Here is a 57215-nt window from a genome sequence, read left to right on the forward strand (position 1 = left end):
GTATTAGGCACGCCGCCAGCGTTCATCCTGAGCCAGGATCAAACTCTCCAATAAAGTTAGTTTGTCTAGCATCTAAAATAAAAATTGACGTTTCACGTTGTTTGTTTCGTTCAGTTTTCAAAGAACTAAAAGCGGGTGAAGAGAATCGAACTCTCGACCAGAGCTTGGAAGGCTCTTGTTTTACCACTAAACTACACCCGCGTGGTCGGGAAGACAGGATTTGAACCTGCGACCCCCTGGTCCCAAACCAGGTGCTCTACCAAGCTGAGCCACTTCCCGTAATTGGCGCGCCCGAGAGGAGTCGAACCCCTAACCTCTTGATCCGTAGTCAAACGCTCTATCCAATTGAGCTACGGGCGCTTATTCATGATGTTTTTTCGTCGTTGTGTTTTGGCGACTCAATTATCTTATCATACTACATTTTCAAATGCAAGTACTTTTTAAAAGATTTTTTCGATGCGGCCGAGAGGACTTGAACCTCCACGGGGTTTCCCCCACTAGGCCCTCAACCTAGCGCGTCTGCCGTTCCGCCACGACCGCGCGGAAAAAACAAAAGTGAGCCATGAAGGACTCGAACCTTCGACCCTCTGATTAAAAGTCAGATGCTCTACCAACTGAGCTAATGGCTCGTAAATGGCTGGGCTAGCTGGATTCGAACCAGCGCATGACGGAGTCAAAGTCCGTTGCCTTACCGCTTGGCTATAGCCCATCGAAATGCTTATCTTATTTTCAAAGACAAATGTTATTGTACCATAATGACCAATAAAAAACAACTGCCAATTAGCAGAAGTTAAAATGGCGGTCCCGACCGGGGTCGAACCGGCGATCTCCTGCGTGACAGGCAGGCATGTTAACCACTACACCACGGGACCATTTAATCTTTACATTAATGTCATTTTACTTTTCATTATAATATTATGGTGGAGGATGACGGGATCGAACCGCCGACCCCCTGCTTGTAAGGCAGGTGCTCTCCCAGCTGAGCTAATCCTCCGAAGTGGTGACCCGTACGGGATTCGAACCCGTGTTACCGCCGTGAAAGGGCGGTGTCTTAACCACTTGACCAACGGGCCAATATGAATGGCAGAGAAGAAGGGATTCGAACCCTCGCACCGCGTTCGCGATCTACTCCCTTAGCAGGGGAGCCCCTTGAGCCACTTGGGTACTTCTCTGTATGGCTCCGCAGGTAGGACTCGAACCTACGACCGATCGGTTAACAGCCGATAGCTCTACCACTGAGCTACTGCGGAATAATAAAGACAATTTGTATCTTATAAAAATTCTCATCGTAAGTCAAGAAGTTTTTTCACAACATCTTGTACAAACGTGACATGTTTATAATATACTGGATTGCGTTTTCACTGTCAAGATGTTTTCTTTATCAAGATTAGTTTCCCTTTACACTTTCCGCAGACATATCTTTTTGTATTTATTTGACGCCTCCTTACATATTGAAGTGAGCATTCCATACATTCATACATATAAACCTTTTTTCCCTTCTCTTCATTTATCATTCGTTTACAAAAGCGTGGTGCATCAACTGCCTTTAATAATTCTCGGAAATCCTTATCCCGATGCTTATACCCTCTTCCCGCAATATGTAAGTGATAATGACAAAGTTCATGTTTAACAATCCCAACTAATTCTTCTTTCCCATACATTTCATAATATCGATAATTCAGTTCAATATTATGTGTATTCAACAGATAACGTCCACCAGTTGTACGCAACCTACTATTAAACATTGCTTTATGTAAAAACGGCATTCCGAAATATTGTAGTGATACTTCTTCCACTAGCCGCTGTATTTCTTGCTCATCCATTTTCATTCCTCCTAAACAAAAAAATATTTTTACACTTTTCTCCTCTCTTATACATATATTAAATAGTACATATACCCATCCTCATTCAAGAAGCGTGGTTTCTAAAAACATAGCAAAAATAGAAATCCACTCACCAACCTCTCATCAATAGTACTTTACATTTATGAGAGTAGGATTAAACAAGGAGGGATTCCTATGCCTACATGGCTCAAAAAACAAATGCAACGCGCATATTTTGAAAAAAACCGGTATCAAATTAAATTACTAAATGAATGCTGGTTTTATTATAGTAAAATACATCAAAGTTCCTAATCCATTACACGTTTTATCCTATAAAAAAAGAGCAGTTTCATCTGCTCTCTTCTCTTACTATTCAATCGGCAACATAGATAATGCAACGCGACCTTTTTTCGTATCAATATCATCTACCCATACTTTGACGATTTGTCCGACAGATACAACATCTAACGGATGCTTCACGTATTGTTTGCTTAGTTTAGAAATATGTACTAACCCATCTTGTTTCACACCTACATCAACGAAAGCACCGAAATCAACAACGTTACGAACTGTTCCTTCCAGTTCCATACCACGTTTTAAATCTTCTAATTTCAAAACCCCTTTTTTCAGAAGCGGTTTAGGCAACTCATCCCTCATGTCTCGCTCTGGACTAATGAGTGCATCTATAATATCAACTAATGTTGGTTCTCCAACTCCCGTTTCTTGCGACAACTTAGAAATCTCTACTTCTTCTAAACTCTTTTGTAATTGTGGTTGCCCTACGTCATCTTTCGATAATCCTAGACTCTTCAATAACAATTCAACATTTTTATATTGTTCTGGATGAATACCTGTACGGTCTAACGGATTTGCCCCTTCTAATATACGTAAGAAACCTATACATTGTTCATATGTCTTCGCACCTAGACGTGGTATTTTCTTTAAGTCTGTTCGTTTTGTAAATTTCCCTTCTTCTTCACGCTTTGCTACAATATTTTTCGCAACAGTTTTTGATAAGCCTGAAACATATTGCAACAACGCAACTGAAGCTGTATTTACATTCACACCGACTTGGTTAACTGCCGTCTCTACTACAAACGTTAATGATTCATTTAATCTTTTTTGAGACACATCATGTTGATATTGTCCAACCCCAACTGATTTCGGATCAATCTTTACAAGTTCAGCAAGTGGATCTTGCAGACGTCTACCGATAGAAACCGCACTTCTTTCTTCAACCTGTAAATCTGGGAATTCCTCACGGGCTAAATCAGAAGCCGAATACACACTCGCACCAGCTTCGTTCACAATAATATAGAAGACTTCTCGTTTCACATTTTGTAATACATCAACTATAAATTCTTCTGATTCTCTAGAAGCTGTACCATTCCCAATCGCAATCATTTCAACCTGATATTTATCTATAATAGAAAGAACTTTCGCTTTTGCATCTTCATATTTACGCACTGGTGGATGCGGATAAATAACATCAATATATAGAACTTTCCCCGTATCGTCTACGATAGCTAATTTACAACCCGTTCTATATGCAGGGTCTACAGCTAACACAACCTTTCCTTTCATTGGAGGTTGTAATAACAAATTACGTAAGTTCTCAGAAAAAATATGTATTGCTTGTTCCTCAGCTGTTTCTGTTAATTCTTTTCGAATCTCCCTTTCAATAGAGGATTGAATTAATCGTTTATAACCATCCTCAATTGCTAACTTTACATACTGTGCACTTTTTGAATCGTTATCACGAATTACTTTCTTATATAAGAAAGTTACTATCTCATCTACTGGCGGAACAACAGAAACTCTCAATATATCTTCTTTCTCACCGCGATTCATCGCTAATACACGATGCGGCACGACTTTCTGCAACGGCTCTTCATAATCGTAATACATTTCATATATATTTTTTTCATCTTTCTCTTCATCTTTTACAGCCGAAGACATAACACCTTTTCTAAAAGTAACATTCCGAATCCAACTACGATATGCTGCTTCATCTGAAACGATTTCTGCAATAATATCTTGAGCACCTTGTAATGCCTCTTCTGCAGATTGCACTTCTTTCTCGGCATTTATAAACTCCATTGCCTTCTGATTCGGATCTTCTTTTGTATATAACAATAACCATTCAGCTAATGGCTCTAGTCCTTTTTCTTTTGCAATCGTTGCTTTCGTTCTTCTCTTCTCTTTATATGGACGATATAAATCTTCTACTTCTTGCAACTTTGTAGCTTTCACAATTTGCTGACGTAATTCTCCTGTCAGTTTCCCCTTCTCATCAATAAGACGAAGAACCTCTTCTTTTCTATCTTCAAGCTGCATTATATATTGCCATCTCTCTAAAATTGTACGAATTTGCACTTCATCTAAAGAGCCTGTCCATTCTTTTCGGTAACGAGCAATAAATGGAACTGTGTTACCTTCTTCTGTTAATTGAATAACATGACGAACTTGCTTTTCGGTAAAGCCTAATTCCTTCACTAACATTTTCATTAACGCTTGTCGATTATCTACCATTTCCATATACAACCGCAACCTCCTCTATAATAAAAAAAGTTGCCCTTCAAAGAGAGCAACTTAAACTGCCGATTTAAAAATCTATTAGTCCTAAACTAATTTGTAGCGCTTCATCTACACGAATCATCATCACTTCATCTAAGTGAGTGATTTTGTCCGTTAAGCGCTGCTTATCGATTGTTCGAATCTGCTCAAGTAAAATAACAGAATCTCTCTCAAAACCGTACTTTTTCGCATCAATTTCCACATGAGTGGGTAATTTCGCTTTTTGAATCTGTGCAGTAATAGCCGCTACAATCACCGTTGGACTAAAACGATTTCCGATGTCATTTTGAATGACAAGAACCGGACGAACGCCTCCTTGCTCAGAACCAACAACTGGGGAAAGGTCTGCAAAATACACGTCGCCGCGTTTTACAATCAAAATATTACCCCCCGCTAACTAAGCGTTCTACTGTATGAGCTGCTTCATACTCTGCTAAGAAAGCTTCAGATGCAATACCAAGATTAATTTTTCCCATTTCAATGTACCCACGTCGCATTGATTCATGTTGGTAGCGTTTCTTCGTCTTATGTTGACGCAATAACAGTTGTGTTGCCTGGCAAATTAGTTCATGGCGATTCTTATTCTCTTGTTTTCCAATTCCGTCCAATTCCGTTACCATTTGCTTTGGCAACCGAACCACGATTTCAGTAGTTACACTTGATTCGGACACAAAAATACACCTCCACCGTCAACTACACACCCAAATATATATATGACACCTATTGTAATAATACCATTGTATGGAGCCTGTTGCAAAGACTTCCTTATTCCTTGCTTATGTTTTCCAATTCACAAACAAAACATTCATATTCTTTTATTTTTTATCTCATTACAACAAGAAACGAAAAAGTTTCCGTGCTAAATTCACGTTACATTATGTTAAAAGTAAAGATAAGTAAAAAGCTTCTCGTCAAAAAACGAACTTATTCTTAGCCAACGAAAAGTCCTCTCACATGACAAGAAGCAAATCATACTACCTTCTATATATCATTCAAATAATTGATTACTTCCACAACTTTACCGTTCCGTATAAATATTCTCGGCACACGGAAACTAATCGTTGTAATAATTTCATAATTAATAGTCCCTGAATATTCCGCAACCTCTGTAGCGCTAATATATTCATCTCCTTGCCTTCCAATAAGTGTAACTTTCGTACCAAGAGGCACTTTACAAGGAAGGTGAATCATGAATTGATCCATTGTTACTCGCCCTACAATCGGTACCCTTTTACCATTTACAAGCACTTCAAATCCTTGTAATCTTCTAAGCCAGCCATCTGCATAACCAATTGCAACGGTCGCAATCCATTCTTCCGTCTTCGTTCGATAAGTGACGTTATAACTAATTCCATCCCCTTTAATCACCTGTTTAATATGAGCAACTTTCGTATGCAATGATAGCGCTGGTTCTAATTTAAACGGTAAAAAAGGGCGTATTTCTACAGATGGAGATAACCCATACATCGCAATACCAATTCGTACTGCATTAAATGTAATCCCTTGAAAACGTAGCGTTGCAGCACTATTAGCTGTATGAACAAACTTAGGATCCACTCCGAATTCTTTCAACCAACTTAACTGCTCCAAAAATGTGTTATATTGCTTATCAAAGTAAGAAGTCTCCACCTCATCTGCTGTTGCAAAATGCGTATAAACTCCTTCCAATTCTAAGAATGGTGCACCTTCTAAGCTTTTTAAAAATCCTTTTAATTCTTTACGTTCACGTATTCCAATTCTCCCCATACCACTATCGAAATTAATATGGTATTTCATCGTAGACGAACCATCCCAAAGTTTGATTGCTTCATCTACCCATTCCTTTTGAAAAACAGTTAATGCTACATCATTTTCAGCAGCTACATTTATATCACGAGGAGGAGAAGGACCTAACACCAAAATTGGCGCAGTAATACCAGCTCTTCGAAGCACTAAAGCTTCATCTAAGAACGCAACTGCTAACCTTGTCGCCCCCGCTTCTAATGCTGTTTTAGCCACCGGTACATAATCGTGCCCATATGCATTCCCTTTAACTACGGCAAAAATTTCTACATCACTCGGGATAAATTCTTTAATATGTGTAACGTTGTTATAAATGGCATCTAAATCCACTTCCACCCAAGTGTCACGGTAAAATGGTGCTTCTTCCATAAATACACTTCCTTATACACGATATGCGAAGCTTATTCTTTTATATGCTTCTTTTATGAAATCCACCCTTCAAACTAAGAAAAGACGTGGTGCACATATATCACCACGTCTAAGAAGTTTACTTCACTTGCTTCTCTGTAACTGAACGAGCAACCATTAATAGCTCCTTCGGCTCTAAACCTTTAGACACGAGCATATATTCTACTCCGTTATGCGACCACGTTAAAGAGTCTTTCGTCAATGCTCCAATTGTAAAGCCAAGATCAACCAATTCTCCGCTCACACTTATTGCTGACGAAGCCTCTGCAACTTTTGCCTTTTCTTGTATTAAAGTAAAGGATTTCTTACTTCCAGTGTATGTGAGTATTGCACGCTTGCCACTGTCTGTCTTCAACTCTTTTTCATCTTTCAAAGTCATACCTTGTGGCGTATCACGTGGATATAAAATAGCAAACGGTTTGTCTTCTTTCGCTGTTGTTTGAACATCTACTTGCGCTCTAGACATATTTTGTTTCGTATCAAATGCACCTTTATCAAATTTCGCGTCGAATTTCACTTTAGAGAAATCTACTTTCACAAGAACATTTTGATCATTATCCATTAACTTCACCGAAACTGGCGTTAAATCACTTTTCTTCAACGTAATCTCTTGTCTCGGCAACATGTTTTGATGCTGATAGTTTGTTTTTGTTTTAAAAATATAATGCTTATCTGTTTTTTCAAAAGTAAGGTTTTTCTTATCCTGTAAAATATCTCTCACAAGAGATTCGTATAAATAAGCCTGGCTACTATTTTGTGGCCAATCACTTTGGAAACGGAAACTCTTATTAAGAGCTGGCGTTAATACAAATACTCCTTCTTCATTTCTTAAAATAATTTGGCTTTGATCTTTTTTCGCATTCTGCAAATTCACACGATAAAAAGAAGGTTCCTTATGCCATATTTCTACCTTATACTCCTGAGGCTCATTCCCTGTTTTAATAGATAATTTCGCTTCAGCTTGATAGCTTTTCAACCCTTTTACTTTCGCTTCTAAATCTCTCACAACATCATCTTGTTTCTTTTCCATACAACCGGCCAACACAAAAACGGTTAATAAACCGACAAGAACTAAAAACAGACGCCTTTTCATCACTTCAGCCCCTTTGCCCCTATAAATGAATGGAAGATGTACCTTCCTTATCGCTACCACAAATATATGAGACAAAGATATAAAATATGCAGACTAGCGTGACGAGCTTTCTAAAACAACTTGAGCAACAGCAAATTCCTTACTATGACTAATTGATAAATGAACAATATGTTCTGTACTCGTAATAAGAATCGGCTTCCCTCTATCATCATTTCTCACTTCAATATCTAAAAAACTCACTTCTTTCCCAATACCAGTTCCTACCGCTTTTGAATACGCCTCTTTCGCTGCAAATCTTCCAGCTACAAACTCTGTAAGGCGGCTTCCCTTCAGCCCCTTAGCAACATTACGTTCACTTTCAGTTAAAATACGTTCTATAAATTTAAGCTTTCCATCTAGCATTTTTTCAATTCGATTCAATTCAATAATATCGATTCCAATCCCTACAATCATTTCAAAATCCCCTTCTTCTATTTAGCTTTCTTTTTTCATATTGTAAGAATAACAGAGAATCTTTCTGATGCAAAAGGAGTGATACTCACAATATGCTAATACCATCCGCCCGCATTTCCTTACAACCAATCGTCATCGCTTTACTTCTCGTACAATTAATCATGATTATATTAGGCGATTTTTTCCTCTTTCCTATGGCAGCTTCTAATGAATATATCGCTAAAGGAGAATGGTGGCGTCTCATAACTTCCCTACTCGTACATGTAGACTTACCACATTTTCTTTCTAATAGTATTTGTTTATTCGTCCTTGGCTCTTCTATTGAAAAACAACTAGGCCACTTTTCTTTCATCATTATTTTTTTCCTTTCTGGCATTCTCGGAAATATTTTCTCTTATCTTATTATGCCCCATGAATATATTCATGCCGGGGCATCTGGTGGTATCTTCGGATTGCTAGGTGCACAGTTATTTCTAATGTATAGCCGCTATCGTTCGTCCAATCCAAGAGACATCGCTATTTTTTCAATCATGATATGTATATTACTACTATTCACTTTCTTCAATCCCTCTGCCAACCCTATCAGCCATTTAACAGGATTGATCATTGGTGGTATTTGTACCCCTTTATTAATAAAAAAACTCGATGGTGCAGAGCTCATTTAATATAAAAGCTCGCACCATCGATAATTTCCACATCTGTTTGTTCACTTAAATCCCTCATGAGTTGAAATAAAGACTCATCCTTCATCTTCGCTTCAATCATACAATCAATTTGTGGAACACTTCCCTTTATCTTTTTTAAAAAAGATAAAAAAGTATCTACATCAATAAAGTCCGCATGTGCTCTCGGGTCTTTTCCCTCTCTAGGACTAGAAATGTGCATTTTCACTGGCAACAAAGACGATTCCCACGTATGTACGACACGCGCCCAATCTTCATGCCAATCTTCTCGATCATGATTCATCATATGGTGATGTAAATCAAATACAACGGGAATGCCCAATTTTTCTCCTAAATATAATGTGTCCTCGAGCGTAAAAGTTGTATCATCATTTTCTAACATAATCATTTCCTGAATACCTCTTGGGACATTAGACCAATTTTCTATAAAACGCTCTAATGCAAGCTCTTTATCTTTATATCCGCCCCCAACATGCATTACACATCGTTGCTTATGTTCAATCCCCATACCTTTTAATAATTTTCTATGCATCTGTAACGTCTTTACAGATTGTTTAAAAATATTCTCCTCACCTGAATTGAGTACAACAAAATGATCTGGATGAAAATCAATACGCATATTCATTCGAATAGCGTAATCACCTAGCACTTTTAAATTTTCTTTTAAAGGGCGAATATAATTCCAATCTAACAACTCCTCATGATTCGCTAAAGGAATCAGCTTGGAACTAAGTCGAAAGAACGATATGTCATGTCCTTTATTATGCTTTAATAATCGTAAACAGTTTTCCAAATTCGAATTAGCAATTCTTTCAAGTTTACGAATCGCCGCTTCCCGATCATCTATTTTTTGAAACTGCGCGTACGTCATCGTTTGAGATGGAGATGCATTTTTCAAATGTACACTCATCGCGACATAGCCAAGCCTTACAAGCATGCGGCACCTCATTTCTACATAAGTTATTATGTAGTATGTACAATTACAGAAATAAAAAAAGAGAATGCCGGAAAAGGGCATTCTCTTTTTTTATTATTAAGCTTGTGGCTTACGGCTATGATGTTTTCTTTCGCCGCGTCCGTTTGAAGATCCTGGGCGACCTTGACCTTCACCACGACGACCACGGTTACCATCACGGCTACCTTCACGATTACGATCACGGTTACCGTCACGATTACGACCATCACGATTGCGGTCACGGTTACGACCATCGCCACCGCGTCCATCACGACTACGATTACGGTTACCATCACGGTATCCGCCTCCGTTACCGCCGCGTTTTTTAGAACCGCCACCTCTTGCAACAACTGGTGGTTCTGATGTTAAAGCGATTGGAGTTGTATCTGGCTCTTTTGTCATCATTTTTAAAGCAGCAGCTACTACTGTTACAGAGTCGTTCTCTTCTAACATTTCTTCTGCAATACGCTTGTAGTATGCTAAGTTTTCATTTTCAATTGTGCTTTGAAGTTTTTCAGCGATTAAACGTTGTTGACCTTCTAGTGCCTCGTCAAGTGTCGGTGCATCCATACGGTCCATTTTACGTTTTGTTGTACGCTCGATATTTTTTAATTGTCCAGATTCACGTGGTGTCACAAATAGCATTGCAATACCTTTTTTACCTGCACGACCAGTACGGCCAATACGGTGAACGTATGATTCTGGATCTTGTGGAATATCGAAGTTATATACGTGTGTTACGCCTGAAATATCAAGACCACGTGCAGCAACGTCTGTTGCAACAAGAACTTCAATAGAACCTTCTTTAAACTTACGTAATACAGACATACGTTTCGCCTGAGTTAAATCACCATGGATACCTTCTGCAGCATAACCACGTAAATTTAATGCTTCTGATAATTCATCAACACGACGCTTTGTACGACCGAATACAATCGCAAGCTCTGGAGATTGTATGTCTAATAAGCGTGTTAATACATCAAACTTTTTCTTTTCTTGCACTTCTAAATAGAACTGCTGAATGTTTGGCATTGTTACTTCTTTTGCTTTTACTTTAATGTGTTGAGGCTCAGTCATGAAACGCTCAGCAATACGACGGATTGGGTCCGGCATTGTCGCTGAGAATAGTAATGTTTGATGTGTTTCTGGCACATCTGTTAAAATTGCTTCAATATCTTCAATGAAGCCCATGTTTAACATTTCATCCGCTTCGTCAAGAACAACTGTCTCTACGTTTTGTAAGCGAAGTGTTTTACGGTTAATATGATCTAAAATACGACCCGGCGTACCAACAATAATGTGTGGGTGTTTTTTTAGAGCACGAATTTGGCGGTTAATATCTTGACCACCGTAAATTGGTAAAATACGAACGCGTTTATGTTTACCAATTTTGTATAGCTCTTCTCCAACTTGAATTGCTAATTCACGCGTTGGCGCGATAACAATACCTTGAACCGATTCTTTATGTGTATCCACTTTATCTAATAGTGGTAATCCGAATGCTGCTGTTTTCCCTGTACCTGTTTGTGCTTGCCCAATAATATCCTTACCTTGCAATGCATGTGGAATTGTTTCAGCTTGAATTGGCGTAGCCTCTTCAAAGCCCATACTTTCAACAGATTGCAGTAAAGAATCACTTAATCCTAATTCTCGAAATGTTGTCAATGTTACTTCTCCTTTTCTATCCTATACTTATCATTTAAAAAAAGGCGTTTTCCGAATTTGCGGAAAAGCCCTTTTCCTGAATGCTCACGTATATAAACGGGCGTATATTCTTCACGAAAATACTTCTAAACGTTATTACACTTTATCAATTATAAGTTTTGTATGTGTAAAAAGCAAACCCAACTGTTACCTTATTTTCATATTCAGAGGTTTTTTCTTCACTTTTATTTTTTTATATTTACTGTAAGCGCTTATTATAAGTTTCTTCTTTTTTCGTTGCTATCATCCCTATTTATATACACCAATTATTTCAACATCGTAATTACTTCTTCCAATTTCATACCGCGAGATGCTTTGACTAATACAACATCTTTTGCATCGACTACTCCTTGCAACTCTTTTACTAACTCTTCTTTATTATCATAAGCCTTTACACGTTCGTTAGGGAAATTAATTTTCGCTCCCTCAGCAATTTGAGCTCCTAATTTACCATATGTGAACACATAGGAGATTTTTGCTGGATCAATTAATTTACCTACTTCATAATGAAACTGCACTTCTTGATCTCCAAGCTCTAACATATCACCGAGAACAACAATTTTCTTAGAGAATCCATCTAAACCATTCATTAGGTGGAATGCCGCTTCCATAGCTGTTGGACTTGCATTATAGGCATCATTGATAATTGTTAATCCACTATTTGTTTTTACAATTTCCATACGCATGCCTGTCATTTGAAGTGTTACTAAACCTTCTTTCATCTCTTCCCACGTTACACCAAAATGTTTCGCAATTGCCATAGAAGCAAGCGTATTATACACATTGTGTTTCCCTAATACTGGTAGATAGAATGAAATGTTTTCTTCTCTATTCATTTTAAAGTGTGTCCCAGTTGCTTGTAACGTTACAGTCGTTGGATAATAATCATTTGCTCTAGCATCACCAAACGTAACTGTTTCAGCTATTAGATTCATTTCAGGAACACGATTCGTTAATAATGGCTCATCTCCATTATATACGAACACTCCACCTTCTTGTAATCCTGTCACAATTTCTAATTTCGCTTCAGCAATTGCCTCGCGAGAGCCTAAGTCCATTAAATGCGCTTCACCAATGTTCGTAATGATAGCTGCATTTGGACGAGCTAACTTAGATAAGAATTCAATTTCCCCACGGCTTGACATTCCCATTTCTAATACAGCTACTTCTGTATTTTCTTCTAAGTTTAAAATAGTAAGAGGTAGCCCGATATGATTATTGAAGTTTCCTTCTGTTTTTTGAACTTTGAATTTAGTCGCAAGAAGACTTGTTACAATATCTTTTGTAGATGTTTTACCGTTACTACCTGTCACACCAATCACTTTAACATCCAATTGGTCGCGATAGTTTTTTGCTAAAATTTGTAATGCTGATAGCGTGTCTTCTACAAAAATAACCGGAAGATTCTCAGGTGGATTTGCTACATCTTTCATCCATAATGTCGCCACAGCTCCATTTTCAACAGCTTTATCTACAAAAGCATGTCCATCGAAACGTTCACCTTGAATCGGAACATATAAGTTTCCTTTTTCGATTTTTCTCGTATCAATAGACACTCCTTGTATAGTAATTCCCTCATACTGCTCTGCTAATCCCGTACCATTTGTCATTTGTTCTACTTGTTTTAACGTTCGATTTATCATAAAAACACTCCTTACATAGAGGAAGCACTATTCCTTCGAATAGTGCCTCCTCCTTTTTTTGTTAGATTGTATATTTAATTTTTTGTTTTTCTTCGTGACGCTCCATTGCTAAACGAATTAGCTCTTCAATTAATTCCGGATATGGTAATCCAGTATGTTGCCATAGTAGAGGGAACATACTAAACGGCGTAAATCCTGGCATCGTATTCACTTCGTTAATGTATACTTCTCCATCTTTCGTTAAGAAGAAATCAGCTCGCGTTAAGCCAGCACCATCTAACGATTGGAATGCAACAATCGCATCTCGCTTAATAACATTAGACTCTTCTTCTGTCATTTCAGCTGGAATAATTAACGCTGTATCACCATCGATGTATTTCGACTTATAATCATAGAAGTCTTTTTTAGGTACGATTTCACCTACAACTGAACATTTCGGTTCATCATTACCTAGTACACCAACTTCTACTTCACGTCCAACGATATTTTCTTCCACAATAATTTTACGGTCAAATTGGAATGCCTCTTCAAATGCATTCTCAAGTTCTTCACGATTTTTACACTTATTAATCCCAACACTTGAACCAAGGTTTGCTGGTTTTACGAAGCAAGGGTATCCTAATACTTCTTCTACTTTTTCATATGCTGTTTCACGATCTTTTTCCCATCCGCTACGAATGAATGATGCATATTTTGCTTGTTTCAATCCAGCTTCTGCAAAGATGTTTTTCATAACAACTTTATCCATACCAGCAGCAGATGCTAGAACACCATTTCCTACATAAGGAATGTTCATTAATTCTAATAATCCTTGAACCGTTCCATCTTCACCATTTGGTCCATGTAGTAATGGGAAAATAACGTCGATAGCATTTTCCTCAGCATTTGCAGATGGAATGATTTCTGTGCTTAATGATAGCGGAGAAATCGCATTTTCTGCACCGCTCATTTTTAGAACTTCAACATTTGTTACTTCGCCTTCAATACGCTCACCGCGCACCCATTGACCTTTTTCTGTAATATAAATTGGATGAATCTCGAATTTATCTTGATTTAATGCTTTAATAGCAGCAAGAGCCGTTTGTAGCGAAACTTGATGCTCAGCTGATTTTCCACCATATAATAAACCTAATTTAATTTTTGTCACTGAAATCACCCTAACCAATTGTTTTCATTTTTCTATTTTAGCACTTTTTATAAAAATAGGTAGTTCCTATTTGAAATAAAATGCAACTTCCACAAATAATTAAATGACACCACTTATTGGTTTTCTATACTTTTTCCACTTAAATTTCTTCATAAATATATAAAATTGCAATCCAACCTAGTTATGTACCTAAAATATGTAGAAATCCCCTTTTTGTGTATGTCATCTAATTATTAAGAAGATTGTTTGGTTAGTGTGCTTTTTTGCCTTTGTTCAACGAGACGGTCTAAAGAAATATATACAATACCTGCAACTACACAACCGACAGCTAAAATTGTAAATAAAAAGTGGCCAAGTAATCGGTCTAATAAAAAACCTCCAAGAAGTGGGCCGAATGCACTTCCTGTAATCCACTGCAAACTTGCAGCTCCCATATAAGTCCCCCTCAAATGCTCAGGAGCCAAATTCGCTACAAACGTCATCTGTACAGGCGACATAATCATCTCACCTAACGTATATATGGCATATACAAACAGTAAAGTTATTAAAATAATTGTAGCATTTGTATCAAGTCCTCCAAACCACTTCGGTAACCACCCTATAAAAAATAAACCAATCCCAAACAAACATGCACCATATAACATCGTCTTTCCAACAGGTTTATCTGTGACCCATTTTGAAATTTGAAATTGGAACAACACAACTAATAGTCCATTTAAAGCCATTAAATATGGATATGGATTGTTAGTTCCAAAAATACCTTTCATTTCATTGTCAAAGTGCAGTGGCAACATGCCTTCTGTTTGAGAAAATCCCATCGAAATAATGATACCTGCTAATAAATAAATCATGAGTGCCTTATCTCGCAATACAATTTTCCACACTGCTCCTGATTCTTTTTCTGTATCACCTTCTTTATTCGTACTCTTTGGCATTGTCTCTTGAATAAGGACGAATACAAGTAATGCATAAAATAACATCGTAGATGCGGCAATAATAAACACAAGGTTCTTCGATAACATAACTACTGAAGCCCCCATTATCGGACCAATTGCAGCACCTATATTGTGTCCCATTCGCAATAAACCATATGCTTCTGTTCTTTTTTCTGGCGCTGTTACATCCGCAACCATCGCTGATGCAGCTGGATGAAATAGCGAATTACTTAACCCTAAAAAAATTGATAAAATCGCATACGGAATAAATCCTTCTATAAATAAAAAACCGAGCATGAATACTGCATTACTCACCATCGAAAATATCATAATCGGCTTTCTTCCATATATATCAGCGATTCTTCCCCCTATAATGGATCCAAAACTCGCAGCAATTGGAGAAAGCGCCATAATAACTCCGACCTGTAATAATGAATCTACCTTGTCTTTTAAATATAACGCAAAGAAAGGCATCAACATCATCATTGCAATTCCATTTAACGTCTCACCAATAAACCGAATCCATACGTTACGGTCCATCTCCCTTAATTCACGCCACGTATTCTTCATAAATTCCCCCCTTAGTTCCCCAACAATTATATTATATATAGAATCAGAAAAATACAAATTTTCAAACTAAAAATTACCACATTAATCTTTGTCGAAATAAGTAGAAACTCTTATGAATACGCATTATCTTGATCATCCTTTCTATATATCTTTCTATAACTTTTTTTGGTATTATTATACATGTCGATTCCATAAAAGAGGCATGCTCCGTTATTGAGCATGCCTCTTTTTACTTATTTCACAGTATACGATCCCTCTTCAATCCAGCTATACATATATTTTTCATCTTCTGTTTCATGTGCTTGTTTTACAATACGAAGCGGACGGAATGTATCTATCATAACAGCTAATTCAAGCGTTTCTTTTTTCCCTATACTCGCCTCTGTTTTCCCAGGATGTGGCCCATGAGGAATGCCGCTCGGATGAAGTGTAATAGACCCTTCCTCCACACCTTTTCGGCTCATAAAGTTACCTTCTACATAGTACAGTACTTCATCGCTATTCACGTTACTATGATAATACGGTGCCGGAATAGATTCTGGATGATAGTCATATAAACGTGGTACGAAAGAACAAATAACAAAATTGTGACCCTCGAACGTTTGATGTACTGGAGGTGGCTGATGAATACGACCTGTGATTGGCTCAAAATCCTCAACATTAAAGACCCACGGATATAAATAACCATCCCAACCAACAACGTCTAACGGATGGTGCCCTAAAACATGTTTATGCATATACCCTCGCGACTTTGTCATTACGACAAACTCACCTTTTTCATCATACGTCTCTAATTTTTCAGGGCCACGAATATCCCTCTCACAAAACGGGCTATGCTCTAACAATTGTCCATATTCATTACGATAGCGCCGCGGTGTAGTAATTTGACTATTTGCCTCTACAACAAGAAACTTAGTCTCTCCTTCATCTGGAATAACACGATAAATCGTTCCAATTGGGATTGTTACATAATCACCTTTTCGATAGTGAATCGTTCCGAACATTGTTTCAATTTTCCCTGTTCCGTAATGGACAAACAACATTTCATCACCATCACCGTTACGGTAGAAATAGTCCATTTTTTCTGTTGGAGTCACTACTCCGATTAATAAATCCTCATTCCCAAGTATAAAGTTTCTTCCGCTTACTGCATCACCACTTTTTTTATTTTCTTTCGTGCGAAAGTGACGATGAGAAAGAGCAACATCTTCTTCATACTGCAACTGACAAGAATGAGATAATGCCGCATGCCCTACTTCCGTTGGCATATAATGATGATACAAAATAGATTGCGTACCAGAAAAACCTTTTGTTCCCATTACCTGTTCACGATAAAGTGATCCATCTTTTTTACGGAATTGTACATGTCGTTTATGAGGTAGCTCCCCCATGTGACGATAAAACATGCTCATCACCTGCTTCCTTTTCTTTTTTGACCGTATTACGTAATGTACCTAAACCAGTAATCGTAAGCTCTACCACATCACCATCTTGCAGCCACTCTTCTGTACCCAGTTCTAAAATACAACCTGTTCCTACTGTTCCAGAACCAATCACATCACCTGGGTATAACGTAACGTCTTCCGAAGCACGTTCAATCATTTCAGCAAATGTATAGTAAATATCCCGGAAGTTCCCTTTTGATAATAGCTTTCCATTCACATGAGCAGTCATCTCTAACTCATAACGGTCACCGTTGCGATAAATATCTAATTCCTCTTTCGTAACAAGGTGCGCTCCTAATGAAGTTGCAAAATCTTTTCCTTTCGCTGGACCAAGTCCTACCTTCATTTCTGTTGCTTGTAAGTCCCTTGCACTCCAATCATTCATAATACAATAACCAAAAATGTATTCCTCTGCTTGCTCACGAGAAATATTTCTTCCTTCTTTCCCGATTACGCAAGCAATCTCTAACTCATAATCAAGTTTTTCAGATTTTTTCGGACCAATTACAACATCATTCGGACCAATTACAGCACGATGGTTCGTAAAATAAAAAACCGGGATATCATACCATTCTGGTACAACATCTAGCCCTCTTCGGCCACGTGCCGTTTTTACATGCTGCTCAAACGCGTAAAAATCCCTAATACTACTCGGATTAGGAATCGCTGCTGCTAATTGCACTTCCTCTAAAGAATATATGCCCTTTTCCGGGTTCTTAATATTACGCAATACTTCTACATACTCATCCGCTTTCTCTAAAAAGGCGAACATAGAAGAAGGTAATTTCCCATCACTAGCAAGATTCATATCGATTACTTTGTCACCTTCAAGCCATCCAGCTCGCATTTCTTTTGAAGGAAGACGAAATGTAACAAATTTCATCATGATTCCTCCTTATGAAAATGAAATTTCCACCAGCAAAAGAATGATTGCTGGTGGATATAAATTTTATAAATTCCCGCGACGCTCTTGTTCTCTTTCAATTGATTCGAATAACGCTTTAAAGTTTCCTTCTCCAAATCCACGAGAACCTTTACGCTGAATGATTTCAATAAATAAAGTTGGACGATCTACAATTGGTTTCGTAAAGATTTGTAGTAAGTATCCTTCATCATCGCGATCTACTAAAATCTTTAATTCTTTCAACTTATCAATTTCCTCATCAATTTTTCCAACTCGTGCAGTTAACTCATCATAATAAGTATCTGGTGTATCTAAAAACTCCACACCATTTGCACGTAGCGCTTCTACTGTTTTAACAATGTCATTTGTTAGTAAAGCAAGATGCTGTACACCTGCTCCATTATAGAACTCTAGATATTCTTGAATTTGTGATTTTCTCTTTCCATCCGCTGGCTCGTTAATAGGGAACTTAATACGACTTCCATTTGTCATAACCTTCGACATTAATGCTGAATACTCTGTACTAATATCATCATCATCAAAATGGATCATTTGTTTAAAGCCCATAACGTTCTCGTAATAACTAACCCACTCTTCCATCTTTTCAACATTACCAACTACATGGTCTACAGCAATTAAACCTGACTCTTCAAATGGAATATTAAACTCAGCCTTTTGGAATCCTGGCATAAATGTCCCTTTATAATTTTTACGCTCTACAAGCGTATGAATTGTATCACCATACGTACCAATAACTGCTTTTTTCAATGTACCGTTCTCATCTGTTAACTCTACAGGCGGAGCAATTGCGACGGCACCACGTTTCACCGCTTCTGAGTATGCTTTATCAACATCGTCAACAAGTAATGCCACATCTTTCACGCCATCACCATGAGTCTTTACAAACTCTGCAATACGATTGTCACTACTTAAAGCCCCAGACACAACGAAACGCATATTTTTTTGCACAAGAACATAAGATACCTTTTCACGATTACCCGTTTCTAATCCAGAGTAAGCCACAATTTTGAATCCGAATGCTCTCGCAAGATAATAACTTGATTGCTTTGCATTTCCTACGTAAAATTCCAAATGATCTACATCACGTACTGGAAAAAAGTCCTCCATTTGTGCAGCTAGCGTATCCATAGATTTTTGTTTCATAAAATCCTCATCCCCCTGTAAATAGATTAAATGGTTCATACTTAAAACCAACCGAAAACGCTTCCAACATCAATTGATAGAAATTAGTTAGCAAGCTAACAAATTCTGACCTTTAAAATTTTCTATCTTTTCTGTCAAATTCCTCTTTTTTTCTTACATATAAAATTCGACTTTTTTCTCTTTAAAATAAAGGGGGCTATTCATACTTGAAGGGATATATAGAAGAAAAATAAAAAAGACTCCAACATATTAATTACTTACTAATATGCTAGAGTCTTTATTTTTTTTGAATGATTGTATTTATATGTCTCATACTAATACTTTTGCAAGGAATAGAATAAATGATGTTAATACTACCGCTCCACCTAATGATCCTAATAAATCTGTTTTTGTTACTTGTAACACTTGCTCACCGTTCATATTCCTCATTCTCCTTTCATTTTGTATAATGTAAAACTTCTATTATACTAATACACTTGATAGAAATACGATTAATGCTGTTAATACTACCGCTCCACTTGCTGATCCTACGAAGTCACCTTTTGTTACTTGTAATACTTGCTCTTTCATTTTGCATTCTCCTCTCATTTTTCTTTTGTTACAAAGTTTTTATTATACTAACACGCTTGATAGAAATACGATTAATGCTGTTAATACTACTGCTCCACTTGCTGATCCTACGAAGTCACCTTTTGTTACTTGTAATACTTGCTCTTTCATATCTTTCATTCTCCCTTCTTTTTTCCTTTGTTACAAAACTTCTATTATACTAATACGCTTGATAGGAATACGATTAACGCTGTTAATACTACTGCTCCACTTGCTGATCCTACGAAGTCACCTTTTGTTACTTGTAATACTTGCTCTTTCATTTTGCATTCTCCTCTCTTTTTCTTTTTTACAAAACTTCTATTATACTAATACGCTTGATAAGAATACGATTAATGCTGTTAATACTACTGCTCCACTTGCTGATCCTACGAAGTCACCTTTTGTTACTTGTAATACTTGCTCTTTCATATTATGTATCCTCCTTTTAATAAGTTATCTATATGTAATTTCTAAGAAATGTTTATTTCATAGTTTTTATGTTGACGTTACATTAAATTTAATAACGTAACGTTTGTAACATTAATGTAACATAACTATTGTTACGTTGCAATATAATTACGTAAATTTTATTACACTTTTTTTACGTTTTTTTATAAACACCCTTAAAAACCTTGTTTTAGTGCATTTTCTACTAAGTATATGTTTGTAATGTTATTGTAACATTACAAACATATAACGAAATATCGCCATACTCACCTCTACTTTTGTTACAAATTAAGATAAATCCTTCATTAATAAAGTGGAATCTATCAAATTCTTACTGATAGTTCATGCGAGATAAAATACAATCTTTCCAAGATAAGTTTATATGTTTCCTCCATATAACTATGTATAATAAAAACAAAGAGGTGGTCATTTTGAAATTAATCGCATTAGATATGGATGGAACACTACTATCATCTAGTCTTGAAATCTCCAAAGAGAACTTACAAGCTATCCAAAATGCAAAAGAGGCTGGTCATATAGTCATGATTTGTTCTGGTCGTGCAAAAGAAGATGCTTTAAAATTATTGGAAGAATATAAACTATCTCTTCCAGTTGGAGCGAGCAATGGGGCAATTGTTTATGTGGATGGAAAAGTAATTAACTCGCGTTGTATACAAAACGACAAAGTGTACAAACTTGCAAAATTACTAGAATCTGAAGGTTTTCCTTATAAGCTATATACGAATAAAGGAGTTTATTCTCCATATACATGGCAAGATCAAGTTATGCAAGCGTTCGAAGAGAACAAGCATGCACTAGATGTTACACTTGAGGAACTTGAAAGAATTACAGAAAAACAAAAGAAATCAAACTTAATTACCGATTTCCAAAAAATAGAAGATGTTGTAAATAATCCAGAATTAGAAATATCTAAATTCTTTATTTTGACATTTAACGCAGGGCATCGCGCACAGCTATTAAGTATGTTACAAGAAGATACCGATATTATGGTTACAGCATCTGCTCCTACTAATTTAGAAATCATGGACAAGAATGGACATAAAGGAAATGGACTGAAACAAATGGCAGCCCATTTTAATATACCAATTGAAGATACAGTTGCTATCGGTGACAATTTTAACGATGTACCCATGTTAGAAGCAGCTGGTTTATCAGTTGCAATGGGAAACGCTGAAGAAGATGTAAAAAAACTATGTGATGTTGTAACATTAACAAACAATGAACATGGTGTTGCTCATGCAATCGAACAATTTGTATTGAAACAAACTTCATCTAGTAAATAAAAAAAGGACTCTTTCTATTTGAAAGAGTCCTTCTCTTTTATACATGATGACAAGCAACAAAATGCTCTTCACCAACATTACGGAATTCTGGTACCGTTTGTTTACAAATATCTGTTGCAAACGGGCAACGTGTATGAAAACGACACCCCGAAGGTGGATTCGCTGGACTTGGAATGTCACCCTCTAGTATGATTCTCTCTCGCTTCACTGTTGGATCTGGTATTGGAACAGCGGATAACAATGCTTTTGTATACGGATGAAGTGGGTTCGTAAATAACTCATCACGCGGCGCTGTTTCCACAATCGTTCCTAAATACATAATTCCAATTTTCGTACATAAGTGCTCTACCACGCTTAAATCATGTGAAATGAACAAATAAGATAGTCCCTTTTTCTCCTGTAATTCACTAAATAAATTAATGATCTGTGCTTGAATAGATACATCTAGCGCTGCTACAGGTTCGTCAGCTACAATAAATTCTGGATTTAATACCATAGCTCTTGCGATAACGATACGTTGACGTTGTCCACCAGAAAACTCATGAGGATACCGGTCAATATGATATGGGGCTAAGCCACATAACTCTAATACTTCTGTCACTTTTTCACGAACATTTTCTTTCGTTGCTAGTCCGTGAGCCAACATTGGCTCGCCAAGTGCTTCTCCAATTCTCATTCTCGGATTTAATGAGCTAAATGGATCTTGAAACACAAGCTGCATATTAGGACGATGTTTTCTCAATTCCTCTTTTGATAGAGAATAAACATCCTTTCCTTTAAACTTCACTTCCCCTTCCGTTTTTTGGACGAGACGTAAAATTGTTTTTCCTATCGTTGTTTTCCCGCTTCCTGATTCGCCAACAAGGCCAAATACTTCACCTTTATTAATAGTAAAGCTTACTCCATCAACTGCTTTTACATGGCCAACCGTTCTACTAAATATGCCGCCTTTAATCGGAAAATATGTTTTTAAGTTTTTTACTTCTAATAATGGTTCACTCATTGTTCCGCACGCTCCTCATATAACCAGCAAGCTACTTTATGATTCTCATCATGTACATTCAGATTTGGTGCTTCTTCTTTACATATTGCCATACAATGCTCACAACGACCGCTAAAGTAGCAAAATTCATCCAAACCGACTAAATTAGGAACTTGCCCTGGAATAGAATACAGTTTATCTATTCGTTTTCCCATCACTGGTTTTGATTTCAACAAGCCTTTCGTATATGGGTGTTTCGGATTTTGGAATATCTCTAGTACTGGTGCTTCTTCAATAACTTTCCCGCCATACATAACGACAACGTAATCAGCCATTTCTGCTACAACGCCTAAATCATGTGTAATTAATAAAATGGATGTTTTAAATTCCTCTTTTACTTGTCTTAATAAGTCCAATATTTGAGCTTGAATCGTAACATCAAGGGCCGTTGTCGGTTCATCAGCAATTAATAACTTAGGATTACAACTAAGTGCAACAGCAATCATAATACGTTGTAACATACCACCACTTAGTTCGTGTGGATAAGAATGGACGATTTCATCCGCACGAGCTATGCCGACTTTACGAATTAACTCAATTGCCTTCTTATATGCTTCATTTTTACTAAGCAGTTCATGCTCCCTTAACGTCTCTACAATTTGTTCCCCTACAGTAAAGACTGGATTTAGCGATGTCATCGGTTCTTGGAAAATCATCGCAATATCATTGCCTCGTAAACTACGAAGCTCTTTCTCCTTCATTCCTAAAAGACTTTTTCCTTCATATAAAATATCTCCACCTACTACACTGCCCGATTCAGCAATAAGTCCCATAATAGATAAAGCTGTTACACTTTTCCCACATCCCGATTCGCCTACAACACAAACCGTTTCACCTTCTCGAACTGCAAAGCTAACATGGTTTACAGCCTTTACTGTCCCTTCCTCGGTTTGAAAGTGTGTTTGTAAATCTTTCAGCTCTACTACCGCTTTACTCATATTCCCTCACCTACCGTCTCATCTTTGGATCTAACGCATCACGAAGTGCATCACCAAGTAAGTTAATTGATACAACTGTTATAAAGATTGCAAAACCGGGCGGAATCCATAGCCACGGACGCTTTTGGAAATCGATTAATGAGTTAGCTGCGCTAATCATATTCCCCCATGATGGTGTAGGCGGGACAACGCCGAGACCTAAGTAACTTAGTGCGGACTCCCCTAGAATTGAACCAGCAACACCTAATGTAGATACAACAATTAAAATTGGTAAAACATTAGGGATTAAGTGATATATAATTTTCCGGTAATCTTTTATTCCTAGCACATCAGCAGCTTGCATAAACGCTTGCTCCCTAAGTGATAAAATTTGACCTCTTACAAGACGTGCAAGCCCTGGCCAACCTACCAAACTTAAAATAATCATAATGACATACAGACGATAATCAGACGGTACTTTCCACTCCGATAAAATCGCCCCCATTATAATAAGTAACGGTAATCCTGGCATCGACATTAAAATATCTGCAAGACGCATAATAATATTATCAACGATACCACGATAAAACCCTGCAATAGCTCCTAATACAGCTCCTAGTATCACTGATAAAACCATTGAAGCTAATCCAATCGTTAATGAAATACGTCCCGCTTGCATGAGCCTCGTTAAAATATCTCTTCCTAACTGATCTGTACCAAGCCAATGAGAGAAACTAGGTGGTTTGTTAATTAGTGCAACTTGTATTTTCCCTGATGCATATGGCGAAAAAAACGGTCCAATAAAACAAAATACAAACATAAAAATTAATGCATACAACCCTACTAGTGCCATCTTATTTTTCTTTATCTTTTTAAGAGCTTGTCGCCATGGTGATGATTCATTTTTTTTCTTTTTTCCTTTTTTCTCTGTAATCGCTGTAACAGTTTCCATCTCATTCCCCCCTTACTTCAACCGAATACGTGGATCAACAACTGCATATACAATGTCTGCGAAAAAGTTCGATACGATTGTTAAACAAGAAAGAAACATCGTAAATGCCATTAACACTGTATAATCACGGAAATTAAGTGCCTCTAATTGAACATTACCGATACCTGGCCAATTAAAAATTTGTTCAATAATAATGGCTCCTGAAAATAAACCGGGTAATTCAAATGCTAATAAAGTAATTGCCGGTAAAATTGCATTTTTTAATGCATGCTTATAAATAACAGTCTTTTCCTTTAAACCTTTTGCTCGTGCTGTTCGTATGTAATCTTGTCTCACAACCTCTAACATGCTCGTTCTAAAATAACGAGTCAATGAACCTACTCCAAGAAGAGTCAAAATAAATACTGGTAACACCATATGTTTTGCAACTTCTATCACATAAGCAAACCCAGTGGAATTACTACCAACATCAATCATTCCACCTATCGGTAATAACTTAAAGTCAACCGCGAACACTTTAATTAAAAACAAACCGATAAAGAAGGAAGGAAATGACATCGCTGCAAAGACACCAATCGTTACAAGCTTATCGAATAAAGAATGTTGCTTTGTAGCTGAAAATACACCGATAATAAGTGCAATTAACCAAATAAAAAACAATGCAATAATGGCTACACTAAACGAATTCCAAATAAACTTATTTAATAATGACGTTACAGGTTCTTGATACTGCAGCGAAAAACCAAAATCCCCTTGCAACGCATTACCTAACCAATGAAAATAACGCTCAACAATTGGTTTGTTCAATCCATACAATTCCCTAAGCTCAGCCGCTCTTTCCGGTGTAATCTTTGGATTTGAATCAATATAGTCCCCTGGAAGAAGCGCGAACAGGAAGAAGATAATAATTGATGTTCCAAACAGTGTAGGAATCATTTGTAGCAACCTACGAACAATATATGTTTTCACCCTTTTTCTCTCCAATCTTATGCTTAAAATAGAAGAACATTTTTTCACTACGGCACACTACTAACCGAATGAAAAAATGTCTTCTACTCATACATTCTTATCGTTATTTTTCAAATGATAATACTGGTAAGTTTGCACTAATACTATTGTATTTTTCAGGATCAATTCCTTTTATATTCCCGTTATAACCAGTAATTGTTCTACGATAATTTAATAGAATTACTGGCGGATCATCACTTAACTCTTTATAAAGTTCTTTATAGATTGGTTTACGTTTTTCAATATCTACCGTTTCAATACCTTTTTGAATTAACTCATCTACTTTTGCATTTTTATAACCAAGACTCTTCTCATTGGCACTAGATAAATATTCACCAGCTGTTTCACTCGGGTCACTTGTAATTGGTGTCGAAACTGAAGCCAAATCATAATCACCTTTGTTCACCTTTGAAAGCATCGTATTAAAGTCCATAAATTCAGGATTAAATTCTACACCTATCTCTTTATAATTCTCTTTCGCAATTGGAATTAATAAATCACTATCTTTAGCTGAGCTTGGGCCGAAATAAGAAAGTTTTAATTTTTGACCATCTTTTTCACGAATTCCATCCGAGCCAACTTTCCATCCTGCTTCATCTAATAACTTTTTCGCTTTTTCTTTGTCATACTCATATTTATTAACGCCTTCTTCTGTGTAAGCCCAAGAAGTCGGATGAATTGGTACATTAGCTACCGTACCGTATCCTTTGTATGCTGTATCAACATATTTTTTACGATCTAATCCGTAGATAAGTGCTTGGCGAACCTTTTTATCCTTTAAGTACGGCTTATTATGATTCATATAAACATAACTAAATGATGGTGCTGTTTCGATTTGGATATTTGCAAATTCTAAAGCCTTAGCCTGTTCAAGAACTTCGTCACCAGTACCTAAGCCAGTGTGGTCAACCTCACCTGTTTGGAATAACTGAAGCTTCGTATCGCCAGAAGTAATTTTATAAATGAAGTTTTGAATTTTTGGTTTACCCGCATAGTAATTTTCATTTGCTACAAAACGAACTTCTTGACCTGGAATATACTTTTCAAATTTATATGGACCCGCAGCTAGTGGTTTGCCATATAAATCTTTTAAGTAATCTAAACTTGTATTTTGTTTGTAATCTTTTCCGTAATAAGCTTTTGATAGTACTGTGCTACCAAAAACAAATATAGCTTGTGAATTAACCTTTTCAGTCGTAATTTTTATTGTTTGTGGATCGACAACTTGAATACCTTCAATTGAAGTTGCTGTTCCTTCTTTATATTCTTTACCACCTTTAACTGCATATTGAGAGATGTCTACTTCACCTTCATATGCCTTATCGTGTAGAAGTGTCAATGTAAATGCTACATCATCCGCTGTTAATGGCGAACCATCACTAAATTTCAAGTCTTTACGTAAATGGAATGTATATGTTAACTGATCAGAAGAAACGTCCCACTTCTCAGCCAATTCTGGAATTGGTTTCCCTTGTTTGTCGGTTGATATGAGAGATGCAAAAATAACTGAAGTTACGTTTCCATCCCAACCATTTTGTTGGAAATATGGTAAGAATACGCCGCCTGGTTTGTTAATCCCAACTACTAACGTATCTTTTCTATCCTTCGCTTTATCTGGCACTTTCGTTTTATCTGTAGCAGCGATCTTTTCAATTTTTATATTTTTTAAATCCTGCTGTTTAACTGGTTCTGTAGAAGCAGTATCCTCCTGTCCCCCACAAGCAGATAACACAAGCGAACTACTCAGTAATACCGAAAATACACCAGCCCATTTTTTTGTCTTTTTCTTCATTGTCCCCACCCTAACTTTTTAATAGTGATACCCTTTGAACTTATTAGCTTATGTATGCCTCCCACAGCATATTTATAGCCAATCGGAAAAGTCGGTTTTAATCGTAAAAAAATAGATGTTTTTGAGGGGTAACAATCCTATTCCGACCTTTCCGGTAGACTTTATGGTTATTAGCTTATATCTTCCGTTATATTTTGTCAATTCTTTCTAAATAAATATTTTGAGAATTTTTTAAAAATTATTGTTCTATCTTTAAATTAGGTAAACTTAACAAGATACCGTTATAGTTATCTTCTTGTAATCCTTGAATGCGTGCATGATGTGCAGACACAACCTTGCTATTATTTAAGAAGATTACAGGCGGATCTTCACTTAACTCCTGGTACAACTTTTTATAAATTTCTTTTCGTTTTTCAATATCTAATGTTTCTAGTGCCTGCTTCGCTAATTCATCTACTTTCGGATTATGGTATCCATCATAGTTTCGTTTACTTGTCGAAACAAACTCCTCAATTGTTCCACTCGGATCATCAATCATTGGCGTAGATACCATTGCTAAATCATAATCACCTTTTATCACTTTTGAAATCATCGTATTAAAGTCCATATATTCTGGGTTAAACTCTACACCAAGCTTTTTATAATCCTCTTTCATCACCGGGATCATTACATCATTTATTTTACTTGCAGAAGAAGCAAAATAACTTACCTTCAATTTTTGGCCATCTTTTTCGCGGATTCCATCTGAACCTGGTTTCCATCCAGCCTCATCCAATAATTTCTTTGCTTTCTCTAAGTTATACTCATATTTGTTAATACCTTCTTCTGTATACGCCCAAGAAACTGGCGTAATCGGTACATTAACGAGTGAAGCATACCCTTGGAAATACGTATCAATAACTTTTTGACGCTCTAATCCGTAAATAAATGCTTGGCGGACACGCTTATCTTTAAAGTATGGTTTCTTATAATTCATTTTAATGTAACCATAAGAGCTTCCTGTATATACATTAATATTGGCAAAACCTAAATCCTTTAACTGTTCAATCGTCTCCGTGTTTGTCGTAAAACCATCATAATCTACTTCCCCGGCTTGAAATTGTTGTAGCTTTGTATCACCTTTTGAAATTTTATAAATAAAGTGCTCAATCTTCGGTTTTCCTTCAAAATAATTTTCATTAGCTACAAATCGAACCTCTTGACCAGGAATATATTTATCTAACTTATAAGCTCCTGCTCCCATCGGTTTTCCATACAACTCTTTTAAATACTCTAGGTGCCCTTGTTTATACTCTTTCCCGTAATAAGCTTTAGATATAACTTCTCCACCGATTAATGATAGTGTTTGAGCATTTACCTTTTCAGTCGTAATCGTAATTGTTTTCGGATCAATGACTTGAATTCCCTCAATAGAGGTTGCCTTTCCTTCTTTATACGCTTGCCCACCCTTTATTGCTGTTTGACTTATATCAGTCGCTCCACTATAAGTTGGATCGTGTAATAGCGTTAATGTAAATGCTACGTCATCTGCAGTTAGTGGTGATCCATCACTAAACTTTAAACCATCTTTCAAATAGAACGTGTATGTAAGCTGATCCTCCGAAATATCCCACTTCTTCGCTAAAATTGGAATTGATTTTCCTTCCTTATCGAGTCCAACAAGAGGTGCAAAGATAGCTTGCGTTATATTACCATCCCATCCATTCTCCATAAAGTGCGGAAGGAATATCCCTCCAGGACTCGGCATTCCAACTACAAAAGTATCTTTTCTTTCTTTTGCTTTTACGGGACTTTTTGCTTTGTCGCTTGCCTGAATAAATTCATCTTTTACTTTCGGGACGTTCCTGGCCTCGTTTGTACTCGCTTCCTCTTGACCACATCCGACTAGTAATACTGATACACTCAAAAATGTAGCAATTGCTCCTTTAAAAACATTTTTCATTGCACTATCACCTTTACCTTCCTAATTTTTAACGATGTAGGAACATAGACTCCTTTCTACAACTATATGAATTATTCCTATAAAAATAGTATGAATTAATTTCAAGATTATTCCTTTCCTTTAAATATGTCAATCGTTCTCTTTTATTTCTTATTAAAAAATTAAAAATTCACTTCTATTCGTTCAATATGAAACATAGAATACTAATAACCAATTACCAAAAAGGGGGCGAAAACATGGACAACCTATTCCAATACGTCCTTCACTACGTATTATTAACAATTATGATAGTTGGGGCGCTATTACTATTCCCATTCTTCCCAAAGTTCGTCCTCTTTTTAGCTTTTTTTATGATGCTCGGGATCGCTATTATCATTTCAACAAAGGAAGATACCACACAAAAAGAAAACAGAGTTCAGCGTGTAAAGCTGTAACTCTGTTTTTTGTTTTCAATCATGCTTTGCCGTTACACATACTTATGTCTCGGGAAATAATTAACCGATCTAAAAAGCTCCTAATACGATTTATGTTTCACAATCTATGCAAGTTACGAAACAAAGATTTATCAAATTTACTGTTTCACGTGAAACACAACTTTTATTTATCTCTTAAAGCAAAACAGCAGTATAAAAAAGCGAATTCCTTCAGCACAACTGAAAGGAATTCGCTTTCTACTTTTCACTCCACAATATTCTCTAACTTATTATATAAATCCGCTCGTAACAACTCTTTCTTCGTTTTTTCTTCATACAATTGTTCAAGCATTTCAACATCAACTACATGTTCCATCTTACACTCAAGCGTATATATATCTTCTTCAACATGCATTAATTCGGTTTCAATCTCCTCAATATTCCTAACTTCTTTCTTTTTTACAGAGACTGTTTCAATACTTTTTCTTCCTTGGCGTTGCTGCTTTATTACTTGTGTCTCGAGCTTTTCCTCCCACTTTTGACGCGCCCATGCATAGTTCCCTGCAAACTCAAATAATTTACGCTCATCAATCCAATACGTCTTTTCAAATAACTTATTTAAAAAATAACGATCATGTGAAACAGCTAAAATTGTCCCATTATATTGTTCAAGAGCTTCCTCTAAAACTTCCCTTGATTCAATGTCGAGATGATTTGTCGGCTCATCTAAAATTAAAAAATTGATATCTTGATACATAAGTTGTGCAAGTCTTAACCTCATTTTTTCTCCACCGCTCAGTTGCGTTACTTTCTTAAACACCGCTGGACCATAAAATAAAAATTTAGCTAATATATGTCTCGCTTCTCCCTCTGTTACAGCTACACATTCCCTGAAAGCCTCCAATACATTACTCTTCATATTTCCGTACGCATGCTGGGATAAATAACCGATTTTCACACTACTTCCAATTCGAATTTCTCCAGCGTCTGGTTCTATTTCTTCTAATAATAACTTTAATAGCGTTGTCTTTCCTGTACCATTACGACCAACGATAGCCGCACGCTCTTGAAAACGAACATGTAAATTTGCTTCGTTAAATAAAAGATGTTCTGCAAATCCTTTACTCACTTCTTTCATTACAACAACATCTTTTCCACTTCTCTCTTGCCCTTCAAACTGAAGTCCCATTTGTTTTCGTTCTAAAATAGGTTTCTTTAGTTTCTCCATACGTTCCAGTGCACGTTCCATACTTCTTGCTCTCTTATGCAATCCTTCATTCGGAGGATTCGCCTGATTTGCCCATTCACGTAATCGCTTAATTGCTTCTTTCATTTTCTTTATTTTCTTTTGCTGTTCTTGATAAGCCTGAAACTCCTGAAGTAACCTTTCTTCCTTCTCTTCAACAAACCGAGAATAGTTTGTATGATACACGTGAATCTCTCCATCTTCTAAATCAAAAATCTTCGTTACAACTTCATCAAGGAAATAACGATCATGTGAAATAACCACAACCGTTCCATTGTATTCTTTCAAAAATTGCTCTAGCCATTCTACGGCAAATAAGTCTAAATGATTGGTTGGTTCATCTAATAAAAGTAAATCTGGTTTCTGCAACAGCATGTATGCAAGGCTTACCTTTGTTTGTTCCCCACCACTTAACTCCAGAAATGATCGAGGGAATAGTTCTATCACCTGTAGGCCATTTGCTACCTTCATAATATTCGCTTCGATTTCATAACCACCAAGGAACGCAAACTTTTCTTGGATTACTCCGTATCTCTCCATTAATTTTTGTAAAACAGAAGATTCCTGTTCTTCCGCCATATGTTTTTCTAAAGTACGCATTTCTCTTTCTAATTCTTTTTCTATTTTAAAAGCGGAACTCAATACTTCATATACAGTCATACTCTCATCAAATTTTGGAATTTGTGCCACATGACCAATACGTGTACCTTTCTTCATATGAATGGCCCCTGCATCCAAACTTTCCATTCCAGTTAAAAGCTGAAAGATTGTTGTCTTCCCACTACCGTTACGACCAACTAATCCAACACGTTCACCATTCTTTATTTCAAGCGATATATTTTCAAATATGATGTTTCCACCAAAAGATTTCGTTACATTATTTACACTACAAATTGTCATTTTCCGTACTCCTTTCAATATAAAAAACCATGAGAAAGAAACATTCCCCATGGTTTTCGGCATAGAAAAAGGAAGCTAAATAGCTCCCTTTTCACACGTTTATTAAAAATGGGTGAAGAGATTTCTATCGTTCTATAGCTACTATGCAATTGTTAAAAAAGGACAGACGTATCCCGTTAACAACTACATCATGAAAAATCGCACGACAAAAATAGATAAAATCTAAAAATTTGGCACGTGCAGCTAAAGAACGTTTCATCTCATTCACCTCTTTCGTACGGAATTTAATACTTACTTCTTTATTATACTTTCCCATTTCATGTTTGAATAGTCATTTTTCTGAAAATAATGAAGATAGACTAAACATTTCAATAAGTGACATCAAATCTTACAAAACTGTTATGTTCACGTAATGGAAAGCGATAGTACGAAAAGATGCCTCCCTATACAATAAAGATGTAAACAAGAGAGACAACAAAAGGAGGAAACAATCATAATGAAAGAAATCGTAAAAGCAATCTTTGAGGTATTAGTGAACGGACAAGCAGTTGTAAAAGAACTAAATGAACTATAAAAAGGAGTGAAAGAATATGATGAACATGGTAAAAATGATTTTACACGCTCTAGTTGATGCAAAAGCAGTTAGCCAAGAATTAAACCAACAATAAAAAGGGGTATGTGAATATGAAGAAAGCCATTTTTGTAATCGCAAGTACAGCAATTGCCTTATACACAATAAAAAATAGAGAAAAGAAGCATAATAAAAACAATCTATATTATCCATACACATTATTAAAGAAAAAATAAAAGACAAGGTACCCTATCTTAATGAGGATATCTTGTCTTTTATTTTTTATATTCCCTTTAAAGGATTTTCTTCTCCTTATCCCGAATGTATTAAGCGGGATTTTTACACATATTTTAAAGGGGCATATATACAAATGGATACACAACAACTATACTTTTTAAACGATATTGGCAAACAAAAACCAGAAAGCATCCGGAATAGAAGCGCTGCATGTCCTTTTTGTGACAGAGAAAATTTAACGGATATTTTAGCAATTGAGGGCTCAATTATTTGGCTAAAAAACAAATTTCCTACATTAAAAGATACATTTCAAACGGTGCTAATCGAAACAGATAATTGTGAAGACCATATTGCGACATATACAGAAGAACATATGAAATCGCTAATTCGTTTCTCCATTAAACATTGGTTAGATTTACAGAAAAATAAAGAATTCACATCTGTAATTTTATACAAAAATCATGGTCCATTCTCAGGTGGAAGTTTGCATCATGCGCACATGCAGATTATTGGAATGAAATATGTAGACTACCTCAATAACGTAGAACAGGACAACTTCCAAGGCGTAATTGTTCAAAAAAACGAGCACATTGAACTCAATATTTCAGATCGTCCTATTATCGGTTTTACTGAATTTAATATCATCATTGAAGATATTGGATGCATAGATGAACTAGCAAATTATATTCAGCAAACTGTACGTTACATACTGACAGATTTCCATAAAGGATGTAGTAGTTATAACTTATTCTTCTATTACTTAAACGGAAAAATCATTTGTAAAGTTGTTCCTAGATTTGTCGTTTCACCGTTATATGTAGGATATAAAATACCGCAAGTTTCCACCAAACTAGAAGACGTAAAAATACAACTAGCAGCGTATTTCACAAAACAAAACGACGCGATTATCCACAAAAAAATAGAGTAGGTATCAAAAACCTACTCTTTAATTACACCTTTATTTCGATAGTACACATCTTCTAATCCGATGTTATACTTCATATTATTATCCGTCCACTCTGGCCCTAAATTCCCTGGCCATCCAGATGTATTTGCTATATATTTTAATAACGCAAAATCCGTCAAACCTTTTTGCACCCCGCGCTTATATCCTTTCATTAAATGCGGCATTGCAATTTGCGCATTTGTACGTGGATCTTTCAGCTCGTCATCCGTTAAATGATCCGGTGCAAGTCCACCACCGCGATGCAATTGAAACAATCCGAATGAAGTTCCGTTATCTCCAACACTTCTTGGATTTAATCGACTTTCATGTTCGGCAATTGTAAGAGGTATCCATTCTGGAAGATTGACTTTCTTTGCTTCCTCTATAATAATTTGTTTCATCTGTTTTGCTTCTTCTGAGTCAACATAGCTTGTCTCATTTACTAATTTGCCCATTCCTTCAGACTTTCCTTGGAAGTATAAGTACACTCCAAGAACAACTAAAAATCCTACAAAGAATTTCTTCACTACCTCTACCTCTTTCTCCGCTGAAATTTGTCCCCTTTCAGCCTTCTTCCCTTTACAATTACCCACATTCTATCATTCTCTTACTCTTTTATCATAGCAAATAACTATACATATTATCATCATGCTTTAGACCGATTTTGTGAAAAAACAGCTGGTAAATACGTGAAAAAATGTAACTTTCATAGACTGAAACATCTTTTTTGTATATAATTGTAAACTGAATTCTAAATATAAACTAGGAGAATAATAATATGAAAAAATGGTTGCTACTCTTATTTAGTTTACTACTATTAATTCCTGTCCCTATTTCCGCACAAAAAAACGAAAATCCAAAAGTCCTTATTTTATACAGTTCGAGCGATGATCAAATTACAAGTGATACCCAAATACTTAATACACAAGTAGGACATTTTACTAATAACATAACAATAAAAAACATAAAACAGTTAGCTGAAATAACTGATAAATCTTCATATACACATGTTATTTACATAGGTGAAAAACAAGAAGAACTTCCCACTGAAACAAAAGAATTTCTAGAAAATTTCTCAGGACCACTACTCGTTTTAGGTCAAAATATAGAACAATTATCCAAACGTTTTTCATTTATTATACTTAAAAATGAAGATATAAACTCTGATACAATTGAATATCCAACACGTAAACTAAAGAATACATTAGAGGACGAACGATCCATTAAAAACCTTGATACAAATGGAACAATTCTTGCCAATGCTTTAAAAGGAAATACTACTTATCCATTAATTGTACAACAAAATAATTCTTATTATGTTGCAACTTCTAACCTCTTTGATTGGATATCTTATTATATTGGCGAAAGCCTATTTTCTTACTTTGAACAAAAGCCAACGAAAAATAAAGTGGAAGCTTATTTACGTCTTGAAGACGTTCATCCAGCCGCAGATATAAATCAATTAAAAGAAATTGCTGAATTATTAAAAGGGAAAAAGATGCCATACATGATCACTGTTATTCCTGTATATACGGATCCAGAAACAGGTAAAACACTACATTTAAAAGATAAACCCGAACTAGTCGACCTTTTACGCTCTATGCAAGATGATGGTGCAGCAATTATTATGCATGGTTATACTCACCAATTTTATGATAGTGAAACTGGTGAAGGTTTTGAATTTTGGGACGTAAAAACAGACCAACCAATTCGTCAACCGAAGCATGAAAAACCAAAAACAAAAGATGATTTCCCTAATATAGAGGCATATAATACATACGTAAAAAAAGGGGAAGAATTTGAAGAAAAATATACGACTGATCATATTGAAAAAGGCATTCAAGAACTTGTAGATGCCAAACTATATCCGGTCGCATTTGAAGCACCTCATTACACGATGTCTCAAAAAGGATATGAAATATTATCAAGATACTTTTCAACCTATGTAGGACAACTACAGTTAAGTGACACAACTTGGAAATCTATGCACTCTCCGGCATACAGAAGTACACCATCATTTTTACATGGCATGAAATTAATGCCTGAAACAGTTGGATTTATCGAAGAAGACAAACCACACGCTATTGCTAAAATGAAAGCAAATGCTGTATCTGTTGCCAAATTATCCGATGGAGTTATTGGTGCATTCTATCATCCTTACTTAGGTGTAAAACCATTAAAAGAAGTACTAAAGGATCTAGAAAGTATTCCAAATATAGAATGGATTGATTTACAAAAAGAAACAAATGAAGTGAAAATGAAAGATATTCATATCACTACTAATAAAGACGGCATTCACGTTGAAAAACCAACAAGCGCAAGTGACATAATAGATTATATAAAACAATATGGATTCTTCCTTATACTCGGTTTCCTCGTCATTGTCTTTCTCTTATTATTAAGACGTGCGAAAAAATTAGAATCCTAATACAAAACCACCAAGCAAAATGCTTGGTGGTTTTTTTAACTTAAACCAAAACGTGGCATATTATTAATAACCCATTGATTATGTTCATAAATAAATTCAACTTCTATTTCTCTATAATAAGAAGGGCTAAAATAACAATTCTATCCTTTCAAATAAAATTGAATCGTATTTTCATATATCGTTTCTGCAACCTTATCAACAGCTACGTTTTTTATAACACTAATTTCCTTTAATACCTCTCGAATCATTCTCGGATGTGTCATAACACCCTCTTGAAATTCCCACGGTCCATCTGTTTCTACCATCATATATTCAAGAGGATAATACGAAACAATTTTTCTAATCTTCTCCTTATGTAAAACATCTGGCGTGATAGAAATGTAATAACCATTCCTCATCATCCGTTTCATTGTTGTTTCACTTCCTTTAAACCAATGAAAGTGTGCACGTGAAACTTTATATTTCTCCAGTAAATCACATACAATATCAGCGTCTTCATACACTGCATGTAATATAATTGGTAAATCATATTTACTAGCTAGTTCAACAAACCGTTGTAACACTGATATATACGAATTGATAGCAATGCGCTCATCTTCTTTTCTTAAATAATACGGTAAGCCAACTTCACCAATCGCAACTATATCACCTACATGCTCTTCAATTAATTTATAAATTTGCTCACATTCTTCTTTATGAATCGGTTGCTCCGGATGAAAACCTATTGCTGGATGTACAAAAGGATATAGTTTTGCTAAAGATAAAGTTTCTTTACATGATTGATAATTCATAGATACTGCAATAAGCCCCTTTATCTCTTTACTATGCTCCACATCTTTAAGTAATTTACTTTTCTCTTCATCCTTATATTGGTCAACATGTATATGACTATCAATCCACTTCACCTTTATTCCCCCATAAAAAAAACAAGAAAGGATCTCCCTTCTTGTTTTGTCATCTATATTATTTAACAATTAAGTTTGTTATGATATCAAATAACCCAATACATACTACGGCAACAGTAAAGTAGCTACAGAAATCTTTAATTGGAAACTTCACTACTTCTTCTTTACGCATCCCATTCTTCTCCCTTCTTACTATATCCCTAATTATTTTTATCTATTTGTATCTATTATGCAAAAAATATGACAAATTTACTATCGAATTAACTTACGTAAACCTTACAATGTTGTAAGGTTTATAAAAAGGGCCTCATCTCCATACAGATGAGGCTATTAAAAAGTAGTTGGTTTTTCATTCTTCATTCATATTACAAACAGAAAGTAATACAGTGAGACTTTCTAATTACACTATATAAAATTCACTATCTTTTAACCATCGAATTACATTACAGAAGACTTACATGTTTGTAAGCTATGTGTAATGTAATTCGATAGTTTCCCTCACCTACATCTCGTACAATAAAGTTAGCAAGTAGGCCAAATAAGAAGAACACTCACATAACCAAATTACATTGCTAGTAGCTACTCTTCTTATACCTTTCACTCATGCTACTACAATGTACCCCCTTCCCCTTTATATATTAAAAAAAGCCTTAGTCTATATGGACTAAGGCTTTTTTTGCACACACCAAAATACCCCTACCTAGTATTTTTATTTTCGACAAAAAATAGGTGGGGGTATAATTCGCTATCTCATCGCTAAAAGTTTACTCTTTGCATTAATGGGAATATTTACAGCTTCAATTTCTTCAATCGACTCGCCGTAGCGTCCTTTTGCATACACTTTTAATGTTTCATCTCTCTTTAACATATGCTTAACAGTCTTCTTTATTTTTTGTTCTCTTCCACGTTCGTCAAATGCAATAAATTCATATTCATACCACTCATCGCCAATATGCTGACCAATTGTATTCACAACCGTATAGTATTCTTTCGTCTTATAAAATGGATTATATTTATCGATAACCGGTCCAAGTTTCGTAGGTAGTAACATTATTACTATGACTATCATCGCTATTATAGTAGTGATCATTTTTTTCTTCATAATAAACATTCCTCCTCTGCAGGATATATATACATCCATTTTAAAAAGAAGGAATACAATCTACTATTGAATCTCATTACATTACACTTACATTTTTGTAAGAATTAAAAAAAGGTGAACGAATTTACTCGTTCACCTTTTAGCTCGCTTTAAAGCCCCCACCAAGTACATCACGTACATCATGGATAACGACGAAAGCATCGTCATCTACTCGACTAATAACTTGCTTTAACTTAACAAGCTCTTGTTTATTAATAACAACATATAAAACTTCTTTATTTTTACCAGTATATCCGCCGCGCCCTTCTAATACAGTAACGCCGCGTGTCATGTTTTTCGTAATAGCCTCACGTATTAACTCTGGTTGATTTGAAATAATTGTAACAGCCGTTTTTGTGTCCATTCCTTCTACAATGAAATCAATTACTTTCGCTCCGATGAATACTGCAACAAGTGTGTACATCGCTTTTTCTTGCCCTATTATAAATACGGAACCAGCAATTACAACGATATCAATAATAAGTACACCTTTACCGACGCTCCAACCTAAATATTGATTTGCTAACCGTGCTAAAATTGCCGATCCCCCTGATGTACCTCCAGCTTTAAACATACAGCCTAATCCGATACCGACAAATACACCAGCAAATAGTGCCGCTAATAACGTATCACTATTTACATGATACTCAATATGTTCCGTAACATATAAAAACAAAGATGTTTCTACAATCCCTAAAATTGTATAAACCATCGTTTTCTTATCAAAAAATTTATAACCAACAGCTAGTAAAATTGCATTTATAGCAAAATTCACAATCCCCGGTGACCAATCAAATAAATAGTACGTAACAACCGTTAAACCAATAATTCCACCCTCTGATAGACGGTTTGGAATTGCAAAGTAATTAATACCAATTGCGAATAATAATGAACCAATTGTAATTAGTGTTATTTCCTTTATACGTTGATTAACCATAGTTCATACCCTCCCCCCATTTGACATTGTATCACTATCTCCTAGAGGTTTAGAAGTTGTTTTTATTCAGCATTTTTCCTCATAAAGACCAGGATATTATGTTTAAACAGAGGGGTGATTAATTATTCACATTTGCTCTAACTATACGGACAAATTGCTCCACATTCCCCTTCTGAATATACTTAGCTCGGATGGTTTCATGATTACAAATAAATTCGAAATACGGGCGAAAAACTATGCTATCTATATGCAAATATGAGTACTCTTTAAATGTTGAAGGATAGTATGGAAATTTTCCGTAAAACAGGAGACGTCTAGTAGTCGCAACAAAAATCCCATGTTGATAACATAACGTGAAATGATCCTTCTCAAAAACCCCCACCACAAAGGCTAAAACATTTTCGTCATTCCCTAAAAACTTTTTTATACTTAATAAAAGTTCATTCATGCATTTCCCTCCAAATACTATTTTTGAAAAGAATCCATGGATTGTTACAAACCGGTTTAACCCCTTTATAAAGTATGAAACGCGTTTCCTGTCAAAGGTATTTCAAAAAATAATCCGTTATGCACTTATACACATAACGGATTAAAACTACACTGTAGATCGCTCCACAAGTTCATATGGAATTTCCACCTTTTCTTGTTTAGAACTTTCAGCATTTGTTTGCCGATAAAACATTTCAAAGGCTTTTTTACCTATTTCCTTTAAATTTTGATCAATAGTTGTAAGTTGTAACACTTGCGAGATAGGTTGATTATCAAAGCCAATAATCGCTAAATCCTCAGGAACTTGAATACCTAATTTTTCAGCTTCTGTCATAACCCCAATCGCAACTTCATCTCCTGCTACTATTAATGCTTCAGGAAGATGCTGCATCTCCTTTAATTTATGAGCCACTCTCACACCATCTTCTAACGTAAAACATTCTGTGAAAATCCATTCTTCATTCACTTCTTCATCTATAGATTGCAATTGACGCTTATACACATCAAAACGCTTTTGACTACTCGGTCCTAGCTTTCTCCCCGTGCAATAACCAATTTTTTTATAACCTTTTTCAATAAGGTGATTCATTCCTAGCTGGAAAGCTGCCGAATGATTTGTATATACACTTGAGATATTTGAAATATCATTGTCTTCACAAGCAATGATTGTGCCGTATGAAGCATACGGTTCTATCATTTCCCAATCATTTGCACGTGAACAAATAATAAGGCCATCTAATTGTTTCGTTTTTAACATATGTAAACTTTTCATTTCTTCTTTTTTATTATAGTTTGTTTGGCAAAGTAGCACCTTGTAGTTATGAGTTAACGCTCCCTCCATCATTCCCCCTACCATTGCATCGAAGCTCGGGTGATTAATGTAAGGGAGAATTACACCAACAATATTCGTCTTTCCTTTTGATAAATGAACAGCATTTGCGTTTTGTGAGTAATTCAACTTCTCAACTATCTCTATAACCGCTTTCCTTTTTTCTTCACTTACATACGGATGATCATTCAATACTCTCGAAACAGTCGTAACTGAAACTCCCGCCATCTTTGCAATATCTTTAATATTAGCCATACATTCACCTCTACTTTTAAATTAATAAATTCCATGAACATATGTCAAACCTTCTCATCATTACACCTTCATTCATTTTTCTTACAAAAGTGTAATTTCCCTGTAAGCTAATTCGATAGTTACTCTCTGCTATTTTTCATACAATTAAGTCAGAAACAGGGCAACCATTATTCGAAAAGGAGCGGATTTATATGATGAACAAAATGAAATCAAACAATTTTTTAAATACAATGAGCATGGTATTTTCCGCTCTTATCGATGCAAAAGCTGTTGCTTCTACATTAAACAAGTAGGGAGAATATATTATGAATAACATCACTTTTAACAAATTAGATTTTTTAGGACTGGCTAGTGGCTCGATTCTTCTTACTGCTTTTATTTACGCCACTACGCTTGTATAAATTTTGTGTCCCCTTTCCCCTTTATATAGAAAAAGACGACCGTCTATGCCCGGTCGTCTTTTCTTACTTTTGATTTGATTCCAAAGCTTCCTTTAGCTCCTCAAACTTCTCATTTAATTGGTCTGTCATCATTTTCATAGCTGTTTTCCGATCTATTTGTTCTTCAGCATCAATTTGAATCGGATCTCCAAAAATCAATTGTGCCTTTTTCCCCTTTATTAATTCTTTTACACTTGATGGACCAACATAAGCTGCTGGTATTAATGGAACGTTAGAACGCATCGCAATTGTCACAGCACCAGCTTTTAACGAAACATCTTCTGTCGATCTCGTTCCACTCGGGAAAATCCCTACCACTTTTCCTTCTTTTAATAAGCGTGATGGAATTTTAAGTGTACTCGGTCCTGGATTTGCACGATCTACAGGGAATGCATTTACATTTTTAAAGAACCAATTTTTGAATTTCCCTTCAAATAATTCTTTTTTGGCCATGTAATGAATCTCTGTTGGGTACATCCCTGTAGCTAACATTAATACATCCATAAAACTTGTATGTGTACACGCAACAACATACGGGCCACCTTCTGGTAGCTTTTCTCTTCCTTGCACTTCTACTTTCCCAGCTGTTTTAAATATATATTTCAACAAAAATGTAATTGGTTTATACATTGGTTTCGTTCCTTTCTGAACATCCGAAGTATAGTCATTTTCTTACCTCAATTATAACACTAAGTTATAGGAGTTGGTAATAAAAATGAGTATTAATTGTTAAATTTCAATTCTTACAAAAGTGTAATTTTCTTGTAAGCTAATTCGATAGTTACTTCTTGCGATATTTCATACAATTAAGTCAGAAACAGGGCAACCATTATTCGAAAAGGAGCGGATCAATATGATGAACAAGCTGAAAACGAACAATCTTTTAAATACAATGGGCATGGTATTTTCCGCTCTTATCGATGCAAAAGCTGTTGCTTCTACATTAAATAAGTAAGGAGAATGCATCATGAATAACATCACTTTTAACAAATTAGATTTTTTAGGATTAGCTAGCGGCTCTCTTCTTCTTACTGCTTTTATTTACGCTGCTACGCTTGTATAACTTTGTGTCCCCTTTCCCCTTTATATAGAAAAAGACGACCGTCTATGCCCGGTCGTCTTTTTAAATGTTTCTTTCTTTTAACTCTTTTAAAAGCTGTATCATTTCAGCTTGTTGTTTTATCTTCTTACGACCATTTCGATTAATTGCTGCAAGCTCACAAGCAACTCCGACGGCAAAGAAAAACAATAAACTTTCTAACATGTAAAATCCTCCAATTGCCTATTAAACAGCTTGACGTAATTGCTCTTCTTCTAAAATTCTCTTGTTGATATTTTCTTCTTTCCTCTGACAAACATTATTACGAATAAGTGCTGCAATAACAAGTAAAGTCCCTACAATATCAAACATTGTTATTTGATATCCTTGCATCATCATAATAACTAAGGTTGTAATTGGCACAAAATTAATAAATAAAATCCCATTAATGGACGATAAAATTTTCACACCATAGTTCCAAGCTAGTAACGCTACTATTCCTGGTAATGTCATCATAAATAATAAATCGTATTTCACAATAAAAATCGTTCCCATACTCGGAACTGAAACATATCCAAACGCCGTTATAATTATCGTTATAATTCCTGTAACAGTCGTACCGAATACACACGTCAACGTAGAATAACGTAATGTTGACCAATCGCTACACGTTTGACCACCCATCGTATAAATAACCCAGCCCACAACTCCAACAAATATACATACTAGCGAAAACATGTTATCTTTCAATGTTAAAAAGAAACTCATATCACCTTTTGTAATAACAAATACAGCCCCTATAAAAGCGATAATCATGCTCGTTATCATATACTTTTTCGGTTTTACACGCTTATATCCCCATAGGATACAAATAGAAATCATCGGCATAAGTGCTTCCATAATGGAGGCTACCATCACACCTGATTTTCCCATTAACATTTGACCTAAAAATATAAGTACATTATATACAGTAAACGCCATCGTTCCGAAAAAGACGAGTAACTTTCCTCTTCCTTCTAAACGAAATGCCTGTTTCCCTTCTTTCATTAACAACAATATAATCAGCATTATCGCCACCGCTCCATAGCGAATAAGCGAAAAGTAAAATGGATCTATGTATTCTAACGCATGATCAGCAACCGGAAACATTGCTCCCCATGACATACTTGCAATTAAACACGCTAAAGCGCCTATTATCATTTGACCTTTTCTCACCGCAATCCCCCACTTCTTTCTATTTGCACAAAGAGAATTGTAAAAGAAAAAATATATCACGTAAAATGATTCAAAATGATGTTAACTATCATTTATAATGATAGTTAACATCAAGGAGGATCGTATTATGGAATTAAGAGATTTACAAATCTTCCAGAGCGTTGCTGACCAAGGTAGTGTAAGTAGCGCAGCAAAGGAATTAAATTACGTACAATCAAATGTAACAACGCGTATTAAACAACTGGAGAACGAGCTGAAAACACCGCTCTTTTATCGTCATAAACGAGGCATGACTTTAACAGCTGAAGGAAGAAAAATGCTCGTTTATGTTAATAAAATTTTGCAAGATGTTGAGGAGCTAAAACAAGTATTTTTAGATAGCGAAACACCCTCTGGCATATTAAAAATCGGTACTGTCGAAACAGTAAGTACATTACCTACCATTTTATCTTCTTACTACAAAAGCTATCCGAACGTCGATTTATCATTACAAGCAGGTCTAACAGAAGAATTAATTAGAGAAGTACTCGATCATCAACTAGATGGCGCTTTTATATCAGGGCCAATAAAACATCCCCTTATTGAACAATATGATGTTAGTACAGAGAAATTAATGCTTGTAACACAAAATAAAGCTTTTCATATAGAAGAATTTACAACAACGCCTCTACTCGTTTTTAACCAAGGTTGTGGATACCGTTCCAAACTAGAACGATGGCTGAAAGACGAAGGTTTGCTACCAAAAAGAATTATGGAATTTAATATATTAGAGACTATATTAAACAGTGTTGCACTCGGCCTTGGAATTACGCTCGTACCACAGTCTGCTGTCCACCACCTTTCTAAAGCAGGGAAAGTACATTGTCATGCAATCCCTGAAAAATACGGCAGTATTTCAACGGTTTTCATACGCCGCAAGGATAGCTATATGACAAATTCAATGCGTAGCTTTTTAAAAACAATCGAAGAGCACCACCACATTAATATGCTTTAAAAGACATTCTTACACGAATGTCTTTTTTTCTTACAAAAGTGTAAGTCTTCCGTAAGCTAATTCGATAGTTGCAGGCGATCATATTTCCTATAATTAAGATATAAAGCAGGGCAACAACAATTCGAAAAGGAGCGGATACGCATGATGAACAAAATGAAATCAAACAAATTTTTAAATACAATGGGCATGGTGCTATCCGCACTTGTCGATGCAAAAGCTGTTGCAACTACATTAAACAAATAAGGAGAGATTATAATGAACAACATTACATTTAACAAATCAGACTTTATCGGACTTGCAAGTGGAGCGACTCTTCTTACGGCTTTCATTTACACACTTGCTAAAGGTCTTGTTTAACACTTTGTTTCCCCAAACCCCTTTATATATAGAAAAAGCTGCTCGTCTTATAGACAAGCAGCTTTTTAGTTTGTCCCGCTTTAACGAGCAGTAAGATCCCCACCTCAAAATTCAGCGAAAGCAAAGAAGTTAGGTGGGGTCGGGCTACCCATTAAAGTCCGATTGGTGAGGGCTGATAATCAGTGGGGGATGAAGCCCCCCACTGATTAAAGTTTCACTTTATTTCATATATAATTTGACCTGTTTTCGTCATATCATATCCGCCAATCGCTTTTAGTTCATTATGAAATTCTTCCGATTGCAGAATGTCTTTTACAACTTCGATCAACTCTTCATTTTCTTTATTCTTCAAAATCACTAAATCATACTGCTCTTTCATGATTGGAATAAAGTCTACATTTACAATTTGCGAAAACTTTTCTGATCCTACTCCCACATCAGCTTTCCCATTCGCGACTTGCGTAGCAACACCAAGATGATTCGATTCTTCCCATTCATATCCACTAATATGTTCCTTATTTAATTTTTGAATGCGCAATTGTTCATCAACTAACACCCTAATACCAGAACCTTTTTCTCGATTTACAAATCGTATAGATGATTGAGATAAATCAGCCCATGTTTTTATATTTTTGGGATTCCCCTTTTGCACATAAAACCCAACGTTCCTTGCTAATAAATTAATCATCGTACATGGTTGTCCTACTAAAATACGTTTTACGTAAGGAACATTATATGTACCCGTTTCGCCATCAAACAAATGCAAGCTAACGATACTTCCTTCTCCTTGATACATTTTTACTAGGCTCGTTAAACTACCTTGATATGCCCGTAATATATTTGAACTTGGCAGGCGATTTTCTATACGTTTTGCCAACATGTCTAACGTTAGTTCTTGTCCGCTAATAATACATGTATTCGAGATACCATTACTGTCATTCTTTACAGAAGTAACTTGTACGTTACCTGTTTTCATTTGCTTAATATATTGTTCTAAATCTGCTGCATCAATGCGCATCTGTCTACCAATTCTATAAGAAGGCAGTTCTCCTTTTTTAATTAAATCGTATACAGTTAATTTCGATACTTTTAATCGCTTCGCTACTTCTTCCGTTGTGTAGGAATGATGATCCATAGACGATTCCTCACTTTCTTTCTTCATTGTAACAAAGAAAAGAATATTTCTCCTATATTTTAAAAATAACTACATCGTTCAAATTATATTCAATTATAACTAGTTATAATTAGTTATAATTAGTTATAATTAATTATGTAAAGACGAAAGGGGATTTTTTATGAATAAGTTTACATTACAATCCATCGGAGCACTTATCCTTTCTTTTCTTCTTATATTTAGTGTTGCATGTACAAGCGGAGAGAAGAAAGAGAAATCAACTGCTAAAGAAGGAAAAACAGTTGAACTTACTATATCAGCAGCTGCAAGCTTACAAGATGCGCTAAAAGAAATTGAAACAAAATATAAAGAAAAAGAACCTAATATTAAACTTTCTTTTAACTTCGGCGCTTCTGGTGCACTTCAACAACAAATCGAACAAGGTGCACCTGCTGATTTATTCTTCTCTGCAGCCGAAGATAAATTCCAAACTCTCGTTAAAAAAGGATTCATTAATGAAAAAGAGGGGAAAAATCTCCTTGGAAACGAACTCGTTCTAGTCGTCCCAAAAGATAGTTCTCTTACAAAAATTCAAGATTTAAAAGATGAAAAAATAAAAAAAATCGCACTTGGTACACCTGAATCTGTACCTGCGGGAAAATACGCAAAAGCTTCTCTCACACATGAAAATCTTTGGAATGACGTTCAAAATAAAGTCGTATTTACAAAAGATGTTCGCCAAGTGTTAACATATGTAGAAACAGGTAATGTTGATGCTGGTATTGTATACAAAACAGATGCTCTTATTTCAAACAAAGTAAAAATTGGTGAGACAGCAGCGGATACTTCTCATGAGCCAATTCACTATCCTTTAGGTGTTATAAAAGAATCTAAACACAAGAAAGAGGCGACTTCATTTTATGAGTATTTGCAGTCAAAAGATGCACAATCTATCTTTAAAAAATACGGATTTACAGTCCTATCATAATTGCCATGAGCTTTGATACTATTTTATCACCAATCTTTCTATCTTTACGAGTAGCTGCATGTGCCACCATTATCGTTACCATTTTAGGAACGATAATCGGACGAGCGCTAGCACGCTCCTCATGGAGATATAAAGTAATATTAGAAACTATTTTCTTACTACCAATGGTACTTCCGCCAACTGTAATCGGCTTTTTTCTCATTATCATTTTTGGAAATAACAGTCCTATTGGAACGTGGATAGAATCAATATTTCAGCAATCTATTATGTTCACATCTACTGCTGCTATCATTGCTTCTACAGTTGTTGCATTTCCGCTTATGTACCAATCAGCAAAAACAGGATTTTCTATCGCGAATGTACAAATTGAAGAAAGTGCTCGTGACCTTGGTGCAAGTGAATATCAAGTTTTTCTACACGTCACACTTCCGCTTGCATTTCCTGCCTTACTAAGTGGAATGATTTTGAGCTTTGTTCGTGCGCTTGGTGAGTTTGGTGCTACGCTCATGTTTGCCGGAAACATTCCTGGTAAAACACAAACTATCCCAACTGCCATTTACATGGCGATTGATGCAAGTAATATGCAGCTCGCCTGGACACTAGTAGTTATCACTATTAGTATGTCCCTCCTATTTTTGCTATGTATTCAGCTTATTAATAAAAGAATTACTAACTCTTAAGGCAGCTCTTTTTGAAGCTGCTTTTTATTTCTTAGGAAATAAAAATATACCACCGGGAAATAACTGAATTTTAAATTTTATTTAAATATACATTCTATTTGAATTTACTTTCTAAAATAGGCAATTTCCTGTTATTATATGGAGGTGTTTGAAAAAATGAAGAAATGAAAACGCATTTATATCGTGAATTCTTCATCCTGTTTTAGCGATCGGTAATCTTCTACTCTAGTAGTGGGGCATTACCGATCGTTAGAACGATATGTAATTATATTGGTATAGCAAAACGAAGGGAGTCTTGTAATGGACATTTTATTAGCGCTTCTTCCTGCAATTGCATGGGGAAACATCTTATTAGTAAGCGTAAAAATGGGCGGTGGTGCATATAGCCAAACGGTAGGTATGACAATCGGTGCTCTATTCTTCGCAACAATTATGTATGTATTTACTCAACCAGCTTTAACAATGACAATCTTGATTGTTGGTTTTATTTCAGGTTTATTCTGGGCTTTAGGACAAGTAAACCAATTAAAAACAGTTGAAAAACTAGGCGTTTCAACTACTGTAACAATTTCTACTGGTATGCAACTTGTTGCAACTTCTATCTTTGGGGTTATCGCTTTCCGTGAGTGGACTACTACTACAACGATCATTCTGGGAACGATTGCAATCCTATTAATCGTAGTTGGTGTTGTATTCACATCATTAGATGATAAAGAAAATGCTCAGCCACCAGGACAATTGAAAAAGGGACTTCTTACTTTAATTGTTTCTACTTTTGGCTATCTTGTATATGTAATTATTATTCGTTGGTATAACATCGATGGTTGGTCTGCTATTTTACCACAAGCAGTTGGTATGTTTGTTGGTGCGGTTGTACTGACATCTAAACATAAACCATTTAACAAATATGCAATCCGTAACGCTTTATCTGGTTTACTATGGGGAACTGGAAACTTATTCTTACTTCTTTCATTACCACGTGTCGGAGTAGCAACAAGCTTCCCATTATCTCAAACTGGAATCGTTATCTCAACATTTGGTGCGATTGTCTTCTTAGGCGAAAAGAAAACGAAACGTCAATTGATCTTTATTGCACTAGGTAGTGTTTTAATTATCGGCGGCGCTGTATTACTTGGTATGACAAAAGCATAAACTTATAATCTATTAGTAAACCCCTGAGGCACATATGCTTCAGGGGTTTTTTAATTCTAATTATTTTCTAGATATAATTATTTGTATGTTTTTGTCCCTTATAATTATTCTTCCACTCTAGCAAACCCGCTACACATATAAAGAGATTAATAACAGCTAATATTAGCATAACATATAACCCAGTGGAGATATAAATTGAAATACTAACTACATTATATAAAATCCATAAATGCCAGTTTTCTAGGATTTTTCGACTTAGCATAAATTGAGCTACTAATCCTAGTACAGCATTTAAAGCGTCTAAATATGGACTTGTTGATTCTAAGTAATGGACTTGATAATACCCCCAACCAATCCATGCAACTAAAATAAAGATTATATAAAAAATCCAACCTTTCAAATCTAAACGAACTGTTGCTTTTACCTCTTCCTCCCCACTACGTGCAATCCAATGATACCAACCATATACATTAAATATAAATTGAAAACCTGCCAATACTGCCATTGCATATAAACCTTGTGTAATAAAAATATACAGAAATACCGCAACGGTAATCATACCGAATAAAAAGTTGGATACTTTTTCTCTTGCTAATAGCCAAACATTAATAATTCCCATGACCGATGCAAAGATTTCAATATAGCTCGATTGAATATACAATCCAACCAATACACAAATAATACTAGTAATGAGTAAAAAGAGCGGACTTCTAATCATAATCATCTCTCCCCAGATGTGTAATAAATTCCCTATCACCAGTATAAGGAATCACTCTCCCTTTCACCATTAATTTCCTACTTTTCATTATCTATTCCATCTACAATAAGCCTTTTCTTTTTACAAAATTCTCTTAAAAATGGTATCGTTTTTTATAACATATCTCCACTAGAAAGGAATAGAGGATATGCTAACTAAACATCGAATTCTATTTATTGGTGCTGGTCGTATGGCAGAAGCTATATTTTCCGGATTACTTAAAACAAGCAAAGAATACATCGAAGAGATTATCGTTTCTAACCGAAGCAACGTAGAAAAGCTAGATCAATTACGAGCGCGATATAATGTGTCTACTACAACAGATTGGAAGCAACATGTTACATCTGTTGATACGATTGTTTTAGCAATGCCGCCTTCTGCACATGAAGAATTATTAGCAGAGTTATCTCCGTTACTATCGAATCAACTTGTCGTAACGGTAGCTGCCGGCATCGGCCCATCTTATTTAGAAGAAAGACTTCCTAAAGGAACGCCTGTTGCTTGGATTATGCCAAATACAGCTGCTGAAATTGGTAAGTCTATCTCCTTATACACGATGGGACAATTCGTAAACGAGACTAATCAAGAAACCCTGCAATTGCTTTTAGGGGGCATTGGTACTTCGCAACTTTGTACCGAGGAAGAAGTTCATCAACTTACTGCAGTTACTGGAAGTGCACCAGCCTTCCTTTATTACTTTGCTGAAGGTTTAATTGAAGCAACAAAAAGTTATGGAGTCGATGAAGCAACCGCAAAACACCTTGTCATTCAAATGATTTCTGGCTCTGCTTCTATGCTTGAACAAACACAAGATCCAGCTAACCTCCGTGAACAAGTAACAACGCCAGGTGGTTCCACAGCTGAAGGTCTCAAAGCTTTATATGAATATAATTTTTCAGAGGCAATTCAAAAAGCAGTAGAAGCGACAAACAAAAAAGCTAGGGGGAAATAATATGAGTTTAACAAGTTTAAAAGACTATACAACATTACATAACGGTGTAAAAATGCCTTGGTTCGGCTTAGGTGTTTTTAAAGTAGAAGATGGTTCAGAAGTAATTGAGTCTGTGAAAGCAGCAATTAAAAATGGCTACCGCAGTATAGATACTGCAGCAATTTATCAAAATGAAGAAGGCGTTGGCCAAGCAATCCGTGAATCAGGTGTTGCACGTGAAGAATTATTTATTACATCAAAAGTATGGAATAGCGATCAAGGGTATGAAACAACACTTCAAGCATTCGAAACTACATTAGAGAAATTAGGTTTAGAGTATTTAGATTTATATTTAGTACATTGGCCTGTAAAAGGAAAATATACTGAATCATGGAAAGCGTTAGAAAAGCTTTATAAAGATGGCCGTGTTCGTGCTATCGGTGTGAGTAATTTCCACATCCACCACTTACAAGACGTATTTGAAATTGCTGAAATTAAGCCAATGGTCAACCAAGTGGAATACCACCCACGTTTAGCACAAGAAGAGCTACACGCTTTCTGCAAAGAACATAACATCCAACTTGAAGCTTGGTCACCATTAATGCAAGGCCAACTACTAGACAATCCAACATTACAAGACATTGCAACAAAATATAATAAATCAACTGCACAAATTATTTTACGATGGGATCTACAAAACGAAGTTGTAACAATCCCTAAATCTATTAAAGAACATCGCATTATTGAAAATGCAAACATCTTCGACTTTGAATTAAGTGCTGATGATATGAAAGCAATTCAAGCTTTAAATGAAGATTGTCGCGTTGGTCCAGATCCAGATAACTTTAACTTTTAATAGAAAAACCACTGCCATATGCAGTGGTTTCCCGTTAAAGAAAACTGAAAATTTAAACTATATTTCATTCGGTTGACACTTCATTATTCAAGGTGTAAGATTTTGAATTATCAAAGAAACACAAAAATTAATAAAGTTTATTCGTTTACTCATTGTATCAAGAGAGGTGGAGGGACTGGCCCTTTGAAACCTCGGCAGCAGGTTCATTTTGAATACTGTGCCACTTCCTGCAAGCTTTGTGCTTGAAAGATAGAATGAGGGACTTCGTTTATATACGGGTGCATAACTTGTACGTAAAAATCCCTCTTTCTCAATATGAAAAGAGGGATTTTTTATTTTTCATTTCCCTCATCATCATCCAAACTTAATTATTTAGGAGGAAAATCAAATGAAAAAGAAGTTTGTACCCGGTATTGCATCAGTTGTAGGAGTAAGTATTTTATTAACTGGTTGCGGTAGTTATAAAAACGAAGCAAGCGGAGCAAATGCAAAAGACGAGGCACCTAGCAAACAGGTTTTAAACTTATCTTCACCTACTGAAATACGAACAATGGATACGGCTCGTGCTACAGACACTGATTCTGGCCAAGTAATGAGAAACGTATTTGAAGGTTTGTATAATCTTGGTGAAGGTAATAAACCTGTCCCTGGTGTTGCAAAATCTCATGAAGTAAGTGGCGATAAAACAAAGTATACGTTCCATTTACGAGATTCAAAATGGTCAAACGGGACTCCTGTTACAGCGAAAGATTTTGTCTTCGCTTGGCAAAGAGCTGTCGATCCAGCAACAGCCTCTGAATATGCATTTCTATTCTTTGATATTAAAAATGCAACAAAAATTAACAACAAAGAACTTCCAGCCGACCAACTTGGTGTAAAAGCAGTTGATGACCATACGTTTGAGGTAGAATTAGAGCGTCCTGTTCCTTATTTTATTAGCTTAACAGCGTTCCCAACATTTCTACCAATTAACGAGGAATTCTTTAAAAAACAAGGTGATAAGTACGCTTTAGAAGACAACACAATCTTGTACAACGGCGCTTTTACACTAAGCGATTGGAAGCATGAACAAAGCTTTAAATTCAAGAAAAACCCTACCTATTGGGATAAAGATACTGTCAAACTAGAGGAAATCAATTTTAACGTCGTAAAAGAAAAATCAACAGAAGTAAACCTATTCGAATCAAAACAATTAGACCGTATAAAATTAACATCCGACTTCGTTGATAAATATAAAAAAGATGCGAACTTTAAAGAACGCCCGAACGTAGGCGTACAATTTTTACGTATGAACCAACAAAACAAAGTACTACAAAACGTGTCTGCACGCCAAGCAATCGATCAAACAATTGATCGAAAATCCTTTGTAAATACGTTATTAAATGATGGCTCTACACCAACCTTTGGTCTCGTTCCAAAAAACTTTGCAAAAGGGCCTGATGGAAAAGACTTCCGTACTATAAATGGAGATTTAACTAAAGTTGATACAAAATCTGCACAAGAGTTATGGAAAAAGGCAAAACAAGAGCTTGGTTCTGAAAAGATTACATTAGAATTATTAACAAGTGATGCTGACCTTGATAAGAAAACAGGTGAGTTCTTAAAAGGACAACTAGAAAAGAATTTAGATGGATTAACAGTAAATGTGAAACCACAACCACGTAAACAACAAGTTTCACTTTTATTAAAAGGTGACTATGAAATCGGTATTGATGGCTGGAGCCCTGACTTTGCTGACCCAATTACATTCCTTGAATTGTTTACAACGAATAACCCTTACAACTTAGATCATTACTCTAATAAGGAATTCGATGAAACAATTGAAAAAGTTAAAACGACTTTAGCTGGTGATGAAAAAGCTCGCTGGGAAGCATTACTAGCATCTGAAAAAATATTATTTAAAGACTCTGTTATCGCTCCCCTTTACCAAAAAGGCGAATCTTATTTAGAACGTTCTTATGTGAAAGGAATTGTGCAAGTAGACTTTGCAGGTCAATTAAACTTCAAATGGGCACAAATTGAAAAATAAAGTGAAACTTTAATCAGTGGGGGTTTTGTTCATCCCCCACTGATTATCAGCCCCAACCAATCGGGCTTTTACGAGCAGTTGATCTCCCACCTAACTTCTTTGCTTCCGCTGAATTTTGAGGTGAGGGTCTTACTGCCCGTTAATGCGGGATAAAAGGCAAGCTGAATCGATGTTTTTCTATCTACAGTAATTATTTTATTGAAAAAATGTATTAAAAGCGGATTCTCAATAAGAGGAAATCCGCTTTTTTAATATATTATTTTAAAAAATTAATGCTCAACTTTTTATTATTGACATATAGTTCTCTCCAGTGTTAATATTCTAAATAATCAAAGAAACGAAATATTTCACCATCATAATATAACGTCTACTACGTCGAAGCATATAATGATAAATTATAGTTCAACATGTATATACATATAGAACACCTGATTACCTACATGTACATATTTATAATAGGTTTTCTCTTCTTCTATAGATACACTTCAAGACATGGACATTATGACGTTACGAACAACACATTTAGGGAGGAACGAACCATGAAGAAAAAAGTTGTACCTGTTTTTGCATCTGTTTTAGGGGCAAGTCTATTACTAACTGCTTGCGGGGGAAATAAAGATAACGCAAGCGGAGCGAAAGCAAATGATAAAGCACCTGATAAACAGGCCATTAACTTATCATTTGCTTCAGAAATTCCAACAATGGATGTTGCAAAAGCAACGGATGGGGAATCCATGAACGTAATGCGTAATGTTTTTGAAGGGTTATATGCAATGGGAGAAGATAATAAACCGATTCCTGGTGTCGCTGAGTCGGTTGACGTTAGTCCCGATAAAACGAAATATACATTCCATCTGCGTGATTCAAAATGGTCAAACGGTACTCCTGTTACAGCAAAAGACTTTGTCTTCGCTTGGCAACGTGCCATAAACCCTGATACAGCAGCTGAATATGCATTCTTATTCTTCGATATAAAGAATGCGAAACAAATAAACCAAAAACAATTGCCGATTGATCAACTAGGGGTCAAAGCTATTGATGACAAAACATTAGAAGTACAACTAGATCGTCCTGTTCCCTACTTCTTAAGTTTAACGACATTCTCAACATTCTTACCAATTAATGAAGAGTACTTAAAGTCTCAAGGCGATAAATACGGTTTAGAAACAAATCATTTAATTTACAACGGTGCCTTCACATTAGATAACTGGAAACACGAGCAAAGCTTCCAACTAAAGAAGAATCCTAACTATTGGGATGCTAAAACGGTGAAATTAGAAGAAATCAACTTCAATGTCGTTAAAGATAAGTCTACAGAAGTTAATTTATATGATTCAGGACAAATTGATCGCGTTGCTTTAACTGCGGAGTTTGTTGATAAATATAAGGGCGATCCAAACTTCAAAGAACGCGCTGAAGTTGGCATTCAATTTTTACGACTCAATCAAAAAAATGAAACATTAAAAAATCAACATGCACGCCTTGCTATTAACGGAGCAATGAATAAGAAAGCATACGTAGAAACAATTTTAAATAACGGCGCTGTTGCAGCTGAAGGAATGGTTCCTGCGAAATTCGCAAAAAGTCCTGATGGCAACGACTTCCGTAAAGAAAATGGAAATCTAGTGAAAGATGATGTGAAAACAGCGAAAGAAAACTGGAAAAAAGCGAAGCAAGAACTTGGTACTGACAAAGTAACAATTGAACTCCTAACAAGTGATAATGCTTTAGCTAAAAAGACTGGTGAATATTTAAAAGGTGAACTAGAAAAGAACTTAGATGGATTAACAGTGAATTTAAAACCACAACCACGTAAACAACAGTTAAAACTATTGTTAAGTGGTGACTATGAAATCGGTATTGATGGCTGGGGCCCTGACTTCGCTGATCCAATTACATTCTTAGATTTATTTACAACAGATAGTGCTTACAACTTCGATAAATACTCTAACAAAGAGTACGATGAGCTAATTCATAAAGTAAAAACAGATTTAGCTGGTGATGAAAAAGCTCGCTGGGAAGCAATGAAGCAAGCTGAAAAAATTCTATTACAAGACGGCGCTGTCGCTCCTTTATACCAACAAGGTCGTTCTTACTTACAACGCGGATTTATTAAAGGACTTGTAACAACTGACTTCGGTGGTGAGTTTAACTACAAGTGGACAGAAGTTGCAAAATAATAAGTGCTAATAAAAAGGTATCCCACCGAGGATACCTTTTTATTTTATGCTTCTTTAACTACAGAGCTTCTTCTTCCCTTTACCATTCCTTTTATAGCTAAAGTCATCACTGCCACTGATTGTGTAACCAATACAATAACTAATAACGAAATAATATTTCTCTCTAAATTAACTCCTCCAAATATTATTGTATAATAGCCATTCGCTGCATATGTTGCAGGAAATAATCCGCCAATTGTTTGATATGTTTTAGAAAGCATCTCATGTGGGACAATTACACCGGAACTTACAAGTTGTAACGATAGTGAGATAATATTAAAAATCATACCTGCGTTTCCAAACACAGTTAGAAACATTTGTGTTAATGAAAGAAATGCGAAGAAGACTATTGCTTGAAACACCCATATACTCCATACCGTTTCGTGCATCTCAATTTGGAAGCCTTTCATCAAACCAATTGTAATACATGCAAGTAAAATCGATACTGTACCGTTTATAATTTGTCTTGATAAGAAATTACTCCAACTGCCCTTTACTTCTTTTGCAACTTTTGATAATTCCATACTCATTATCATTGCTCCTACAAATGAAGCTAATACGATCATTAGCGGTACCATATTCACTGAAAATCCTTTTGCATCATTTACTTTATGAACTGTAAAACCAATTGAATCTTCAGTTAACCCTTTTATCACTTCTACATTCTCATGTCCTACAGCTTGTAGCTTTCCGACAATCACTTGTTTCTTATAACTTGCTACCTCTTTATTTACATTATCTCGAATTTGTTTTGCAGCTCCTTCCATCATTTGCTTTGCCATCATGGCATTCGCTTGATTAATGTGGAAGTTTAAATTTGATTTTCCTGTTTCATTTATATCTTTTGAAAAAGAAGCAGGAATTTCAATAATCATATCGTACACATGGTCATTCATTTCTTTGTTTGCTTTTTCCACAGAATGTTCTGCCTTCACTTGAAATGGTAAATTTCTCTGTAAGCCTTCTGCTATTTTACTCCCTATATTTGCATCCTCATTCACAATAGCAATACGCATTTGATCTGCTCGTTCATTCACTCCATCATATGCCGTTAACCACACGCAAAAGAAAATAAGTTGGAATGATAGCGCTACGATCATTCCTACATACGTACCTGGTCTTTTCAAAAACTGTTTTAATGTATCCATCTTCCCGCTCTCCCACTCAGCAAGCAAGTACATGCTTGCATTTTATTTTAAATAAATACTAGGGTCTTAATGCCCTAGCATATAAAACAATATTATTTTCAATAAATTTCTCATCATCAACTTCTGTCAGGCGATCGGCAAAACGTAATTTAGATAAGAAATATCCAAAATTAATCCAGATAAAGTTCATTACTTGCGCTTCAATATTTGTATCAATAATGTTTCCTTTTTCCTGCATTTTTGCAAAATAGATACTTAATTCTTCTTTTAGTCCTTGTGGTATTTTAGCAATTTCCCCGTCTAATTCAGGAAATTCTCCAGCCTCACGTATACCAATAGCAATAATATCTTTTACCCCATCTAAAAAATTATGATAATGCCTTGCTAAGTTCTTTAAATCCGTTTCTAATTCCCACACAATTTCTGTTTGTAAAAACTGCTTTAAATGCGGTACATATGAAAATTCAGCAACCGCAGCTTCAATAACACCCTTCTTACTTTTAAAATTGCGGAATATCGTTACTTCATTAACACCAGCACGCATTGCAATTTCTTTCGTTGTCGCTGCTGTATATCCTTTTTCTTTCACTAATTCAATCGCTGCTTGAATAATTCTTTCTGCTGTCTTTGAACGCGCCATAAAACCCTCTCTTCCTCATGCAAGTGATCACTTACATTTAGATTATATAACTTTTCTAATAATTGTCAATAATCCTTT

The 57215-nt window shown here is 35.7% G+C and carries 60 protein-coding genes, 11 tRNA genes and 1 riboswitch (1 of these 72 running past the window's edge); of the genes, 18 read left to right on the plus strand and 53 right to left on the minus strand.

The annotated features are described in order from the left end of the window. Window positions 1-130: 130 nt before the first annotated feature. The 12 genes from ACTFNE_RS24955 to ACTFNE_RS25010 form a co-directional block, all read right to left on the minus strand. Window positions 131-201 (minus strand) — tRNA-Gly (locus ACTFNE_RS24955). A 1-nt stretch (window position 202) separates the two neighbouring features. Continuing rightward, window positions 203-279 (minus strand) — tRNA-Pro (locus ACTFNE_RS24960). 4 nt (window positions 280-283) lie between these two features. Further along, window positions 284-360: transfer RNA gene (locus ACTFNE_RS24965), tRNA-Arg, on the minus strand. A gap of 97 nt (window positions 361-457) precedes the next feature. Next, window positions 458-540, minus strand: a tRNA-Leu gene (locus ACTFNE_RS24970). Between the two features lie 16 nt (window positions 541-556). Beyond that, window positions 557-629, minus strand: a tRNA-Lys gene (locus tag ACTFNE_RS24975). A 5-nt stretch (window positions 630-634) separates the two neighbouring features. Continuing rightward, a tRNA-Gln gene (locus ACTFNE_RS24980) sits at window positions 635-709 on the minus strand. 87 nt (window positions 710-796) lie between these two features. Then, window positions 797-872 (minus strand) — tRNA-Asp (locus ACTFNE_RS24985). A gap of 46 nt (window positions 873-918) precedes the next feature. Next, window positions 919-994 (minus strand) — tRNA-Val (locus tag ACTFNE_RS24990). 4 nt (window positions 995-998) lie between these two features. Further along, window positions 999-1073, minus strand: a tRNA-Glu gene (locus tag ACTFNE_RS24995). 8 nt (window positions 1074-1081) lie between these two features. Further along, window positions 1082-1172: transfer RNA gene (locus tag ACTFNE_RS25000), tRNA-Ser, on the minus strand. Window positions 1173-1175: 3 nt separating this feature from the next. Next, window positions 1176-1250 (minus strand) — tRNA-Asn (locus tag ACTFNE_RS25005). A gap of 114 nt (window positions 1251-1364) precedes the next feature. After that, the gene (locus ACTFNE_RS25010) at window positions 1365-1823 is read right to left on the minus strand and encodes a SprT family protein (protein WP_000344246.1); all 459 of its coding nucleotides are present in this window, start codon (window positions 1821-1823) and stop codon (window positions 1365-1367) included. 195 nt (window positions 1824-2018) lie between these two features. Between ACTFNE_RS25010 and cmpA the strand changes: the two genes are divergently transcribed. After that, entirely contained in the window at window positions 2019-2135 is a 117-nt protein-coding gene (gene cmpA / locus ACTFNE_RS25015; RefSeq protein WP_001143642.1) for a cortex morphogenetic protein CmpA, read from the plus strand. Window positions 2136-2192: 57 nt separating this feature from the next. On the opposite strand, the gene ACTFNE_RS25020 is transcribed toward cmpA, so the two are convergent. The 6 genes from ACTFNE_RS25020 to acpS form a co-directional block, all read right to left on the minus strand. Then, window positions 2193-4361 (minus strand): Tex family protein, encoded by a 2169-nt coding sequence (locus ACTFNE_RS25020; protein WP_046199356.1) that lies wholly within the window; start codon window positions 4359-4361, stop codon window positions 2193-2195. 67 nt (window positions 4362-4428) lie between these two features. Continuing rightward, window positions 4429-4779 carry a type II toxin-antitoxin system endoribonuclease NdoA gene (ndoA, locus tag ACTFNE_RS25025; protein ID WP_000635963.1) on the minus strand — a complete coding sequence of 117 codons (351 nt, stop codon included), beginning with the start codon at window positions 4777-4779 and terminating at the stop codon, window positions 4429-4431. Between the two features lie 4 nt (window positions 4780-4783). Continuing rightward, a complete protein-coding gene (locus tag ACTFNE_RS25030) occupies window positions 4784-5071 on the minus strand; it encodes an antitoxin EndoAI (protein WP_000004570.1) in 288 nt (95 codons plus the stop codon). A 310-nt stretch (window positions 5072-5381) separates the two neighbouring features. Next, window positions 5382-6551 carry an alanine racemase gene (alr, locus tag ACTFNE_RS25035; protein WP_000390601.1) on the minus strand — a complete coding sequence of 390 codons (1170 nt, stop codon included), beginning with the start codon at window positions 6549-6551 and terminating at the stop codon, window positions 5382-5384. A gap of 118 nt (window positions 6552-6669) precedes the next feature. Beyond that, on the minus strand, window positions 6670-7620 hold the full coding sequence (locus tag ACTFNE_RS25040) for a LolA family protein (protein WP_025388382.1): 951 nt from the start codon (window positions 7618-7620) through the stop codon (window positions 6670-6672). Between the two features lie 156 nt (window positions 7621-7776). Continuing rightward, entirely contained in the window at window positions 7777-8136 is a 360-nt protein-coding gene (gene acpS, locus ACTFNE_RS25045; protein WP_046199355.1) for a holo-ACP synthase, read from the minus strand. A gap of 92 nt (window positions 8137-8228) precedes the next feature. Here acpS and ACTFNE_RS25050 point away from each other — a divergent pair, with 92 nt between their 5' ends. Continuing rightward, window positions 8229-8801 carry a rhomboid family intramembrane serine protease gene (locus ACTFNE_RS25050; RefSeq protein WP_046199354.1) on the plus strand — a complete coding sequence of 191 codons (573 nt, stop codon included), beginning with the start codon at window positions 8229-8231 and terminating at the stop codon, window positions 8799-8801. Here the strand turns inward: ACTFNE_RS25050 and uvsE are convergent. The 13 genes from uvsE to ACTFNE_RS25115 form a co-directional block, all read right to left on the minus strand. Continuing rightward, entirely contained in the window at window positions 8794-9756 is a 963-nt protein-coding gene (gene uvsE, locus ACTFNE_RS25055; RefSeq protein ID WP_046199353.1) for a UV DNA damage repair endonuclease UvsE, read from the minus strand. The genes ACTFNE_RS25050 and uvsE overlap by 8 nt on opposite strands. Before the next feature lie 96 nt (window positions 9757-9852). Then, entirely contained in the window at window positions 9853-11439 is a 1587-nt protein-coding gene (locus ACTFNE_RS25060; RefSeq protein ID WP_000206583.1) for a DEAD/DEAH box helicase, read from the minus strand. Window positions 11440-11744: 305 nt separating this feature from the next. Beyond that, window positions 11745-13121 carry a UDP-N-acetylmuramoyl-tripeptide--D-alanyl-D-alanine ligase gene (murF, locus tag ACTFNE_RS25065; protein ID WP_046199352.1) on the minus strand — a complete coding sequence of 459 codons (1377 nt, stop codon included), beginning with the start codon at window positions 13119-13121 and terminating at the stop codon, window positions 11745-11747. Window positions 13122-13182: 61 nt separating this feature from the next. Beyond that, window positions 13183-14268 carry a D-alanine--D-alanine ligase gene (locus ACTFNE_RS25070; RefSeq protein ID WP_046199351.1) on the minus strand — a complete coding sequence of 362 codons (1086 nt, stop codon included), beginning with the start codon at window positions 14266-14268 and terminating at the stop codon, window positions 13183-13185. A 233-nt stretch (window positions 14269-14501) separates the two neighbouring features. Continuing rightward, window positions 14502-15773, minus strand: coding sequence for an MDR family MFS transporter (locus ACTFNE_RS25075; protein ID WP_046199350.1), 1272 nt, complete (start codon window positions 15771-15773; stop codon window positions 14502-14504). A gap of 233 nt (window positions 15774-16006) precedes the next feature. Continuing rightward, window positions 16007-17179, minus strand: a complete 1173-nt coding sequence (locus tag ACTFNE_RS25080; protein ID WP_000499919.1) for a homogentisate 1,2-dioxygenase — start codon at window positions 17177-17179, stop codon at window positions 16007-16009. Then, window positions 17145-18101, minus strand: coding sequence for a fumarylacetoacetate hydrolase family protein (locus ACTFNE_RS25085; RefSeq protein ID WP_046199349.1), 957 nt, complete (start codon window positions 18099-18101; stop codon window positions 17145-17147). Before ACTFNE_RS25085 ends, ACTFNE_RS25080 begins: the two co-directional genes overlap by 35 nt. Before the next feature lie 66 nt (window positions 18102-18167). Then, complete coding sequence (gene hppD / locus ACTFNE_RS25090) at window positions 18168-19286, minus strand: 4-hydroxyphenylpyruvate dioxygenase (protein WP_046199348.1); 1119 nt, start codon at window positions 19284-19286, stop codon at window positions 18168-18170. 309 nt (window positions 19287-19595) lie between these two features. Beyond that, entirely contained in the window at window positions 19596-19715 is a 120-nt protein-coding gene (locus ACTFNE_RS25095; protein ID WP_001993573.1) for a DUF3948 family protein, read from the minus strand. 33 nt (window positions 19716-19748) lie between these two features. Continuing rightward, on the minus strand, window positions 19749-19856 hold the full coding sequence (locus ACTFNE_RS25100) for a DUF3948 family protein (RefSeq protein WP_000664237.1): 108 nt from the start codon (window positions 19854-19856) through the stop codon (window positions 19749-19751). 42 nt (window positions 19857-19898) lie between these two features. After that, window positions 19899-20015, minus strand: coding sequence for a DUF3948 family protein (locus tag ACTFNE_RS25105; protein ID WP_000654250.1), 117 nt, complete (start codon window positions 20013-20015; stop codon window positions 19899-19901). A 35-nt stretch (window positions 20016-20050) separates the two neighbouring features. Beyond that, entirely contained in the window at window positions 20051-20158 is a 108-nt protein-coding gene (locus ACTFNE_RS25110; RefSeq protein WP_000664237.1) for a DUF3948 family protein, read from the minus strand. Between the two features lie 40 nt (window positions 20159-20198). Further along, entirely contained in the window at window positions 20199-20306 is a 108-nt protein-coding gene (locus ACTFNE_RS25115; protein WP_000664237.1) for a DUF3948 family protein, read from the minus strand. Between the two features lie 449 nt (window positions 20307-20755). Here ACTFNE_RS25115 and ACTFNE_RS25120 point away from each other — a divergent pair, with 449 nt between their 5' ends. Beyond that, window positions 20756-21628: a Cof-type HAD-IIB family hydrolase gene (locus tag ACTFNE_RS25120; RefSeq protein ID WP_046199347.1), complete on the plus strand. Its 873-nt coding sequence runs from the start codon at window positions 20756-20758 to the stop codon at window positions 21626-21628. 37 nt (window positions 21629-21665) lie between these two features. Here the strand turns inward: ACTFNE_RS25120 and ACTFNE_RS25125 are convergent, their stop codons facing one another. The 6 genes from ACTFNE_RS25125 to ACTFNE_RS25150 all read right to left on the minus strand — a co-directional run bounded on the left by ACTFNE_RS25125 (window position 21666) and on the right by ACTFNE_RS25150 (window position 29281). Continuing rightward, the gene (locus tag ACTFNE_RS25125) at window positions 21666-22631 is read right to left on the minus strand and encodes an ABC transporter ATP-binding protein (RefSeq protein ID WP_270706034.1); all 966 of its coding nucleotides are present in this window, start codon (window positions 22629-22631) and stop codon (window positions 21666-21668) included. Further along, window positions 22628-23608 carry an ABC transporter ATP-binding protein gene (locus ACTFNE_RS25130; protein ID WP_046199345.1) on the minus strand — a complete coding sequence of 327 codons (981 nt, stop codon included), beginning with the start codon at window positions 23606-23608 and terminating at the stop codon, window positions 22628-22630. The genes ACTFNE_RS25125 and ACTFNE_RS25130 overlap by 4 nt, the downstream gene beginning before the upstream one ends. Before the next feature lie 10 nt (window positions 23609-23618). Next, complete coding sequence (opp4C, locus tag ACTFNE_RS25135) at window positions 23619-24539, minus strand: oligopeptide ABC transporter permease (RefSeq protein WP_046199344.1); 921 nt, start codon at window positions 24537-24539, stop codon at window positions 23619-23621. Between the two features lie 12 nt (window positions 24540-24551). Continuing rightward, window positions 24552-25508: an ABC transporter permease gene (locus tag ACTFNE_RS25140; protein WP_046199343.1), complete on the minus strand. Its 957-nt coding sequence runs from the start codon at window positions 25506-25508 to the stop codon at window positions 24552-24554. Between the two features lie 103 nt (window positions 25509-25611). Beyond that, the gene (locus ACTFNE_RS25145) at window positions 25612-27339 is read right to left on the minus strand and encodes an ABC transporter substrate-binding protein (RefSeq protein WP_046199342.1); all 1728 of its coding nucleotides are present in this window, start codon (window positions 27337-27339) and stop codon (window positions 25612-25614) included. 238 nt (window positions 27340-27577) lie between these two features. Further along, window positions 27578-29281, minus strand: coding sequence for an ABC transporter substrate-binding protein (locus ACTFNE_RS25150; protein WP_270706033.1), 1704 nt, complete (start codon window positions 29279-29281; stop codon window positions 27578-27580). 236 nt (window positions 29282-29517) lie between these two features. On the opposite strand from ACTFNE_RS25150, the gene ACTFNE_RS25155 reads away from it, so the two are divergent. Next, window positions 29518-29715 carry a hypothetical protein gene (locus tag ACTFNE_RS25155; RefSeq protein WP_046199340.1) on the plus strand — a complete coding sequence of 66 codons (198 nt, stop codon included), beginning with the start codon at window positions 29518-29520 and terminating at the stop codon, window positions 29713-29715. A 244-nt stretch (window positions 29716-29959) separates the two neighbouring features. On the opposite strand, the gene abc-f is transcribed toward ACTFNE_RS25155, so the two are convergent. Continuing rightward, entirely contained in the window at window positions 29960-31840 is a 1881-nt protein-coding gene (abc-f, locus tag ACTFNE_RS25160; protein ID WP_046199339.1) for a ribosomal protection-like ABC-F family protein, read from the minus strand. Between the two features lie 124 nt (window positions 31841-31964). Continuing rightward, on the minus strand, window positions 31965-32099 hold the full coding sequence (locus tag ACTFNE_RS25165) for an RAxF-45 family protein (protein ID WP_000830642.1): 135 nt from the start codon (window positions 32097-32099) through the stop codon (window positions 31965-31967). Window positions 32100-32518: 419 nt separating this feature from the next. On the opposite strand from ACTFNE_RS25165, the gene ACTFNE_RS25170 reads away from it, so the two are divergent. Continuing rightward, window positions 32519-32647 carry a hypothetical protein gene (locus tag ACTFNE_RS25170; protein WP_002026849.1) on the plus strand — a complete coding sequence of 43 codons (129 nt, stop codon included), beginning with the start codon at window positions 32519-32521 and terminating at the stop codon, window positions 32645-32647. 134 nt (window positions 32648-32781) lie between these two features. Continuing rightward, entirely contained in the window at window positions 32782-33576 is a 795-nt protein-coding gene (locus ACTFNE_RS25175; protein ID WP_000381034.1) for a DUF4931 domain-containing protein, read from the plus strand. Between the two features lie 11 nt (window positions 33577-33587). Here ACTFNE_RS25175 and ACTFNE_RS25180 read toward each other — a convergent pair whose 3' ends face one another. Beyond that, window positions 33588-34121 carry a transglycosylase SLT domain-containing protein gene (locus ACTFNE_RS25180; RefSeq protein WP_000713259.1) on the minus strand — a complete coding sequence of 178 codons (534 nt, stop codon included), beginning with the start codon at window positions 34119-34121 and terminating at the stop codon, window positions 33588-33590. A gap of 251 nt (window positions 34122-34372) precedes the next feature. On the opposite strand from ACTFNE_RS25180, the gene ACTFNE_RS25185 reads away from it, so the two are divergent. After that, entirely contained in the window at window positions 34373-36022 is a 1650-nt protein-coding gene (locus tag ACTFNE_RS25185) for a DUF2334 domain-containing protein (RefSeq protein ID WP_046199338.1), read from the plus strand. A gap of 140 nt (window positions 36023-36162) precedes the next feature. On the opposite strand, the gene ACTFNE_RS25190 is transcribed toward ACTFNE_RS25185, so the two are convergent. From ACTFNE_RS25190 to ACTFNE_RS25210, 5 genes are all read right to left on the minus strand, one after another. Further along, complete coding sequence (locus tag ACTFNE_RS25190; RefSeq protein ID WP_046199337.1) at window positions 36163-36927, minus strand: TatD family hydrolase; 765 nt, start codon at window positions 36925-36927, stop codon at window positions 36163-36165. A gap of 745 nt (window positions 36928-37672) precedes the next feature. After that, window positions 37673-38029, minus strand: coding sequence for a YxeA family protein (locus tag ACTFNE_RS25195; protein WP_000728419.1), 357 nt, complete (start codon window positions 38027-38029; stop codon window positions 37673-37675). A 139-nt stretch (window positions 38030-38168) separates the two neighbouring features. Further along, the gene (locus tag ACTFNE_RS25200) at window positions 38169-39005 is read right to left on the minus strand and encodes a YitT family protein (protein ID WP_000248047.1); all 837 of its coding nucleotides are present in this window, start codon (window positions 39003-39005) and stop codon (window positions 38169-38171) included. Window positions 39006-39123: 118 nt separating this feature from the next. Beyond that, window positions 39124-39453: a PH domain-containing protein gene (locus ACTFNE_RS25205; protein WP_001004212.1), complete on the minus strand. Its 330-nt coding sequence runs from the start codon at window positions 39451-39453 to the stop codon at window positions 39124-39126. 147 nt (window positions 39454-39600) lie between these two features. Beyond that, on the minus strand, window positions 39601-40578 hold the full coding sequence (locus tag ACTFNE_RS25210) for a LacI family DNA-binding transcriptional regulator (RefSeq protein WP_001273908.1): 978 nt from the start codon (window positions 40576-40578) through the stop codon (window positions 39601-39603). Window positions 40579-40883: 305 nt separating this feature from the next. On the opposite strand from ACTFNE_RS25210, the gene ACTFNE_RS25215 reads away from it, so the two are divergent. Next, entirely contained in the window at window positions 40884-40979 is a 96-nt protein-coding gene (locus tag ACTFNE_RS25215) for a DUF3948 family protein (RefSeq protein ID WP_001060001.1), read from the plus strand. A gap of 63 nt (window positions 40980-41042) precedes the next feature. On the opposite strand, the gene ACTFNE_RS25220 is transcribed toward ACTFNE_RS25215, so the two are convergent. Next, window positions 41043-41648, minus strand: a complete 606-nt coding sequence (locus ACTFNE_RS25220) for a lysophospholipid acyltransferase family protein (RefSeq protein WP_000277774.1) — start codon at window positions 41646-41648, stop codon at window positions 41043-41045. A gap of 337 nt (window positions 41649-41985) precedes the next feature. Here ACTFNE_RS25220 and ACTFNE_RS25225 point away from each other — a divergent pair, with 337 nt between their 5' ends. Then, on the plus strand, window positions 41986-42081 hold the full coding sequence (locus ACTFNE_RS25225; RefSeq protein ID WP_001060007.1) for a DUF3948 family protein: 96 nt from the start codon (window positions 41986-41988) through the stop codon (window positions 42079-42081). Window positions 42082-42141: 60 nt separating this feature from the next. Here the strand turns inward: ACTFNE_RS25225 and ACTFNE_RS25230 are convergent, their stop codons facing one another. Both ACTFNE_RS25230 and ACTFNE_RS25235 read right to left on the minus strand, forming a co-directional pair. Then, a complete protein-coding gene (locus ACTFNE_RS25230) occupies window positions 42142-42282 on the minus strand; it encodes a YrzO family protein (protein WP_000894069.1) in 141 nt (46 codons plus the stop codon). Window positions 42283-42303: 21 nt separating this feature from the next. Continuing rightward, window positions 42304-43272 carry a DMT family transporter gene (locus ACTFNE_RS25235; protein ID WP_046199336.1) on the minus strand — a complete coding sequence of 323 codons (969 nt, stop codon included), beginning with the start codon at window positions 43270-43272 and terminating at the stop codon, window positions 42304-42306. A gap of 127 nt (window positions 43273-43399) precedes the next feature. On the opposite strand from ACTFNE_RS25235, the gene ACTFNE_RS25240 reads away from it, so the two are divergent. Both ACTFNE_RS25240 and ACTFNE_RS25245 read left to right on the plus strand, forming a co-directional pair. Continuing rightward, the gene (locus ACTFNE_RS25240) at window positions 43400-44266 is read left to right on the plus strand and encodes a LysR family transcriptional regulator (protein ID WP_000423059.1); all 867 of its coding nucleotides are present in this window, start codon (window positions 43400-43402) and stop codon (window positions 44264-44266) included. Window positions 44267-44521: 255 nt separating this feature from the next. Continuing rightward, complete coding sequence (locus ACTFNE_RS25245; RefSeq protein ID WP_001060016.1) at window positions 44522-44623, plus strand: DUF3948 family protein; 102 nt, start codon at window positions 44522-44524, stop codon at window positions 44621-44623. Window positions 44624-44837: 214 nt separating this feature from the next. Here ACTFNE_RS25245 and ACTFNE_RS25250 read toward each other — a convergent pair whose 3' ends face one another. Beyond that, window positions 44838-45785, minus strand: coding sequence for a helix-turn-helix transcriptional regulator (locus ACTFNE_RS25250; RefSeq protein ID WP_046199335.1), 948 nt, complete (start codon window positions 45783-45785; stop codon window positions 44838-44840). Window positions 45786-45918: 133 nt separating this feature from the next. On the opposite strand from ACTFNE_RS25250, the gene modA reads away from it, so the two are divergent. From modA to ACTFNE_RS25265, 3 genes are all read left to right on the plus strand, one after another. Then, a complete protein-coding gene (gene modA / locus ACTFNE_RS25255; protein WP_001032218.1) occupies window positions 45919-46725 on the plus strand; it encodes a molybdate ABC transporter substrate-binding protein in 807 nt (268 codons plus the stop codon). Between the two features lie 5 nt (window positions 46726-46730). Beyond that, complete coding sequence (gene modB / locus ACTFNE_RS25260) at window positions 46731-47405, plus strand: molybdate ABC transporter permease subunit (RefSeq protein WP_001996525.1); 675 nt, start codon at window positions 46731-46733, stop codon at window positions 47403-47405. A gap of 300 nt (window positions 47406-47705) precedes the next feature. Next, window positions 47706-48557 (plus strand): GRP family sugar transporter, encoded by an 852-nt coding sequence (locus tag ACTFNE_RS25265; RefSeq protein ID WP_000353544.1) that lies wholly within the window; start codon window positions 47706-47708, stop codon window positions 48555-48557. Window positions 48558-48624: 67 nt separating this feature from the next. Here the strand turns inward: ACTFNE_RS25265 and pnuC are convergent, their stop codons facing one another. Further along, window positions 48625-49275 (minus strand): nicotinamide riboside transporter PnuC, encoded by a 651-nt coding sequence (pnuC, locus tag ACTFNE_RS25270; protein ID WP_046199334.1) that lies wholly within the window; start codon window positions 49273-49275, stop codon window positions 48625-48627. A 187-nt stretch (window positions 49276-49462) separates the two neighbouring features. On the opposite strand from pnuC, the gene proC reads away from it, so the two are divergent. The 4 genes from proC to ACTFNE_RS25290 all read left to right on the plus strand — a co-directional run bounded on the left by proC (window position 49463) and on the right by ACTFNE_RS25290 (window position 55310). Further along, window positions 49463-50266: a pyrroline-5-carboxylate reductase gene (gene proC, locus ACTFNE_RS25275; protein WP_046199333.1), complete on the plus strand. Its 804-nt coding sequence runs from the start codon at window positions 49463-49465 to the stop codon at window positions 50264-50266. 1 nt (window position 50267) lies between these two features. Then, window positions 50268-51101 (plus strand): aldo/keto reductase, encoded by an 834-nt coding sequence (locus tag ACTFNE_RS25280; protein WP_270706032.1) that lies wholly within the window; start codon window positions 50268-50270, stop codon window positions 51099-51101. A gap of 151 nt (window positions 51102-51252) precedes the next feature. Then, window positions 51253-51357: riboswitch (SAM riboswitch) on the plus strand. 132 nt (window positions 51358-51489) lie between these two features. Continuing rightward, window positions 51490-53130, plus strand: a complete 1641-nt coding sequence (locus tag ACTFNE_RS25285; RefSeq protein WP_000726476.1) for a peptide ABC transporter substrate-binding protein — start codon at window positions 51490-51492, stop codon at window positions 53128-53130. 539 nt (window positions 53131-53669) lie between these two features. Then, entirely contained in the window at window positions 53670-55310 is a 1641-nt protein-coding gene (locus ACTFNE_RS25290) for a peptide ABC transporter substrate-binding protein (protein WP_046199331.1), read from the plus strand. A gap of 44 nt (window positions 55311-55354) precedes the next feature. On the opposite strand, the gene ACTFNE_RS25295 is transcribed toward ACTFNE_RS25290, so the two are convergent. The 3 genes from ACTFNE_RS25295 to ACTFNE_RS25305 all read right to left on the minus strand — a co-directional run. Continuing rightward, window positions 55355-56497, minus strand: coding sequence for a YhgE/Pip domain-containing protein (locus ACTFNE_RS25295; protein WP_046199330.1), 1143 nt, complete (start codon window positions 56495-56497; stop codon window positions 55355-55357). 58 nt (window positions 56498-56555) lie between these two features. After that, entirely contained in the window at window positions 56556-57137 is a 582-nt protein-coding gene (locus ACTFNE_RS25300) for a TetR/AcrR family transcriptional regulator (RefSeq protein ID WP_000124370.1), read from the minus strand. Between the two features lie 65 nt (window positions 57138-57202). Beyond that, a protein-coding gene (locus tag ACTFNE_RS25305) for a hypothetical protein (RefSeq protein WP_000922549.1) crosses the window boundary here: on the minus strand, window positions 57203-57215 show its 3' end. Its footprint extends 179 nt past the window's final position; only the last 13 of its 192 coding nucleotides appear in the window; its start codon lies off the right edge, out of view; the stop codon is at window positions 57203-57205.

This window comes from Bacillus cereus group sp. MYBKT111-2 (assembly GCF_051915205.1).
GTDB lineage: Bacteria > Bacillota > Bacilli > Bacillales > Bacillaceae_G > Bacillus_A > Bacillus_A paranthracis.

What these genes read in the sequence shown, in the direction of transcription:
- ACTFNE_RS25010 (WP_000344246.1), bottom strand. Translation starts at nt 1,823, where the DNA reads ATGGATGAGCAAGAAATACAGCGGCTAGTGGAAGAAGTATCACTACAA.
- cmpA (WP_001143642.1), top strand. Translation starts at nt 2,019, where the DNA reads ATGCCTACATGGCTCAAAAAACAAATGCAACGCGCATATTTTGAAAAA.
- ACTFNE_RS25020 (WP_046199356.1), bottom strand. Translation starts at nt 4,361, where the DNA reads ATGGAAATGGTAGATAATCGACAAGCGTTAATGAAAATGTTAGTGAAG.
- alr (WP_000390601.1), bottom strand. Translation starts at nt 6,551, where the DNA reads ATGGAAGAAGCACCATTTTACCGTGACACTTGGGTGGAAGTGGATTTA.
- ACTFNE_RS25040 (WP_025388382.1), bottom strand. Translation starts at nt 7,620, where the DNA reads ATGGAAAAGAAACAAGATGATGTTGTGAGAGATTTAGAAGCGAAAGTA.
- acpS (WP_046199355.1), bottom strand. Translation starts at nt 8,136, where the DNA reads ATGATTGTAGGGATTGGAATCGATATTATTGAATTGAATCGAATTGAA.
- ACTFNE_RS25050 (WP_046199354.1), top strand. Translation starts at nt 8,229, where the DNA reads ATGCTAATACCATCCGCCCGCATTTCCTTACAACCAATCGTCATCGCT.
- uvsE (WP_046199353.1), bottom strand. Translation starts at nt 9,756, where the DNA reads ATGCTTGTAAGGCTTGGCTATGTCGCGATGAGTGTACATTTGAAAAAT.
- murF (WP_046199352.1), bottom strand. Translation starts at nt 13,121, where the DNA reads ATGATAAATCGAACGTTAAAACAAGTAGAACAAATGACAAATGGTACG.
- ACTFNE_RS25075 (WP_046199350.1), bottom strand. Translation starts at nt 15,773, where the DNA reads ATGAAGAATACGTGGCGTGAATTAAGGGAGATGGACCGTAACGTATGG.
- ACTFNE_RS25080 (WP_000499919.1), bottom strand. Translation starts at nt 17,179, where the DNA reads ATGTTTTATCGTCACATGGGGGAGCTACCTCATAAACGACATGTACAA.
- ACTFNE_RS25085 (WP_046199349.1), bottom strand. Translation starts at nt 18,101, where the DNA reads ATGAAATTTGTTACATTTCGTCTTCCTTCAAAAGAAATGCGAGCTGGA.
- hppD (WP_046199348.1), bottom strand. Translation starts at nt 19,286, where the DNA reads ATGAAACAAAAATCTATGGATACGCTAGCTGCACAAATGGAGGACTTT.
- ACTFNE_RS25095 (WP_001993573.1), bottom strand. Translation starts at nt 19,715, where the DNA reads ATGAGGAATATGAACGGTGAGCAAGTGTTACAAGTAACAAAAACAGAT.
- ACTFNE_RS25100 (WP_000664237.1), bottom strand. Translation starts at nt 19,856, where the DNA reads ATGAAAGAGCAAGTATTACAAGTAACAAAAGGTGACTTCGTAGGATCA.
- ACTFNE_RS25105 (WP_000654250.1), bottom strand. Translation starts at nt 20,015, where the DNA reads ATGAAAGATATGAAAGAGCAAGTATTACAAGTAACAAAAGGTGACTTC.
- ACTFNE_RS25110 (WP_000664237.1), bottom strand. Translation starts at nt 20,158, where the DNA reads ATGAAAGAGCAAGTATTACAAGTAACAAAAGGTGACTTCGTAGGATCA.
- ACTFNE_RS25115 (WP_000664237.1), bottom strand. Translation starts at nt 20,306, where the DNA reads ATGAAAGAGCAAGTATTACAAGTAACAAAAGGTGACTTCGTAGGATCA.
- ACTFNE_RS25125 (WP_270706034.1), bottom strand. Translation starts at nt 22,631, where the DNA reads ATGAGTGAACCATTATTAGAAGTAAAAAACTTAAAAACATATTTTCCG.
- ACTFNE_RS25130 (WP_046199345.1), bottom strand. Translation starts at nt 23,608, where the DNA reads ATGAGTAAAGCGGTAGTAGAGCTGAAAGATTTACAAACACACTTTCAA.
- opp4C (WP_046199344.1), bottom strand. Translation starts at nt 24,539, where the DNA reads ATGGAAACTGTTACAGCGATTACAGAGAAAAAAGGAAAAAAGAAAAAA.
- ACTFNE_RS25145 (WP_046199342.1), bottom strand. Translation starts at nt 27,339, where the DNA reads ATGAAGAAAAAGACAAAAAAATGGGCTGGTGTATTTTCGGTATTACTG.
- ACTFNE_RS25150 (WP_270706033.1), bottom strand. Translation starts at nt 29,281, where the DNA reads ATGAAAAATGTTTTTAAAGGAGCAATTGCTACATTTTTGAGTGTATCA.
- ACTFNE_RS25155 (WP_046199340.1), top strand. Translation starts at nt 29,518, where the DNA reads ATGGACAACCTATTCCAATACGTCCTTCACTACGTATTATTAACAATT.
- abc-f (WP_046199339.1), bottom strand. Translation starts at nt 31,840, where the DNA reads ATGACAATTTGTAGTGTAAATAATGTAACGAAATCTTTTGGTGGAAAC.
- ACTFNE_RS25165 (WP_000830642.1), bottom strand. Translation starts at nt 32,099, where the DNA reads ATGAAACGTTCTTTAGCTGCACGTGCCAAATTTTTAGATTTTATCTAT.
- ACTFNE_RS25175 (WP_000381034.1), top strand. Translation starts at nt 32,782, where the DNA reads ATGGATACACAACAACTATACTTTTTAAACGATATTGGCAAACAAAAA.
- ACTFNE_RS25185 (WP_046199338.1), top strand. Translation starts at nt 34,373, where the DNA reads ATGAAAAAATGGTTGCTACTCTTATTTAGTTTACTACTATTAATTCCT.
- ACTFNE_RS25195 (WP_000728419.1), bottom strand. Translation starts at nt 38,029, where the DNA reads ATGAAGAAAAAAATGATCACTACTATAATAGCGATGATAGTCATAGTA.
- ACTFNE_RS25200 (WP_000248047.1), bottom strand. Translation starts at nt 39,005, where the DNA reads ATGGTTAATCAACGTATAAAGGAAATAACACTAATTACAATTGGTTCA.
- ACTFNE_RS25205 (WP_001004212.1), bottom strand. Translation starts at nt 39,453, where the DNA reads ATGAATGAACTTTTATTAAGTATAAAAAAGTTTTTAGGGAATGACGAA.
- ACTFNE_RS25210 (WP_001273908.1), bottom strand. Translation starts at nt 40,578, where the DNA reads ATGGCTAATATTAAAGATATTGCAAAGATGGCGGGAGTTTCAGTTACG.
- ACTFNE_RS25215 (WP_001060001.1), top strand. Translation starts at nt 40,884, where the DNA reads ATGAATAACATCACTTTTAACAAATTAGATTTTTTAGGACTGGCTAGT.
- ACTFNE_RS25220 (WP_000277774.1), bottom strand. Translation starts at nt 41,648, where the DNA reads ATGTATAAACCAATTACATTTTTGTTGAAATATATATTTAAAACAGCT.
- ACTFNE_RS25225 (WP_001060007.1), top strand. Translation starts at nt 41,986, where the DNA reads ATGAATAACATCACTTTTAACAAATTAGATTTTTTAGGATTAGCTAGC.
- ACTFNE_RS25230 (WP_000894069.1), bottom strand. Translation starts at nt 42,282, where the DNA reads ATGTTAGAAAGTTTATTGTTTTTCTTTGCCGTCGGAGTTGCTTGTGAG.
- ACTFNE_RS25240 (WP_000423059.1), top strand. Translation starts at nt 43,400, where the DNA reads ATGGAATTAAGAGATTTACAAATCTTCCAGAGCGTTGCTGACCAAGGT.
- ACTFNE_RS25245 (WP_001060016.1), top strand. Translation starts at nt 44,522, where the DNA reads ATGAACAACATTACATTTAACAAATCAGACTTTATCGGACTTGCAAGT.
- ACTFNE_RS25250 (WP_046199335.1), bottom strand. Translation starts at nt 45,785, where the DNA reads ATGAAGAAAGAAAGTGAGGAATCGTCTATGGATCATCATTCCTACACA.
- modA (WP_001032218.1), top strand. Translation starts at nt 45,919, where the DNA reads ATGAATAAGTTTACATTACAATCCATCGGAGCACTTATCCTTTCTTTT.
- modB (WP_001996525.1), top strand. Translation starts at nt 46,731, where the DNA reads ATGAGCTTTGATACTATTTTATCACCAATCTTTCTATCTTTACGAGTA.
- ACTFNE_RS25265 (WP_000353544.1), top strand. Translation starts at nt 47,706, where the DNA reads ATGGACATTTTATTAGCGCTTCTTCCTGCAATTGCATGGGGAAACATC.
- pnuC (WP_046199334.1), bottom strand. Translation starts at nt 49,275, where the DNA reads ATGATTAGAAGTCCGCTCTTTTTACTCATTACTAGTATTATTTGTGTA.
- proC (WP_046199333.1), top strand. Translation starts at nt 49,463, where the DNA reads ATGCTAACTAAACATCGAATTCTATTTATTGGTGCTGGTCGTATGGCA.
- ACTFNE_RS25280 (WP_270706032.1), top strand. Translation starts at nt 50,268, where the DNA reads ATGAGTTTAACAAGTTTAAAAGACTATACAACATTACATAACGGTGTA.
- ACTFNE_RS25285 (WP_000726476.1), top strand. Translation starts at nt 51,490, where the DNA reads ATGAAAAAGAAGTTTGTACCCGGTATTGCATCAGTTGTAGGAGTAAGT.
- ACTFNE_RS25290 (WP_046199331.1), top strand. Translation starts at nt 53,670, where the DNA reads ATGAAGAAAAAAGTTGTACCTGTTTTTGCATCTGTTTTAGGGGCAAGT.
- ACTFNE_RS25295 (WP_046199330.1), bottom strand. Translation starts at nt 56,497, where the DNA reads ATGGATACATTAAAACAGTTTTTGAAAAGACCAGGTACGTATGTAGGA.
- ACTFNE_RS25300 (WP_000124370.1), bottom strand. Translation starts at nt 57,137, where the DNA reads ATGGCGCGTTCAAAGACAGCAGAAAGAATTATTCAAGCAGCGATTGAA.